This is a genomic window from Curtobacterium sp. MCBA15_009 (genome assembly GCF_001864895.1).
GTDB lineage: Bacteria > Actinomycetota > Actinomycetes > Actinomycetales > Microbacteriaceae > Curtobacterium.
Window position 1 is genome coordinate 241,230 of sequence record NZ_MJGO01000041.1, and the last position, 55,548, is coordinate 296,777.

The following is a 55,548-nucleotide window of genomic DNA, read 5'->3' on the forward strand; positions in this document are numbered from 1 at the left end:
GGTGCGGGGCCTCTCGTCGTGCGGCCGGGTCGTCGTGTTCGGCCTGCGGTCTGTTCAGTCCTCGGTGTCGTCGGACTCCGGGGCCGGCTTCCGGCGCAGGAGCAGCAGCACCGCGACGACGACGCCGACCAGCACGACGCCGCCGGCGCCGATCCAGAGCGCGTCCGAGGCGGTCGAGTCGGACCCGCCCGCGGCGGTGCCCGTCGTCGTGCCGCTCGTGGCGTCGTCACCGGCGGTGGCGCACGTCGGCGGTGCGGCGGCGCCGGCGGCAGGGGAGAAGCCCGCCGGGGCCTTCCACGTGAAGGCGTACTCGTCGGAGACGGTGTGGCCGTCCGCGGAGACGATCTGCCACTCGACGGTGTACTTCCCCGAGTCGCCGAGCGCGGCGGGAGTGGTCATCGAGGGGCCGTCGACGTCGACGCAGCCGTCCTCGTAGTACTTGCCGTCCGGGCCGACGACGCGGAAGGCGAAGCCGGAGTCGGAGCCGCCGATGTCGAGCAGGCGGTCGTTCGTGGTGATCTCGAACGCCTCCGGCAGCGACGTGAGCGTGCCGTCGACCGCGGGCGTCGACCCGACCAGGTAGTTGTGCGCGCTGGCCGGACCGGCGAGCCCGAGGACCGCGCCGCCCGCGATCGCGAGCACGGCGGCGGACCCGGCCACGAGCCTCCTGGCAGAGGACCGCAGCCGGGACCGACGTGCGCCGCGCTCGGTCACTTGGTGGTGGTCCGACGGCGCGTGCCGGCGACGGCGACGACCAGGGCGACCGCGCCGAGCACGAGACCGCCGAGGCCGAGGAAGCGCCCGACGAGGTCGGGGTCGGCCGGGGTCGTCGAGGCGGCAGCGGCCTCGGCCGTCGGGGTCGCGGCGATCGGGTCACCGTCGTCGTCGGTCGCCTCGGCGGCGGTCAGCGTGATCGAGGGCGCCGGGTGCTCGGGCTCGGCCTCGCCGGGCTGCTGCTCCTGGTCCCACTCGACCGAGCCCTTCTCGCAGGTCTGCAGCACGGGGAACGCCACGACGTCGCCGGCCTTGCCGTCGGGCAGGGCGAAGGAGAACGCGAAGGTGTCGCGCTCGTCGGCGGGCAGCGGGGTCTTCGCCGTGTACGTGATGCTCGTGACGCGCTCGGGGGTGTCCTCGGCGTGCGCGGAGCCCTCGGCGTCGGCCGACGCGGACGGGTCCGTGTACGGCTCGGTCGTCTTCGAGATCTTCCAGTTCGGGTTGACGGTCGGGGTGACCTCGATGACCGACTCCGGCACCTGGAACTCGAGCTTCGTGGTCGGCGACCCGTCGCAGCCGTGCGGGACCGAGAAGGTCGTCGTCGTGTACGAGTTCGCGGCGGTCGAGGTCGCGGTCGCCGACACGTGCGCGCTGGCTGCGCCGGCGGTGCCGAGGACGATGACTGCCACGGCGCCGAGGGTGACGGCGCCGCCGGCGGCGAGACGCTTCTGCATGGGGATCCTTCGCTGGTCGGGCGGGTGTTTCTACAAGTTGTAGAGAAGACTGGATCACGGTAGCAGGCCGGAACGCCCTGGGCGAACGCTCCGACGAAATTCCGCGGCGGCGAACGGTCGGTGTCGCCGGTTGCGATTAGGCTCGTGTCCACGACGAGGTGCCCACCAGCAGCGGTGCACCGGCGGCCGGTGCGAGTGCGCGGGCCGACACGTCCGACCAGGGAGGCACGGCAATGGCACGCATCGGAGAGAGCGGGGACCTCCTCAAGTGCTCCTTCTGCGGCAAGAGCCAGAAGCAGGTCCAGCAGTTGATCGCCGGTCCCGGCGTCTACATCTGCGACGAGTGCGTCGAGCTGTGCAACGAGATCATCGAGGAGCGCCTGGCCGAAGCCGGCGAGGACACCTCCAGTGGTGACTTCGAGCTGCCGAAGCCGCGCGAGATCTTCGACTTCCTGCAGGAGTACGTCATCGGGCAGGACCCGGCGAAGCGCGCCCTCGCCGTGGCCGTCTACAACCACTACAAGCGCGTGCGTGCGCAGGGGCAGATCACCGCTGCCGAGGACCGCGACGACATCGAGATCGCGAAGTCGAACATCCTGCTCATCGGCCCGACCGGCTGCGGCAAGACCTACCTGGCGCAGACCCTGGCGAAGCGCCTCAACGTGCCCTTCGCCGTCGCCGACGCCACCGCCCTGACCGAGGCCGGCTACGTGGGCGAGGACGTCGAGAACATCCTGCTCAAGCTCATCCAGGCCGCCGACTACGACGTCAAGCGTGCCGAGACCGGCATCATCTACATCGACGAGGTCGACAAGATCGCCCGCAAGGCCGAGAACCCGTCGATCACCCGCGACGTCTCCGGCGAGGGCGTGCAGCAGGCGCTGCTCAAGATCCTCGAAGGCACGGTCGCCTCGGTCCCGCCGCAGGGCGGCCGCAAGCACCCGCACCAGGAGTTCATCCAGATCGACACGACGAACGTGCTGTTCATCGTCGCGGGTGCGTTCGCCGGGCTCGAGGACATCGTGTCCTCCCGGGTCGGCAAGCGGGGGATCGGCTTCGGGGCGCCGCTGCACAGCGCGACCGACCACCAGGACCTGTACGCCGAGGTCCTGCCGGAGGACCTGCACAAGTTCGGCCTCATCCCCGAGTTCATCGGCCGTCTGCCCGTCGTCACGACCGTGTCGCAGCTCGACCAGGCTGCGCTCATGCAGATCCTCACCGAGCCGAAGAACGCCCTGGTCAAGCAGTACCAGCGGATGTTCCAGATCGACGGCGTCGAGCTCGAGTTCGACCGCGGCGCGCTCGAGGCCATCGCCGACCTGGCGGTGCTCCGACAGACGGGTGCACGCGGTCTCCGGGCGATCCTCGAAGAGGTCCTCGGCCCGGTGATGTTCGACGTGCCGTCGGACGACGACGTCGCCCGCGTGGTGATCACCCGCGAGTCCGTGCTCGAGAACGCAGCACCGACGATCGTGCCGCGCCCCCGGGCGAAGCGCGTCGAGAAGTCGGCGTAGCGCGCCCGCCCGTCAGTCAGCGGCAGACACCAGCAGAACGACAGAACACCTCGAGATCTCGAGGTGTTCTGTCGTTTCCGTGGTGTTCGCCGGTCGAGCCGCCGCCTACTCGAGCCCGCGGCGCCGCAGCAGCGGACCGACCTCGGCATCGCGGCCGCGGAAGTCCCGGTAGGCCTCGAGCGGGTCCTTCGCCCCACCGACACCGAGCAGGCGTTCCGCGAAGCGACGTCCGGCCCCACGGTCGAGCCCACCGTTGTCGCGGAACCACTCGACCGTGTCGGCGTCGAGGACCTCGGACCAGATGTACCCGTAGTACCCGGCGTCGTACCCGCCGGAGAACGTGTGCGCGAAGTAGGTCGACGAGTACCGCGGCGGGACGGCGGCGACGGCGATGCCGGCGTCGGCGAGTGCCTGGCGCTCGAACGCCTCGACGTCCGTCACCGCGGCGGCCTCGGCCGCGGACAACCGGTGCCACGCCTGGTCGAGCAGCGCCGCCGCGAGGTACTCGGTCGTGCCGAAGCCCTCGTTGAAGCCCTCGGACTCACTGAGGCCCAGGACGAGCTCGGGCGGCAGCGGCGCTCCGGTCTCGTGGTGCTTGGCGTAGTTCGCCAGGACCGACGGCCACGACACCCACATCTCGTTCACCTGGCTCGGGAACTCGACGAAGTCACGCTCGACGTTCGTGCCCGAGAAGCGCGGGTAGGTCGTGCGGGCGAGGAGTCCGTGCAGCGCGTGGCCGAACTCGTGGAACAGCGTCTCGACCTCGTCCTGGATGAGCAGCGTCGGCGACCCGGCGGCCGGCTTCGCGACGTTGAGGTTGTTCACCACGACCGGCAGGGTACCGAGGAGCTCGGACTGCTCGACGACGGGGTTCATCCACGCGCCGCCCCGCTTGCCGTCCCGCGTGTACAGGTCGAGCAGGTACAGGCCGACGGGCTCGCCGCCGTCGCCGGTCACCTCGAACACCCGGACCTCGTCGTTGTACCCGCGCAGGTCGTGGCGCTCGGCGAACGAGAGCCCGTACAGGGCGCCGGCGGCGTGGAAGACGCCGTCGTGCAGGACCCGGTCCGCCTCGAAGTACGGTCGCAGCGCCGAGCTGTCCGCCGCGAACTGCTCGCCGCGCAGGATCTCGGTCGCGTACGCCCAGTCCCACGACTCGATGTCGAAGCCGACCGTCTTGGACCGGACGGCGCGCTCGTCGTCGGCGTTCCGGGCTGCGGCGTCGACGAGCGAGGACAGCAGGCCGTCGACCGCCTCCGGGGTCCCCGCGGTCTCGTCCGCGGTCACGACGGCGGCGTGGTTCGGGAAGCCGAGCAGTTCGGCACGTTCGGCCCGGAGCCGGACGATGCGGAGCAGGACCTCGCGGTTGTCGTGCGCGTTGCCACGACGGCCACGGGCGAGCGAGGCGCGCATGATCCGCTCGCGCAGGCCGCGGTCCGCCAGCGACGCGAGCCACGGGTGCCCGGTGTACAGCGGGAGCGTGATGAGCCAGCCGTCGAGGCCCCGGTCGGCAGCGGCGCCGGCGGCGGCCGACTTCGCGCCGTCGTCGAGACCGTCGAGCTCCTGCTCGTCGGTGACGTGCACGGCGGAGTCGTTCGTGTCCTCGAGCAGGTTGCGCTCGAACGTCGTGGTGAGGGTGGAGAGCTCCTGGTTGATCGCCGTCAGCCGCTCCTTGCCGACCTCGTCGAGCCCGGCACCGGCCAGGGTCATCTCGGCGTGGGTGCGCTGCACGAGGCGCAGGGCCTCACCGGTCAGCCCGGCGGCCTCGGCGCCGTCGAGGACCTCCGCCACGCGGGCGTAGAGCCGGGAGTCGAGCGTGATCGCATCGCGGTGTGCGGCGAGCAGCGGCGAGACCTCGGCCTCGAGGTCGTGCAGCTCCGGCGTGGAGTCGGCGGACGACAGCGTGAAGAACACGTGGCTGACGCGGGCGAGCAGCTGGCCGGACCGCTCGAGTGCGACGAGCGTGTTCTCGATCGTCGGCGGGTGTGGGTCGGTGGCGATGGCCTCGACCTCGGCGCGCTGCTCGGCCATGCCGGCGTCGAAGGCCGGCTGGAAGTGCTCGAGTCGGACGTCGCCGAAGGGCGGGAGGGCGTAGGGGAGGGTGCTCGGTTCATCGAACGGGGTTGCCATCGCTCCACCCTACGGACTGCCGGCTCGTGGAGGCATCGGGAGCGCGGCGAGCTCGGCGGTCCTTCCCATAACGCCCGCGGTGGGAAGCAGTTCCGCGCGTTGGGGGCCAGAACTTCCGGCTCACCATGCGCAGAACGACCTTCCACGCGCGGAACAGCCCCCTGGCCCAACCGCCGCATCCGCACCCGCGCCGGGGAAGCCGCGTCAGCGCGTGGCGGCGTCGATCAGGGTCTCGGCGGCCCGGCGTGCGTGGGCGGCGGGCTCGGTGGTGCCGGCGATGGCCGCGGTGGTCTGGGCGCCCTCGGCGAGCAGTGCGAGCTGCGCGGCGAGTTCGGACGCGCGGTCGGTGTCGGGGACCACGTCGGCGGTCAGCCCGGCGACGAACCGCTGGAACGAGTCCTTGTGCTCGCGGGCGATCTCGGCGATGGCGGGCGAGGTCGCTCCGAGCTCACCGAACGCGTTGATGAAGCCGCAGCCGCGGAACGTGTCGTCGCCGAACCACGACTCGAGGAAGTCGTACATCGCGAGGAGCTTGTCCCGAGGGTCCGTCGCGGTGTCCACGGCTCCGTGCACGCCGCGCTCCCAGAGCTCGTGCCGGCCGGAGAGCACCGCGGTGATGAGCTGCTCCTTGCCGGGGAACGCCGCGTAGAGCTTCTTCAGCGAGACGCCGGCGTTCGTGCGGATCTCGTCCATGCCGACGGCCTGGATCCCGCGCGCGTAGAAGAGTCGGTCGGCGACGTCGACGATGTGCGCACGGACGTCCGATCCGATGGTGGTGGCCACGTGGGTACCCCGTTCCTGCGAGTTCACCGGTTCCGAGTTGCGCTGGGAACCAACGTTCTCTAGTGTAGTCCTCGTCGGTGGAGAACGCTCGTTCTCTACTGTGGACGTCGGGCCCTGATTCCTCGGCGTCCGTTCGTGGCCCGGGTGGGCAGAGCATGCTCGGCCTGCCCGGTCCCGGCATCCCGCCGTCGCGGACGCCGCCCGAGTCCGGCGTCCGACGGCCGCCGTCGCTGCGCCAGACCCGACGGCAGCCACGAACGCCGTCCCCGGGTGCGGGGCCCGCGCCGCGGCGTCAGTCCTCTTCGGCCGCGTCGTCCGGGTTCGTCACCTGGGCGTGCCCGGCGTCGTCGAGGTGGATCGAGGTGCCGTCGTCGAGCTCGACGATCGGCTTGCCCTCGAGGAACGTCAGGGTCCAGCCCCATGCTCCCGTGTCGACCGACTCCGCGGCGAGCTCGTCCTCGACCCCGCGCACGGCGACGACCATCGCCTCGGGGAGTCGCGACGGTGGCATCCCGCCGACGTTCCATCGTGTGCCCAACTGCATCCGTGCCTCCAGTCCGTCGTCCTGTGAGCAGGAACGGTCGGGTCCGGATGACGGACCCGACCATTCCTGCTCACCGATCGTGGATCGCGAACACGCGAGTGCGCGTCCGCAGGCGGAACACGCAAGCGCGCGTCCGCAGGCGGAACACGCAAGCGCGCGTCCGCAGGCGGAACGCGCGAGCGCGCGTCCGCCCCGCCGACGTTACGCCTGCTGCTCCGCGAGCTCGATCTCGGTGACCGCGAGCTCGGGGCCGTCGACGAACGACAGGTTCTCGATGCGCCCGACCGCCGCCAGGTCGACCGCCGCGCGCTCGATGAGCGCCCGCTCCTCGGCCGGCGCCGCGACCACGGCGCGCGTCACGGGCGTCTTCTGGGACGCCTTCGCCGCCGTCTTCGCGCCGCGGATCCCGATGAGCGCCTGCCCGACGGCGGCGAGCAGCCCCGTCGGCTCGGCCTGCGTGGGCAGCTCGGCCGTGGTCGGCCAGGAGGCCCGGTGCACGCTGGTGTCGTGGGTCCAGGCCCACACCTCTTCGGTCGCGTACGGCAGGAACGGCGCGAGCAGGCGGAGCAGCACGTCGATCGCACCGCGCAGCGCGAGCACGGCGCTCGCCTGCGTCTCGTGCGTCGCGTCGGCGGCGGTGCCGTAGGCGCGCTCCTTCACGAGCTCGAGGTAGTCGTCGCAGAACGTCCAGAAGAAGCGCTCGGTGACCTCGAGGGCGCGGGCGTGGTCGAAGCCCTCGAACGCCGCGGTGGCCTGCTCGACGACCGTGCCGAGTTCGGCGAGCATGTCGACGTCGAGCGCCTCGGTGACGCTGGTCGCGCCGGACGGCAGCTCGAAGCCGTAGACGAACTTCGCGGCGTTGAGCACCTTGATCGCCAGGCGGCGGCCGACCTTGATCTGCTTCGGGTTCTGCGGGTCGAACGCCGCGTCGGTGCCGAGCTTCGACGAGGCGGCCCAGTAGCGGACCGCGTCGGCGCCGTGCTGCTCGAGGATGGACAGCGGCGTGACGACGTTGCCCTTCGACTTCGACATCTTCTTGCGGTCGGGGTCGACGATGAAGCCGGAGATGCTCGCGTGCTTCCACGGCACGACGTCCGCTTCCAGCTGGCTGCGGAGCACGGTGGTGAACAGCCAGGTGCGGATGATGTCCTGCGCCTGCGGGCGGACGTCGTACGGGTACACCAGGTCGTACAGGGCCGGGTCGGTCTCCCACTTGCCCGCGAGCTGCGGGGTGAGCGACGACGTCGCCCAGGTGTCCATCACGTCGAGCTCGCCCTGGAACCCGCCGGCGACGCCGCGCTGGTCCTCGGAGTAGCCGGGCGCCGGCTCGGAGGCCGGGTCGACGGGCAGCTGCGCCTCGGTCGGCACGATCGGCTGGTCGAAGACCGGGTTGCCGTCGGCGTCGAGCGGGTACCAGACGGGCAGCGGCACGCCGAAGAAGCGCTGGCGCGAGATGAGCCAGTCGCCGGACAGGCCGCCGACCCAGTTGTCGTACCGGACGCGCATGAAGTCCGGGTGGAACGCGATCTCCTCGCCGCGCTGGCGGAGCGTGCTCTTCAGCTGCTCGTCGCGGGCGCCGTTGACGATGTACCACTGACGGGTCGAGACGATCTCGAGGGGCTTGTCGCCCTTCTCGAAGAACTTCACCGGGTGGTTGATCGTCTTGATGTCGCCGATCAGCTCGCCGGACTCGGTCAGGGCGTCGACGACGACCTTCTTCGCCGAGAACACGGTCTTGCCGGCCATCTCGGCGTAGAGCGCCTTGCCGCTCTCCGACTCGATCCACGTCGGCTCGTCGGAGCGCACGCGGCCGTCGAAGCCGATGATCGCGCGGTTCGGCAGCTGGAGCTCGCGCCACCACACCACGTCGGTGGTGTCACCGAAGGTGCAGACCATCGCGATGCCGGCGCCCTTGTCCTGCTGCGCCAGGTGGTGCGCGAGCACCGGGACCTCGACGTCGAACAGGGGGGAGCGCACGGTGGTGCCGAAGAGGTCCTGGAACCGCTCGTCGTCCGGGTGCGCGACGAGGGCGACGCAGGCGGCCAGCAGCTCGGGGCGGGTGGTCTGGATGACGACGTCGTCGCCGCCGTCGGTGCGGTGGAAGGCGATGCCGTGGTACGCGCCGGGCATCTCCTTGTCCTCGAGCTCGGCCTGCGCGACCGCGGTGCGGAACGTGACGTCCCACAGGGTCGGGGCGTCGGCCTGGTAGGCCTCGCCGCGCTCGAGGTTGCGCAGGAACGCGCGCTGGGCGCTCGCCCGCGAGGTGTCGTCGATCGTGCGGTAGGACTGCGTCCAGTCGACGGACAGGCCGAGCGTGCGGAACAGGTCCTCGAACTGCTGCTCGTCCTGCACGGTCAGGCGCTCGCACAGCTCGATGAAGTTGCGGCGCGAGATCGGCACCTGGTCGGCGGCCTTGGCGGACTTGCCCTCGCCGCCCTCGAACGGCGGCACGAAGGCGGCGTCGTACGGCAGCTGCGGGTCGCAGCGGACACCGTAGTAGTTCTGCACGCGGCGCTCGGTCGGCAGGCCGTTGTCGTCCCAGCCCATCGGGTAGAAGACGTGCTTGCCGCGCATGCGCTCGAACCGGGCCTTGAGGTCGGTGTGCGTGTACGAGAACACGTGCCCGATGTGCAGCGAACCGGAGGCGGTGGGCGGGGGCGTGTCGATCGACCAGACGTTGCTGCGATCGCCGGCGGCGGAACGGTCGAAGCGGTACGTGCCGTCCTGCTCCCAGGTCGGTCCCCAGACCTGCTCCAGTCCGTCGACGCTCGGCTTCTCGGGCATGGGCTTGGTCATGGCTGCGCCTTCCGTTCGTGTGTGCGGCACCGAGTCCGTGATGAGGTGCCTGAGTGTCCGCGCGCGGTGCGCGGTGTCCCCAGGCTACCCGGTGCCACGAGACGGGAGCGGCACCCCGGAATGCTGCATCGGGAATTCTCCCGACGAGAATACGCAAATGCCGCACGAATGCAATTGTTCGCATTGTCTGGAATTGCTCCTAAGGTGCATTCCGTGAATGCATCCAGAAGGTTCTCGGCCGCCATCGGCGCCGCGGCCGTCCTGCTCGCCGTGTCGGTCGTCGCGGGACCGGTGGGACCAGCCCAGGCCGCCGCGGCGCCGCCCGGCTCGACCCGGTTCGGCATCGGCTCCGGCATCGACACGACGGCGGACGGCGCGCAGGTGCGCCTCGCAGCAGGCCTCGGCGTCGGGACCGCGCGGATCGACCTCTGGTGGACCGGGATCGAGAAGACCCCGGGCGACCTCGTGATGCCCGCTTCCTACCGGACGGCCGTGGACCGGCTCCGCTCGGCGGGGATCCGGCCGCTCATCGTGCTCGACTACGGCAACCCCCACCACGACGGCGGTGGTGGCCCGACCTCGTCCGCCGGCATCGCCGCGTTCGCCCGGTACGCGGGCTTCGTCGCCGCGACGTTCGGCCCGGACGTCGCCGGGTACGAGGTCTGGAACGAGTGGCCGAACACCGTCGCGCCGGGACTCCGCAGCGCGTCCCGCTACGTCGCCCTGACCCGGGCGGCGTCGGCGGCCGTGCACGCCGCGGCACCGGGGGCCGTGGTGGCGGGTCCGGCCATGAGCCTGCTCGGGGCCGACGGGCTGCACCCGTGGCTCCGGCAGTGGCTCGCCGCCGGTGGCCCGGCGACGGTGGACGCGGTCTCGGTCCACGCCTACAGCGGGATGCGACCGCCCGAGACGACCCTCGGGCCGGCGATGCGGGAGCTCCGGGCGGCCCTCGCGGCGCAGCACCGTCCCGTCCCCGTGTGGTGGACCGAGGGCGGATGGCAGGCCGGACCGCCGGGACGGGCGGGCACCGTCTCGACCGCCGTGCAGTCCGCCTGGCTGGTGCGCTGGGGAGCGATCGCCGCGCACCTCGGTGCCGTGCTCGTCGTGCCGTTCACCCTGGTCGACACCGTGTCGACCCCGACCGGGTACGGCCTGTACGGCTCGGCGGGCGGCGGCTGGACGGCCCGGCGCGCGGCCACCGCCTACGCGGTCCTCGTGCGCACCGTCGGCGACCGTCCGTTCGCGGCGGTCGAGCGATCCGGGGCCGGCGGTGTCTGGGTCGTCCGCTACGGCTCCGGCCGGGACGTCGTCCGGGTGGCCTGGTCGACGTCGGGCGTCCGCACGGCGAGGGTCGCGGTGTCGAGCGGGACCTCGCTGGTCTCCGCGACCGGGGCGACGAGTCGCACGGTCGTGGTCGGCGGCGAGGCGGCCGTGCGGGTGCGGGCGGCGCCGGTGTTCCTGCGGTCCCCTCGGTGAGGCGTCGTCGCTGCCGTCCGGTCGGCTACCACACCGACCTGACGGACACGCCGAGAGCCTGGTAGTCTGTCGGAGTTTGTCCGGTGGGCGCGGGTCCGCAGGTACTGCACCGTCGCCGTCCCACCGGACGCCCGAAGGACGCACCACACACCGGAGGAACCACTTGGCACCGAACGACGCACCCCACGCGCACGGCGATCGACCGCTGCGGACGAAGGGCGCTGCGAAGCGCGCTCGGCGCAAGCTGACCACGGACGACGTCACCGTCGTCGAGGAGTCCCTGCTCAAGCGTGCCGTGGCGGCAGCCGCCCTCGGCAACGCGATGGAGTGGTTCGACTTCGGCATCTTCGCCTACCTGACCGTCACCATCTCGCAGGTCTTCCTGCCGCAGGGCGACCCGGCGGCGAACATCGTCGCGACGTTCGGCTTCTTCGCCGCCGCGTTCATCGTCCGTCCGATCGGCGGTGCCGTGTTCGGCCCGATCGGCGACAAGATCGGCCGGCAAAAGGTCCTCGCGCTGACGATGATCCTGATGGCCGCCGGCACGCTCATGATCGGCCTCATCCCGTCGTACGACACGATCGGCTTCTGGGCCCCGGTCCTGCTGCTCGTCGCCCGCTTCGTGCAGGGCTTCTCGACCGGTGGTGAGTACGGCGGGGCGGCGACGTTCATCGCCGAGTACTCGCCGGACAAGCGCCGCGGCTTCATGGGCTCGTGGCTCGAGTTCGGCACCCTCGCCGGCTACGTGCTCGGCGCCTCGATCGTCACCGGCCTGCAGTTCGGCCTGTCCGAGGACGCCCTGCTCAGCTGGGGGTGGCGCATCCCGTTCATCATCGCCGGCCCGCTCGGCCTCATCGGGCTCTACCTGCGCCTCAAGCTCGAGGAGACCCCGGCCTTCCAGAAGCAGCAGGAGCAGGCCGCCGAGCGCGAGGGCCAGAAGACGCCGTTCCTCAAGCTGTTCGCCGAGAACTGGCGCTCGCTCCTCATCTGCATCGGGCTGGTCCTGGTCTTCAACGTGACCGACTACATGCTCCTGTCGTACATGCCGACCTACCTCGAGCAGAACCTCGGCCAGAACGCGACGTTCGGCCTCATCCTCATCGTCGTCGTGATGCTGCTCATGATGGTCGTCATCACCTTCGGCGGCCGGCTGTCCGACCGCTTCGGCCGCCGCCCGGTGCTCGCCGCCGGCTGCATCGGCTTCATCCTGCTGTCCTGGCCGGCGCTCAAGCTCGTCCAGACCGGGACGGGTGTCGGGGTCTTCTCCGGCCTGCTCATCCTCGGTGTCGTGCTCGTGACGTTCACCTCGACGATGCCCTCGACGCTGCCCGCGCTGTTCCCGACGATCATCCGCTACGGCGCACTGGCGATCGCGTTCAACGTCTCGGTCTCGCTCTTCGGTGGCACGACCCCGCTCGCCACCGCCGCGCTCATCAACGGCGCGAAGGACGCCGGCTTCGGCTGGGCCGAGGACATCCCGGCGTTCTACCTCATGCTCGCCGCCGTCATCGGCCTGGTGGCGGTGTACTTCACCAAGGAGACCGCGGCCACGCCGCTCATGGGCTCCGGCCCGACGGTCGGTTCCGAGGACGAGGTCGCCGGCGTGATCGAGGACTACAACGACCCGACCTCGGAGCTCGCGCAGTCCGACTGGGCGAAGGACTTCTCGACGAGCGAGATCCCGATCATCTCGGGTGACGCCGCGACGGGTGACGAGGAGAAGGCACCCGCCGGCTCGTAGCCGCTGCCGCTCCGCCGGCTTGGAGGCACGGTGCGCGTCCGTCACGGACGTCGCGCCGTGCCTCCGGTCGTCTCCGGGCGGGTCGCCCCTGCCGGGCGACGATCAGGCCGCCGGGCCGCTCGCGAGCCGGTCGGCGGCGCGGAGCAGGCCGGCGGTCACCGGGTGGCCCGGGTGCTCGAGCACCGAGGCGGCCGGGCCGTGCTCGACGACCGCGCCCTCGTGCACGACGAGCACGTCGTCGGCGATCCGCCGGACCGCGCGCAGGTCGTGCGACACGAAGACCATCGCCACGCCGGTCTCGTCGCGGAGCCGCTCCAACAGGGTGAGCACGGCGTCCTGCACGGTGGCGTCGAGCGCGGTCACCGGCTCGTCGAGCACGACCACCTCGGGGTCGGTCGCGAGCGCCCGGGCGATCGCGAGCCGCTGTCGCTGCCCGCCCGAGAGCGTCAGCGGTGACCGTGGGCGCAGCGCCGGGTCGAGGTCGACCTGTCGCAGGGCGTCGTCCACCCGCGCCGCGAGCGGACCGGTGGCGCGTCGGGCGGTGCCGCGCGAGAGCGCGTCGGCGAGCACGCGCTCCACCGACCAGCGCTCGTCGAACGTCGCTCCGGGGTCCTGCACGACGGCGGCGACCCGGTGGCGCCGTGGGCGGCGGTCCCGCTCGGCCAGGGGCACCCAGGCGCCCCCGTCGAGCTCGACGGTGCCGGCGTCCGGCGTCTCGAGGCCGAGCAGGACGCGCGCCAGGGTGGTCTTGCCCGAACCCGACGCCCCGATCACCCCGAGCACCCGCCCGCGGTCGAGGGCGAACGACACGTCGTCGAGCGCGCGGACACCGCCGAAGTCCCGCCGGAGCCCCCGCGCCGCGACGACCGCGGGCGCGTCCGCGTCCGCCGTGGACGCTCCGGCACGAGCGGCCGGGGCGAGGCCACGGCGGGCGGCACGCACCAACGCCCGCGTCGCCTCGTGCCGCGGCGCGTCGAACACCGCGGCGACGGGTCCCTGTTCGACGACCCGCCCCTCGTGCACGACGACGACGCGGTCCGCCCAGCCGGCGACGAGTCCGAGGTCGTGCGTGATGACGAGGAGGCCGGCGCCGCGCCGCTGGGCCGCGCGGAGCTGCTCCATGACGGTGACGGCCACGCCCGCGTCGAGGGCCGTCGTCGGCTCGTCGGCGACGACGAGCGACGGCGAGCCGACGGTCGCCGCGGCGATGAGCGCCCGCTGGCGCATCCCGCCGGACAGCGTCCCGGCGAGCCGGCCGTCGGTCGCGGTGTCCGGGTCGAGGCCCACCGCCGCCAGCGCGTCGCGCACCGCGTCCACGCGTTCGGCCGCACGCATCCCGGTGTGCAGCCGCAGGGTGTCGGCGACCTCGCGCCCGACGGGACGCAGCGGGTCCAACGCGCCCAGGGCCTCCTGGCCGACGTAGCCGACGCGTGCGCCGCGCACCTGTCGCCACCGCCGTTCGGAGAACGCACGCACGTCGAGCCCGGCGACGGTGAACGTGTCGGCCCGCACGGCGGAGCCCGCGGCCGACAGGCCGAGGGCCGCGCGTGCGGTCACGGTCTTGCCGGAACCCGACGCACCGACCAGCGCGACGCACTCGCCGGCGTCGACCCGCAGGTCCACGTCGGTCACGATCGGGCTGCCGGCGATCCGCACGCTCAGGCCGCTGATGTCCAGGACGGTCGTCATCGGGAGGCTCCTGTTCGTCGGATCGCCCGACCGAGGACCGTGACGGCGGTGGCGAGCACCACGATGGCGAGCCCGGGGAAGGTGCTCATCCACGGCGCGGTCTGCAGGTACGTGCGGCCGTCGGCGAGCATCGCGCCCCATTCCGGCGCGGGGGGCGGCGTGCCGACGCCGAGGTAGCTGAGCGCCGACGCCCAGACCACCGCCTGGCCGACACCGAGCGTGCCGACGGCGACGACGGGCCAGAGCGCGGCGGGCAGGACGTGCCGGACGACGATCGCGGCGGGGGAGCGGCCGAGCAGCACGGCCGTCTCCACCACCTGCGAGGTGCGGGCGGTGCGGACCAGGCCGCGCACGATGCGGGCGTAGCCGGGCGCCGTGGCGGAGCCGACCGCCAGCACGGCGGGGACCGGACCGGGGCCGGTGACGGCGATGACCACCAGGGCGACGAGGAGCAGCGGCAGCGCGAAGGCGACCTCGGTCACCCGTCCGATCACGGCGTCGAGCAGGCGCCCGACCCGTCCGGCCCCCGCGCCGAGCCCCGCGACCACGCCGAGCACGAGTCCGACGCCGCCGCCGAGCAGCGTCGCGGCGACGCCGACCAGCAGGGACGCGCGGGTCCCCGCGACGACGCGCGCCAGCACGTCACGCCCGGACTCGTCGGTGCCGAAGGGGTGGGCGCCGCTCGGTGGCCGGAGCGCCTCGGCCGGGTGGACGGCCAGCGGGTCGCCCCCGCCGAGCAGCGCCGGCCACACGGCCGCGACGACCGCCACGAGCACGACGAGGGCCGCCGCGGTGCCCGACGGGTCGAGCGCCCGACGACGCCGGGAGCGCGCGGCGGTCGACGTGCCCGGGTCGACGATGCCGCTCACCGGGCGCCCCTCGGGTCGACGGCCCGTTCGACCAGGTCCGCCACCGCGAGCACCACGACGTAGGCCGCTGCGGACACCATCGCGATGCCCGCGACGAGGGGCATGTCCCGCTGGGTCACGGCGGTGACGAGCGCACGGCCGATCCCGGGCAGGGCGAAGACCGACTCCACGACGACGGCGCCGGAGACGAGCGACCCGAAGGCCCACGCCGACAGGGCGATGCCGGGCAGGGCGGCGTGCCGGAGCAGGTGGCGCGCGAACAACCCGGTCCGGGTCTCGCCCCGGCTCCGCGCCGCGAGCGCGAAGGCGGACCGCTGCGCGTCCACGACGCCGTCGCGGACCGTCTCGGCCAGGTACCCGGCCACCGGCACCGCGACGGTGACGACCGGCAGCACCCACCCGCGCACGCTGCCGTCGCTGACCGCCGGGACCCAGCCGAGCGTGCTCGCGAACACGACGATGAGCACGCTGCCGAGCCAGAAGTGCGGGACGACGCTCGCCGTGACGCTGATCGCCCCGGTCAGCGCCGCCGCGACCCGCCCGCGTTGCGTCGACCACCACGCGGCGGCGATCGCCAGCGCCCAGGCGACGACGAGACCGGCGACGGCCAGGGTGAGGGTGACCGGCAGTTGCTGGCCGAGGAGCGTCGCGACCGGCGTCCGGAACGCGTACGAGTCGCCGAGCTGCAGCGTCGCCAGGCGGCCGAGGAACACCGTGTACTGCACCAGGACCGGCTGGTCGAGGCCGTACTCGCGGCGCACCCCGGCGACGGCCTCGGCCGAGGCCTGCGACCCGGGACCGCCCAGGATCGCGAGGGCGGGGTCTCCCGGGATGAGCCGGATCGCCACGAAGACGATCGTCGCGACGGCCCACAGCACACCGACGCCGCCGGCGAGCCGCCGGACGGCCCACCAGACCCACGGCATCCGCGTCAGCGGTCGATCCAGGCGGTGCCGAACCAGGGCGTGGACACCGGGGTGGTGGTGATGCCGTGCACGGCGGAGCGCACCAGGAAGTGGTTCTGCTGGTCGTACAGGGGCAGCACGGTGTCACTGGCCAGGATCGCCTGCTGCGCCTGCTCGTACAGGTCCGCGCGCTCGTCGGCGTCCGACGTGCGGGCGGCCTGCTCGAGCAGCCGGTCGAGTGCCGGGTCGTCGAGCTGGGCGAGGTTCGCGAAGTAGCCGGACGGTGCCGGCTCGATGCTCGCGCTGTCGTACAGGATCCGCAGGACGTCGGGCCCGACCTTCGTGTACGGGGCGCTGACGACGTCGTACTCGTTCGCGGCCAGGGCGGCGTACCAGCTGGACAGGTCGAGCTCGTCGAGCACCACCTGGAACCCGACGGCCTTCTCGGACGCCTGGATCTGCTGGAACAGGCTGCGCTCGGCCGGCACCGACTGGTTCGTCGAGACGGGGAAGGTCACGGTGAGCCGCTGGCCGTCCTTCTCGCGGATGCCGTCCGGCCCGACCTTCCAGCCGGCGTCGTCGAGGAGCTGCTTCGCCGTCGACGGCGAGTACGCGAACCGGCTCTGCTCCGAGTACGCGAGCGGTTCGGCGCTCGACAGCACCGAGTACGAGCGCTTCGCGGTGCCGAGGAACAGCGACTGCAGACCGGGGTCGATCTCGGCGCCGGCGATGAACGCCCGCCGGACCGCGTCGTCCTGGAACACGCCGTGCCCGGAGTTCAGCTCGAGGCGGTTCGAGGCGCCGGGGCGCGGGGCGTCGAGGTCGCGGATCGCGCCCTTCGCCGACGCGGCCTTGAGCTGGTCGGGCTGGGCGTTGTCGATGACGTCGACCTGGCCGGACTGCAGTGCGGCGTAGCGCGAGGTCGAGTCCGGCAGGAACCGCCACGTGATGCCGGACAGGCGCGGCTTCGTCGCGCCCCAGTACTCGGTGTTCTTCGTCAGGGTGACGCGGTCGCCGTGCTTCCAGCCGGTGACCGCGAACGGGCCGGTGCCGACGGGGGACTCGCAGTTCGTCGCCTGCGCCCGTTCGAGCGCCTTCGGGGACTCCATGCCGACCCAGGGCTGCGAGAAGGACTCGAGCAGTGCGCTGTCCGGGCGGCTCAGCGTCAGCGTGACGGTGTGCTCGTCGGTCGCGGTGGCCTTCGTGATCGACTGCAGCGCCAGGTAGCCGGTGCTCGACGCGGTGTCCGGGTCCTGCACGTGCTCGATGTTCGCCACGACCGCCGCGGCGTCGAACGGGGTGCCGTCCGTGAAGGTGACGTCGTCGCGCAGGGTGAACGTCAGCGTCCTGCCGTCGTCGCTCGTCGTCCACTTCGTCGCGAGCTCCGGGGTGGGTTCGCCGTCCTCGAGGCCGACGAGCTCCTCGATGTACTGCGTCGCCAGGAGTGCCTGCGGGTAGTTGCCGCCGACGTGCGGGTCGAGGCAGGTCGGCTCGGCGTCACCGGACGCGTACGTCAGGGTCCCGCCGTTCACCGGCGTGCTGCTCGTCGTGTTCGTGCCCGGACCGCTGCAGGCGGCGAGGGCGAGGACGACGACGGTGGCGCTCGCGACCGCGGCGAGGGTTTTCTGTACTGGGTCCAAGATCATGGCTGACCGAGTCTAGCGGTTTACTGGGGCCCATGGACGAACCGATCCGCCGCGGTGGGCGGCCCCGCCGGTCGAGCGCCGAGGTGCTCGCGGACGCCGCCGCCGAGCTGTTCCTCGAGCAAGGCTACGGACGCACCACGGTCGACCAGATCGCCGCCCGCGCCGGGGTCAGCCGCGCGACGTTCTTCAACTACTTCCCGGCGAAGGCCGACGTCATGTGGCTCGAGCTCGACGCCGCCGTCGCCGCCCTGCCGGGGTACCTGGCGGCCGCCACCGAGCCGAGCGCCGTCCGGGCCGTCGAGCAGGCGCTGCTCGCGGCCGCACGCGCCCACGACCCCGAGCGCGTGCCGTGGGCCGTCGCGCAGGCCGAGGTGATGGGGATCGGCTCCGAGCTCGTCGCCGGGGTCGCCGTCCGGGTGACCGCGCAGCACGCGGCCGTCGCCGCCTTCGTCGCCGGGCGCACGGGGGAGCGGCCGCGGTCGGCCTGGCCGCAGACCGTCTCCGGGGCGATGCTCGGGGCCGCAGCCGCGGCGTTCGGCGTCTGGGTCACGGACGGCGTGGCCCGACGACCGCTCGTCGAGTACGTCGGCGCTGCGCTCGCCCCCGTCGCCGACGGCCTCGACCGGGCCTGAGGACACGCGAGGGCAGTGCCGCGCGGGCGCCGTGCTGCCCGCGGCGCGGCCGTCCGGTCACTCGGGGCGGAGGGTCCCCGCTCCGCCCGCGGCGACGTCCTCGACGGTGCCGTCGCGCACGACCTCGGGCACCTCGTCGCTGGTCGGCACCAGGGACGCGTCGTCCGGCAGGCTCAGGGTGAGCACTGCCTCCTCCACGTACTGGCTGCCCTCGAGCGAGGCCTCGACCTCGCGCAGGCGCACCGCGACGCGGGACTCGTCCTCGTTGCCGGTCAGGTCGACGGCCGCGACGAGGTACACGCGGGACGGCCCGACGAACTCCAGGTGCAGGTAGGTCACCCGCTCGACCTGCTCCCGCGAGAGCAGTTCGACGAGCACTGCGTTCTCGAGCTCCGGCGACGTGCTCTCCCCGAGCAGGAAGCGGCGGTTGCGCTCGATGAGGACGATCGCCACGACGCCGAGGAGCAGGCCGATCGCGATCGAGCCGATCGCGTCGAAGACCGCGAGCCCGGTGACCTGGTGCAGGAACACCCCGAGGAAGGCCACGACGAGGCCGACGAGCGCCGCGGCGTCCTCGGCGAAGACCGCTCGCAGCGTGGGGTTCGAGGACTGCAGGACGTGCCGCAGCACCGGCACGCGGCGCTTCGTCGCCGCGCCCCGCGCCTGCCGGTACGCCTGCAGGAAGCTCGTCCCCTCGAGGCAGAACGCCAGGGCGAGCACGACGTAGTTGAGCAGGACGTCCTCGGCCGGGCCGGTCTCGCCGAACTCCGAGATGCCGTGGGAGATCGAGACGATCGCGCCGGCGGTGAACAGACCGAAGGCGGCGAACATCGACCAGATGTAGGTCTCGCGCCCGTACCCGAGCGGGTGCGCGGTGTCCCGCTTCTTCCCGCCTCGTCGTTCGGCCACGAGCAGGAAGATCTCGTTCCCGGTGTCCGCCCACGAGTGCGCGGCCTCGGCGACCATCGAGGCCGATCCGGACAGGAGTGAGGCGATCGTCTTCGCGATCGCGACGAGCAGGTTCGCGCCGAACGCGATGAGGACGGTGAGCAAGGAGCCGGAGCTCTTCTGCTCCGAGGGATCGGGCATCGCTCCAGCATGCTCCCGTCCGCTAAACTCGTCCGCACAGGCGTCGATCCGGCCATCACCGGGGAGCCTCCGGCAGAACGCGGACCAGCAACGGGCCGTCAGTAGAGCCGGGCGGACCGGGCCGCACCAGCCCCGGCGACGAGCGGTCGACCGCAGCGCGAGCAGCGGTCGGCAAGCGAGGTGGTACCGCGGAGCACGCTCCGTCCTCGTGGAGAGCAACCGAACCCACAGGAGCTGCGCGTGGCCTACCCCCAGAACTCGTCCGCCGACGGCGTGACCCCGTCGCCGTCCTTCCCCGCCGTCGAGCGCGGGATCCTCGCCTTCTGGAAGGGCGACGACACCTTCCAGGCGTCGATCGGCCAGCGCGAGGGCTGCCCGGAGTGGACCTTCTACGACGGCCCGCCCTTCGCCAACGGCCTGCCGCACTACGGGCACCTGCTGACCGGGTACGCAAAGGACGTCTTCCCGCGCTACCAGACGATGCGCGGCAAGCAGGTGCACCGCCGCTTCGGCTGGGACACCCACGGCCTGCCTGCCGAGCTCGAGGCGATGCGCCAGCTCGGCATCACCGAGAAGCACGAGATCGACGCCATGGGCATCGACGTCTTCAACGCCGCCGCCAAGAAGTCCGTGCTGCAGTACACCGACGAGTGGCAGGAGTACGTCACCCGTCAGGCGCGCTGGGTCGACTTCGAGGACGACTACAAGACCCTCGACGTCACCTTCATGGAGAGCGTGCTCTGGGCGTGGAAGCAGCTCTGGGACAAGGGCCTGGCGTACGAGGGCTTCCGCGTCCTGCCGTACTGCTGGAACGACCAGACGCCGCTGTCCAACCACGAGCTGCGCATGGACGACGACGTCTACAAGATGCGCCAGGACCAGTCCGTCACCGTCTCGTTCCCGCTGTGGGGCTCGCGCGCGGACGCGCTCGACCTGACCGGGGTGCGGGCGCTCGCCTGGACGACGACCCCCTGGACGCTCCCGACGAACGCCGCGCTCGCGGTCGGTCCGGAGATCGCGTACGCGGTCGTCCCGGCCGGGCCGGGAGTCGCGGCTGACGGTGGCGAGACCGGTTCCGCCCAGACTGTGTCCACCAAGTACCTGCTCGCGTCCGACACCGTGGCCGCGCACGCGAAGGAGCTCGGCTACGCCTCGGGCGACGAGGCGCTCGCCGCCGTCGTGCGCACGCTGACGGGCGCCGAGCTCGACGGCGTCGAGTACGAGCGCCTCTTCGACTTCCTCGACGGCACCGAGGGGTACGAGAACGCGTGGAAGATCCTCGTCGCCGAGTACGTCGAGACCGGTGAGGGCACCGGCATCGTGCACCAGGCCCCTGCCTACGGTGCCGACGACCAGGAGGTCTGCGCCGCGGCCGGCATCCCCGTCGTGCTGTCCCTCGACGAGGGCGGTGTCTTCACCTCGCAGTTCGGCGAGGTGGCCGGCATGCTCTGGTCGGACGCGAACAAGCCGCTGACCAAGGCCGTCCGCGACGCCGGGCGACTGCTCCGCCAGGCGTCGTACGAGCACAGCTACCCGCACTGCTGGCGGTGCCGGAAGCCCCTCATCTACAAGGCCGTCTCGTCGTGGTTCGTCCGCGTCACCGAGCTCCGCGACCGCATGGGCCAGCTCAACCAGGACATCAACTGGGTGCCGGACAACGTCAAGGACGGCCAGTTCGGCAAGTGGGTCGGCAACGCCATCGACTGGTCGGTCTCGCGCAACCGCTACTTCGGCACGCCGATCCCGGTGTGGCAGTCCGACGACCCCGAGTACCCGCGCACCGACGTGTACGGCTCGCTCGAGGACATCGAGCGCGACTTCGGCCGCCTGCCGGTGAACGCCGAGGGCGAGGTCGACCTGCACCGCCCGTTCATCGACGACCTGACGCGGCCGAACCCCGACGACCCCACGGGGAACTCGACGATGCGACGGATCACCGACGTGTTCGACGTGTGGTTCGACTCCGGCTCGATGCCGTACGCGCAGGTGCACTACCCGTTCGAGAACCGCGAGTGGTTCGAGTCGCACAGCCCGGCCGACTTCATCGTCGAGTACATCGGGCAGACGCGCGGCTGGTTCTACGTCATGCACGTGCTCTCCACCGCGCTGTTCGACCGGCCGGCCTTCCGGAACGTCATCAGCCACGGCATCGTCCTCGGCTCCGACGGCCAGAAGATGTCGAAGAGCTTGCGGAACTACCCGGACGTGTCCGAGGTCTTCGACCGCGACGGCGCCGACGCCATGCGCTGGTTCCTGATGTCCTCGTCGGTGATCCGCGGCGGCAACCTCGTCGTCACCGAAGAGGGGATCCGCCAGGGCGTCCGCGAGTTCATGCTGCCGCTGTGGTCGACGTACTACTTCTTCACCCTGTACGCGAACGCCTCCGGGCGCAACGGGTACCAGGCCACCCGCAGCACCGCGAGCACCGACGTGCTCGACCGGTACCTGCTCGCGAAGACCCGGGTGCTCGTCACCGACGTCCGGACGCACCTCGACGCGCTCGACACCCCGCTCGCGGCCCAGGCCGTCCGCGACTTCGCCGACGTGCTCACGAACTGGTACGTCCGCCGCTCGCGAGACAAGTTCTGGACCGGTGCCGACGCGGACGCCGGCGCCGAGACCCGTGCGGCGTTCGACACGCTGTACACCGTGCTCGAGACCCTGACCCGTGTGGCTGCCCCGCTCGCGCCGCTGGTCACCGAGGAGATCTGGAAGGGCCTGACCGGCGGGCGCAGCGTCCACCTGACGGACTTCCCGGACCCCGACGAGTTCCCCGCCGACGACGCCCTCGTCGACGCGATGGACCGCGTGCGCGACGTCGCCTCGAAGGGCCTGGCGCTCCGCAAGGCCACCGGCAAGCGCGTCCGGCTGCCCCTCGCCACGCTCACCCTGGTGGTGCCGGACCCGGCCGCGGTCGAACCGTTCGCCGACATCCTGCGCGACGAGCTCAACGTCAAGCGCGTGGTGCTCGAGGAGCAGGTCGAGGAGTCGCTGGCGCAGTACGGCATCGAGCGGAAGCTCACCGTGAACGCCCGCGTCGCCGGCCCCCGCATCGGCAAGCAGGTGCAGCAGGTGATCCCGGCCGCCAAGCAGGGCGACTGGACCGCGACCGACACCGGTGTGACAGTCGGTGGCGTCGACCTGATCGAGGGCGAGTACTCGCTCGACCTCACCGTGGCCGACGCCTCGGTGGCCGTGGCGTTCCTCGACGAGGGCGGTTTCGTGGTGCTCGACACCGTGACGACGTCCGAGCTCGAGGCCGAGGGGCTCGCCCGTGACGTCGTCCGCGCCGTCCAGCAGGCCCGCCGCGACGCCGACCTCGACGTCAGCGACCGCATCGCCCTGACCCTGCGCGTGGACGAGGCCGCCGGTGGCCCGGTGCGCACCCACCAGGAGCTCATCGCCGGCGAGACCCTGGCGACGAGCGTCGAGATCGTGCCCCTCGGGGCGGACGACACCACCACCGACGTCGGTGACGGTGCGAAGGTGACCGTGGAGGTGTCACGCGCATGAGTGACGACGACCAGTACGACCAGCACGACCAGCACGACCGGTACGACGAGGACGGCATCCGGATCCCGGTCGGGCCGTCCGGTGACGCCCCGGTCGACGCACTGCCCTACGGCGGCGACGACGACGAGGTCCGCCGGGTCGAGGCCGCCCTGTACGCCCGGATCGGCGAGCAGTCGCCCGAGCACCGGCTCACCGCGACCCGTCGCGCCGTCGAGCTGCTCGGCGACCCGCACCTGGCGTACCCGGTGATCCACCTCACCGGGACGAACGGCAAGACGTCGACCGCGCGGATGACCGAGAGCATCATCCGGGCCCACGGCCTGCGCACCGGCCTCATGACGAGCCCGCACCTGGTGTCCATCCGGGAGCGCATCGTCATCGACGGCCAGCCGATCGCGGCCGACCGCTTCGTCGAGAACTGGGACGACATCGCCCCCGTCCTCGAGATGACCGACCAGGAGCTCACCGACAAGGGCGAGCTCCCGCTGACCTTCTTCGAGGCGCTCACGGTGCTCGCCCTGGCGTGCTTCGCCGAGGCGCCGGTCGACGTCGCCGTGGTCGAGGTCGGCATGGGCGGCGAGTGGGACTCCACGAACGTCGTGCAGAGCCAGGTGTCGGTGTTCACACCGATCGCCATCGACCACGCGAAGCAGCTCGGCGCCACCGTCGCCGAGATCGCCCGCACGAAGTCGGGCATCGTCAAGCCGTCGTCCGCCGTCGTCTCGAGTCGGCAGGTCGCCGAGGCCCTCGCCGAACTCGAGCGCGCCGCAGAGCTCACCGAGTCCACCCTGGCCGTCGAGGGCACGGGCTTCAGCGTCGTCGACGTCACCCCGGCCGTGGGCGGACAGCTCATCACCGTGCAGGGCATCGCCGGCCGCTACGACGACCTGTTCCTGCCGCTGTTCGGCCGGCACCAGGCCGAGAACGCCGCCGTGGCGATCGCGGCGGTCGAGTCGTTCCTCGGCCGCGGCGCGCAGGCCCTCGACGAGGACGTCCTGTCCGAGGGCCTCGCCGGCGCCACCAGCCCCGGCCGCCTGCAGCCGATCGCGACGGAGCCGACCGTGGTCGTCGACGCCGCACACAACCCGCACGGCGCGAAGGCCCTCGCCGAGGCGCTGCCGGTCGCGTTCCCGTCGGAGCACGTCGTCGGCGTCGTCGGGATCCTCGCCGACAAGGACGCCCGCGGGTTCGTCCGCGCGCTCAAGGACACCGTCGCGACCTTCGTCGTCACACAGCCGCCGGGGGAGCGTGCCCTCGACGCGGACGCCTTCGCCCGGGTGGTCGTCGACGAGGTCGGCGGCGACCGCGTGGTCGTCGAACCGACGCTCGCCGCGGCGCTGCAGGAAGCACGCGACCTGGCGGACGAGGCCGACGCCGACGACGCCCTCGTGCTCGTCGCGGGCTCCATCGTGATGGTGGGCGCGGTCATGGACCTCGTGCACCGGGAAGGCGGGACGAAGTGACGGACGCACCGCGGGCCTCCCGGCCGGGTCGGGCACCCCGGACCCGCAGGCCGCGTCGCGAACGCGGGGCGCGGGAGAGCCTGCTGTCGATCACGCTCGTGCTCGAGGCGATCATGTTCTTCTTCCCGACACTCGTCGTCTTCGGCAAGGGCACGCTGCCCCCGGCCGTGGCCTTCGGCGGCGGGGTCGCGGCGATCATCGTCCTCGCAGCTGCCTCACGCCTGACGGGCAACCGGGCCGGTGTAGTGTTCGGGTGGCTGCTGCAGGCGGCCATCCTCGCCACCGGGTTCATCGAGCCCTTCATGTTCGCGGTGGCCGTGGTGTTCCTGGCGCTGTGGGTGTTCTGCTTCGTCAAGGGCGGTCAGCTCGACCGGATGAACGCCGCGCGCCGGGCCGCTCTGGGCGAGGACTGACGACCACGTCGACCACGACCCCAGGAGTACTGCGTGACCGATCTCGAACAGACCCTCGTCCTCGTCAAGCCCGACGGCGTCGCCCGCCAGCTCACCGGTGAGATCCTCCGCCGGATCGAGGCCAAGGGCTACGAGATCGTCGACCTGAAGATGCTCGGCGCACCGCGCGACCTGCTCGACGCGCACTACGAGGAGCACCAGGGCAAGCCGTTCTTCGAACCGCTCGTCGAGTTCATGCAGTCCGGTCCCGTGGTCGCGGTGCGGCTCGCGGGCAACGGCGTCATCGCCGGGTTCCGCTCGCTCGCCGGCACGACCGACCCGACCTCGGCCGCGCCCGGCACCATCCGTGGTGACCTCGGCCGCGACTGGGGCCTCAAGGTGCAGCAGAACCTGGTGCACGGGTCCGACAGCCCCGAGTCCGCCCAGCGCGAGCTCGCGCTCTGGTTCGCCTGAGCGCTCGGGAGGACGAGATGACGAACAACGACCGACCCACCAAGAACGAGCGTCGCCAGCACGCCCGTGAGGTCGCACGGCAGCGTGCCGACGCCGAGAAGCGCCGCAAGCGCCGCAACAAGTGGTTCCTGCAGGGCGGCATCGGCCTGGGGATCGTGGCGATCGCCGCGATCATCGGCATCGTCGTCGTGAACGTGAACAACGCGCCCGCCGTCTCCGCGGCCGGGCCGGCGAACATGGCCACCGGCGCGATCCAGTTCACCGGGAAGGGCGGCGACGTCACCCCGGTGACCACGAAGGCCGTCCCCGCGAAGGGCAGCCCCTCGGCCGTGCCGACGTCGAACGCCGACGGCGCGGTCGCCGTGACCGAGTACGTCGACTGGGCCTGCCCGGTCTGCAAGCAGTTCGAGGCGACCTACGCCGACCAGATCCTCGACAAGGTGAAGTCCGGCGACGCGACCCTGGCCATCCGGCCGGTGTCGATCCTCGACCGCAGCTACAACGGCTCGCGCTACGCCAGCCGTGCCGCGAACGCGGCGATGTGCGTCGCGAACTACGCGCCGGACAAGTTCCTCGACGTGCAGACCCAGTTCTTCGAGAACCAGCCGCAGGAGGGCACCAAGGGCCTGACGAACGCCGAGATCGCCGACCTGGTGAAGGCGGGCGGTGCGACCGGCTCCGACGTCTCCGAGTGCCTGTCGAACGAGCAGTTCAAGGGCTGGGTGACGAAGTCGACGAACCAGGTGCTCGCGGACGACTCGCTCAAGGGCGCCCAGGGCTTCGGCACCCCGACGATCGTCGTGAACGGCAAGCGCCTGGACAGCCTGGGCGACGTCATCACGCAGATCGACGCCGCTGCGAAGTGACCCGACCGCGGACGACCCCGGTCGGCCCGCGTGACGACGGCCCCCGCTCCCGACCAGGAAGCGGGGGCCGTCGCGTTCGCTGACCGGACCGGCACCGTGCCGACCGGGTCGGCAGCGGGGTCAGAGGGTGGTGAGGACCGTCGGGAACACGATGAGGATCGACACGATCACCACGAGGTAGTTCGCCAGCGGGAACGTCCAGCAGAAGGGCAGCAGGACCCGGCCGACGCGTTCGAGGCGGGCGCCGAAGGTGCCGCGTGCGGCGTTCCAGATCGTCAGCACCCAGAACATCGGGATCGTCATCGACCAGACGAGCATGCACCACGGGCACAGGTAGCCGATGACCCAGACGGTCTGCGTGAACAGCCAGGTGACGAACACCCAGGCCAGGAACACCCCGGCGTTGAACGCGATCCAGAACCACCGTGAGCCGCGGAACCCGGCGAGCAGCACGACCCCGACCGCGATCGGGGCGACGAAGCCCATCACGCCGATGAGCGGGTTCGGGAACCCGAGCAGGTGGCCCTGCCAGCTCGTCATGACCTGCGAGCAGTTCACGAACGGGCTGACGTCGCAGCTCAGCACGGCCTTCGGGTTCTCGTACTTCGCGAACTCGTCGAGCACGAGCCGGAAGGCCGCGTACAGCGACACCGCTCCGGTGACGACGAGGAAGACCGCCATCGCGATCGGACGACGAGTGGTGCGTACAGACGTGGTCACGCCGTCATCATCGCATGCGGCTTCCGGTCCTTTCCTGGCGGGGCGTGCGATACTTCCTGGAGGTCGTGCGGGCAACCGCACACCGATGAGAGCTTTCCGGGCGGCGCCCCTCAAAGGCGGTGCCCGGACGACCGGGTGCGGTGAGAGCGCACTGTGGTCGGGCCAGCGTCACTCCGACGCCGAGCCGGTCCGGGCCGGGTGCCCGGGGCGGAACGCGCGCGGACGCACCAGAAGTTGACGCGACCGACCACGAGACAGCGAGCGCGGGGGCGTCGACGCCGCCCGCCACAACGACAGAATTCCCGCCACCCGACAGGGTGCGAGTGGGGCCGAGGAGTGCGCCAGTTCATGGTGGAGCAGAACAACGACAACACGACCAACGACGAGAACGCGCCGAAGCGCCGGAGCCGCCTGTTCGGCGGACGCCGCGCCCGGTCGTCCGGGCAGGAGGCGCCCGGGAGCGCCGTCCCGTCGACCTCCGTCGACGAGACGCCGGCGCTGACCGACGGTGCGGACGCCGGGACGACGACGCGCGACACCACGGCGCCCGACACCACGGCGGCGTCCGCCGACGCGGCCGCACCGACGGTGCTGTCGACGGACACCGGGACGGTCACCGTCGCGGTCGAGCCGGTCGCCGCCCAGAGCGGCGAGCCCGACGACGTGAGCACCCTGACGGGCGACCTGCCGGTGGTCGAGGCCGAGCCGGCGGCGACCGCAGCGGACGCCGACGAGGCGAGTGGTGCCTCCCGTCCGGACGGTGCCGAGCCGACGGCCGAGGCGAGCGCACCCGCCGCCCCCGCCGACGAGCCCTACGTGCCGAAGGCCACGAGCACGCTCAGCCTGATCTTCCACGCCCCGGTCCTGCCGGAGCTGCCCCAGCGCGCGCCGCGGCACGAGCGTGACGACCGTGACGACCGCTGGGACGACCGCGACGAGCGGGACGACCGCGACGACCGTGACGAGCAGGGCGGACCGCGCCGTCGCTCGCGGCGTCGGGGGAGCAGCGCGGACCGCGAGGTCCGCGAACCCCGCGACCACCAGGAGCCGCGCCGACGCGAGCCGGAGCTCATCACCGAGCCGCAGCGCATCAAGGGCTCGACGCGCCTCGAGGCGAAGAAGCAGCGCCGTCGCGACGGCCGTGACGCCGGCCGCCGCCGCCAGGTCGTCAGCGAGGACGAGTTCCTCGCCCGTCGCGAGAGCGTCGACCGCCAGATGATCGTGCGGTCGAGCTCGTCGACCATCGAGATCGGCGTGCTCGAGGACGGCATCCTCGCCGAGCACTACATCACCAAGTCCGAGAACGTGTCGCTCATCGGCAACGTGTACCTCGGCAAGGTGCAGAACGTGCTGCCCTCGATGGAGGCGGCGTTCGTCGACATCGGCCGCGGCCGCAACGCGGTGCTCTACGCCGGCGAGGTCGACTGGAACTCGGTCGACACCAGCCACGGCCGTCGGATCGAAGCGGCGCTCAAGCCGGGCGACAAGGTGCTCGTGCAGGTCACGAAGGACCCGGTCGGCCACAAGGGTGCCCGCCTCACCAGCCAGGTCTCGCTGCCCGGCCGTTACCTGGTCTACGTGCCGAACGGCTCGATGAACGGGATCTCGCGCAAGCTGCCGGACACCGAGCGTGCCCGCCTCAAGAAGATCCTCAAGGAGGTCCTGCCGGAGCACGCGGGCGTCATCGTGCGCACCGCTGCGGAGGGCGCGACCGAGGAACAGCTGACCCGCGACGTGCAGCGGCTGACCAGCCAGTGGGAGGCCATCCAGAAGAAGGTCGCCGGCGGCCAGGCCCCGGTCATGCTGCACTCCGAGCCGGACCTGCTCGTGAAGATCGTCCGCGACGTCTTCAACGAGGACTTCACGAAGCTCATCATCGACGGCGAGGCCGCCGGTGGCACCATCGACGAGTACCTGTCGGCGGTCGCGCCGGACCTCAAGGACCGCGTGGTCCGCTACGAGGGCCCGGACTCCTTCGAGGAGTTCCGCCTCAACGAGCAGATCGACAAGGCGCTCGACCGCAAGGTGTGGCTGCCCTCGGGTGGCTCGCTCGTCATCGACCGCACCGAGGCCATGACGGTCGTCGACGTCAACACCGGGAAGTTCGTCGGCTCCGGCGGCAACCTGGAGGAGACGGTCACGAAGAACAACCTCGAGGCCGCCGAGGAGATCGTCCGCCAGCTCCGCCTGCGCGACATCGGCGGCATCATCGTCGTCGACTTCATCGACATGGTGCTCGAGGAGAACCGCGACCTCGTGCTCCGCCGCCTGGTCGAGTGCCTGAGCCGCGACCGCACGAAGCACCAGGTCGCCGAGATCACCTCGCTCGGCCTCGTGCAGATGACCCGCAAGAAGATCGGTGTCGGGCTGCGCGAGTCCCTCGACGAGGTCAACGCGAAGATCAACGACAACAACGCCGACCCGGGTCCGAGCAAGGGCCGTCGCAAGGGCCGTGGCGGTGCCGGTGGCAACGGCAACGGCAACGGCGGCAACGGGTCGAACGGCTCGGGCTCGTCGAACGGTTCCGGCTCGAACGGGCAGTCGTCGCACGCGACCCAGGCGCACCAGATCACCGACGACGTGAAGAACGCGCTGTCGCGGATCGCGGCGTCGACCATCGCGCACGACGAGCAGGACGCCGCCGGTGTCGCCTCGCCGGCCGCCCCGACGTCGGCGGACGCCCCGGTGTCCGCTCCGTCCGACGGCGAGCAGCCGACCGGGTCGAAGCGTCGCCGTCGCGGTGGCCGTGGCAGCCGGAACACCGAGCAGCAGGCCTCGTCGACCAGCACCGAGCAGCAGGCCTCGACGACCAGCACAGAGCAGCAGGCTTCGACGACCAGCACCGACCAGCAGGCCGCGACGATCGACGCCGGTGCGTCGGCGCCCGAGGCCCCTGCCGCCCCTGCGGCCGACCCGGCCCCCGAGGCGCCCGTCGCCGCTGCGCCGGTCGCTGCCGCTGCGCCCGCCGCTGCGCCCGCTGCCGAGCCGAAGGCCGCCAGGGCCCAGGGGCGTCGTCGGGTGAGCTCGAGTGCCCCGGTCACCCCGACCGAGAACACCGTGGCGATCCTCGACATCCCGCTGAGCGCGGCACCGAAGCGCGAGCCGCGCCAGGTCGCCCCGGACGCCGAGTCCCTGCTCGACTCCGTGCTGCAGGCGCTGCCCGAGCCGAAGCAGCCGGGGCAGGGCCGTTCGCGGTCCCGCCGGGTGTCGTCGCCGAGCATCAGCGCGCCGGCGACGGACACCGACGCAGACGGCTCCGTGGTCACGGGGGACTGACGATGGCGAACCCCGGCGACCCGCAGCGCGACCGCGGGTACTACGGTGCGGGCTGGTCCCAGCCCGCACCGCCGGTGCCACCGGCACCCGCGCAGTCGGCCGGGGCGGTGCCGCCGTACGGTGGCCAGCCCGGCGCCGGGGGGCCGTACGCGCCCCCACGCCCGCCGCGCAGGTCCCGTCCCGCCGGGGACCCGCGTCGCGCGTTCGCGCCCGGCGCCTCGGTCACGAACACGACCGGCGCGCTCATCGCCGTCGTGTCGTTGGTCCTCGTGCAGTTCGTCTCCGGAGCGGTCGGGCTGCTCGGCACGGCACTCGTCGTCCACCCGTTCTCGCGCTACGGGCCCGGTGCCGACCTGCTCGGCAGCTTCACGGACGGGGTCTTCCTGGCACCGTTCCCGTTCTACGCCGGAGCGTTCCTGGCCCTGGCGTTCCTCACGCCGATCGCCCGCCGCAGCCCGCTGCCGACGGTGCTCCTGCGGGCGGTGCTCGCCGGTGCCGCCGGGACGGTCGCGCTCGCCCTGGTCGGCGTCTTCACGGGATCGTTCGCCGCGGTCGGGTCCGGTGCGTCCCGGCTGGTCGTGGACGTCCTCACGACGCCGCTGCGGAACGGCCTGCCGTTCACCGTGATGCTCCTGGCGACCGCCACCGCCGCCTGGCTCTGGCTCGGACGACCTCGGCGTGGTCGCGGCACGGGCGGTGCGCCCGGACAGCCGGGCACGGTCCGACCGGCCGACGCCGTCCCGCCGTCGACCGTCCAGCCCTCCGCCGCGCAGCCGCAGCCGCCGCAGCAGCGCGCCTCCGGCCCGTACGGGCCGTCCACCGGGCAGCAGGGCCAGTCGGGCCAGCAGCCGCCCTGGGCGCCGCCACCGGCCCACTAGGGCGGGCGCGCCCCGGAGACGGTGCCGGGCACGGACGGGAGGCCCGTGGCGGACGCCGCCACGGGCCTCCCGTCCGGCGTCCGGTCCGGACCAGGGCAGGGCGCGCGCCGTCCGTCGGTGACCACGGACGGCGGTGCGCGCTGCCGTCCGTGCGCGCTGCCGTCCGTGCGCGCTGCCGCCGGTGCTGGTTGCCGTCAGTGCTGGTTGCCAGCCGTGCTGGTTGCCGTCCGTGCTGGTCGACGTCGGTCCGGGTTGCGGTCAGTGCGCGCGCTTGTCGCGCTGCGGCACCCGGAGGCCGCTGCGGATCAGGCGCAGCACGAGCTCACGACCGGTGACCGCGGACGCCCCCGCGGCGACCAGTTCGTCGTAGCGGGCGAGCGGCACGTCGTAGTGGTCGTGGTCGAACGCGCGACGCGGCACGCCGACCCGGTCGGCGAAGGCGTGCAGTTCCGCGTAGGATGCATCACTGACGAGGTGCGACCACAGTGTGTCGTGGGCGGGCCACGTCGGTGGGTCGATCAACACGGTCACCGTGCAATGGTACGTGTGTCGCCGTTTGACCGGACCCATGGTGATCGAGTATTCTCGATCCCTGGTGTCAGCGGGCCGTTCTGCCTGCGTCGCCGATCGGGCCCGGCCTCCGGGAGCCGCTCGTGCAGAAGTGGGCACCCGAGACTTCCCTCAAGCAGAGTTACGTAAGGATTTCCACGTGGTTTACGCAGTAGTGCGCGCCGGCGGCCGTCAGGAGAAGGTCGAGGTCGGCACCATCCTGACCGTCGACCGTGTCAAGGCGGACGACCAGGGCAACATCGACCTCGCCCCCGTGCTCCTCGTGGACGGTGACAAGATCACGTCGGCGGCCTCCGAGCTCGCGAACGTGACCGTCACCGCCGAGGTGCTGGACGACCTCCGCGGTCCGAAGGTCATCATCCAGAAGTTCAAGAACAAGACCGGGTACAAGAAGCGTCAGGGTTTCCGCGCTGAGCTGACCCGCGTCAAGATCACCAAGATCGCGTAAGGGAGTCCACTCATGGCACACAAGAAGGGTGCGAGTTCCACTCGCAACGGTCGTGACTCGAACGCTCAGCGCCTCGGCGTGAAGCGCTTCGGTGGCGAGGTCGTCAACGCCGGCGAGATCATCATCCGCCAGCGTGGAACCCACTTCCACCCCGGCGCCAACGTCGGCCGCGGTGGCGACGACACGCTGTTCGCCCTCTCGGCCGGTTCGGTCGAGTTCGGCACCAAGGGTGGCCGCAAGGTCATCAACATCGTCAACGCGTAAGTCGCGACGATCTGATCTGCGCTCGTTCTGAGCGGGAGGGGCGGGCCGAGTGCCCGCCCCTCCGTTTTTCATTTGCGCCGGTGGCGCGACGACCTTCCAGGAGTGGACCCATGGCGACATTCGTCGACCGCGTGACCCTGCACCTCACCGCGGGGAACGGCGGCAACGGCTGCGTGTCGGTCCGTCGTGAGAAGTTCAAGCCCCTCGCCGGGCCCGACGGTGGCAACGGCGGTGACGGCGGCGACATCGTGCTCGTGGCCGACCCGCAGGTGACGACCCTGCTCGGGTACCACCGCTCGCCGCACCGGTCGTCGAAGAACGGGCAGCCCGGCATGGGCGACATGCGCAGCGGCGTCAGCGGCGAGGTCCTCGAACTGCCGATGCCGATCGGCACCGTCGTGTACGACGAGTCGGGCGAGGTCATCGCCGACCTCACCGAGCCGGGCATGCGCGTCGTCGTGGCGCCCGGCGGCCAGGGCGGCCTCGGCAACGCCGCGCTGTCGACCACGAAGCGCAAGGCCCCCGGGTTCGCGCTCCTCGGCACCGAGGGCTGGGCCGGGGACGTCAGCCTCGAGCTGAAGACCATCGCCGACGTCGCCCTGGTCGGGTTCCCGAGCGCCGGCAAGTCCTCGCTCATCGCCGCGATCTCCGCCGCGAAGCCGAAGATCGCGGACTACCCGTTCACGACCCTCACGCCGAACCTCGGCGTCGTCGAGTCCGGTGAGAGCCGGTTCACCGTCGCCGACGTCCCCGGCCTCATCGAGGGCGCGTCCGAGGGCAAGGGCCTCGGTCTCGAGTTCCTCCGCCACGTCGAGCGCTGCGAGGCCCTGCTGCACGTGATCGACTGCGCCACGCTCGACCCGGGCCGCGACCCGATCAGCGACCTCGACGTGATCCTCGGCGAACTCGAGCGCTACCCGGTGCCCGAGGGCCAGGTGCCGCTGCTCGAGCGTCCGCAGCTCATCGCCCTCAACAAGGTCGACGTGCCCGAGGCCGAGGAGCTCGCCGAGTTCGTCACCGCCGAGCTGCAGGAGCGCGGCTACCGCGTCTTCCCGATCTCCACCGCGTCCCGCAAGGGACTGCGCGAGCTCACCTTCGCCCTCGCCGACGTCGTCGAGCAGGGCCGTGCCGCACGCGCCGCCGAGCCGGTGCCCGAGCGCATCGTCATCCGCCCGCGCGCGGTCAACGACCAGGGCTTCACCGTCCGCGCCGAGGGCGGCGAGGAGCACCGCTTCTACCGCGTGCGCGGCGCGAAGCCGGAGCGTTGGGTGCAGCAGACCGACTTCACGAACGAAGAGGCGATCGGCTTCCTCGCCGACCGGCTCGCCAAGCTCGGCGTCGAGGACGGCCTGTTCAAGGCCGGTGCCGTCGCCGGGTCGACCGTCGTCATCGGCGGCGACGGCGGCATGGTGTTCGACTGGGAGCCCACGCTCACCTCGACCGCCGAGCTCATCACGAGTGCCCGCGGCACCGACGCGCGCATCGGCGCGACCTCGCGGCCGACCCGCAACGAACGCCGCGAGGAGTACTTCGAGCGGATGGACGCCAAGGCCGCCGCCCGCGCGGAGCTCGAGCAGGAGCGCATCGCCGGTCTCTGGGCCGACGACGACGAGCCCGCCGGCACGACCACCGACGACCGGGGCTGATCGCCGCATGACCGAGACGACCGCCGGCACCGGGCCGGGACGCGTCACGACGCGTGCGGACATCCCGCGTGCACGACGGATCGTGGTGAAGGTCGGCTCGTCCTCGGTCAGCGGCGACAACACCGGGCAGATCGCCGCGCTCGTGGACGCCCTCGCGGCGGCGCACGGGCGCGGCACCGAGGTCGTGCTCGTCTCGTCCGGCGCGATCGCCACCGGCTTCCCGTTCCTCGGGCTCGAGGGTCGACCGGACGACCTCGCCACGCAGCAGGCCGCCGCGGCCACCGGGCAGAACGTGCTCATGTACCGGTACCAGCAGGAGCTCGACCGGCACGGCGTCGTCGCGGCACAGATCCTGCTCACCGCCGGCGACCTGCAGAACCCGACGCACCGGACGAACGCGCAGCGCGCCGTCGACCGGCTGCTCGCCCTGCGGGTGCTGCCGATCGTCAACGAGAACGACACCGTCGCCACCCACGAGATCCGGTTCGGCGACAACGACCGGCTGGCCGCACTCGTGGCGCGGCTGCTCGGGGCCGACGCGCTCGTGCTGCTGTCCGACGTCGAGGCGCTGTACACGAAGCCCCCGGAGCAGCCGGGTGCGGAGCGCATCGACGAGGTCCCGCTCGGCGACGAGCTCGCCGGCGTCACGTTCGGTTCGATCGGCGCCGCCGGCGTCGGCACCGGGGGAGCGGGGACGAAGGTGGCCGCCGCCCGCCTCGCCGCCGAGGCCGGCACCGCCGTCCTGGTGACCGCCACGGCACTCGTCGAGCGGGCGCTCGCGGGCGAGCACGTCGGCACCTGGTTCGCGGCAGCACCCCGCGACTGACCGCCGGCGGGGTCCGTCACGTCGGTGTGCGCCGACCTATCCTTGGTGCATGTCCACCACCGCGACCGCCCCGACCCTGACCGACAAGCTCGTCGCGGCCCGCACCGCGTCGTCGGCCCTCGCGACGGCGACGACGGCGGTCAAGGACGCCGCCCTGCTCGCGATCGCCGCCGGTGTCCGTGCCGCGACGGCCGAGATCGTCGCGGCGAACCACGGCGACCTCGTCGCCGGCGAGGAGAGCGGCCTGTCCTCCGGGCTCGTCGACCGCCTCCGGCTCGACCCCGCGCGGATCGAGTCGCTCGCCGCCGCGGTCGAGCACGTCGTCGGCCTGACCGACCCGGTCGGCGAGCACGTCCGCGGGTCGCAGCTGCCGAACGGCCTGCAGCTCACCCAGGTCCGCGTGCCGTTCGGCGTCGTCGGCGCGATCTACGAGGCCCGTCCGAACGTCACGGTCGACATCGCCTCGCTGGCGCTCAAGTCGGGCAACGCCGTCGTGCTGCGGGGTGGCTCGGCGGCGCAGCGGACGAACGCCGTGCTCGTCGCGCGCATCCAGGACGCCGTCGCCTCGGTCGGACTGCCGCGCGACCTCGTGCAGACCATCGACGAGTTCGGCCGCGCCGGCGCCACCGAGCTGATGCGCGCACGCGGGCTCGTCGACGTGCTCATCCCGCGGGGGAGCGCCTCGCTCATCCAGACCGTCGTCACCGAGTCGCAGGTGCCGGTCATCGAGACCGGTGCGGGCGTCGTGCACGTCTTCCTCGACGCGTCGGCCCCGGCTCAGCGCGCGGTCGACATCGTGCTGAACAGCAAGGTGCAGCGCCCGAGCGTCTGCAACGCGCTCGAGACCCTGCTCGTGCACGAGCAGGCCGCCGAGCGCCTGCTCCCGGTGCTCGCCGACCGGCTCCGGGCCGCGGGGGTCACGCTCCGCGGCGACGACGCCACGCGCGCGATCATCCCCGGGGTGCTCCGCGCCACCGACGAGGAATGGGGGACCGAGTCGATGGACCTCGACCTGTCGATCCGGGTCGTGCCGGACGTGGACGCCGCGATGGCGCACATCGCCCGCTGGTCCACGCACCACACCGAGTCGATCGTGACGAACGACGTGGACACCGCCGAGCGCTTCCTGGCGGCGGTCGACTCCGCGGTCGTGATGGTGAACGCGTCGACACGGTTCACCGACGGCGGCGAGTTCGGCTTCGGGGCCGAGGTCGGCATCTCGACCCAGAAGCTGCACGCGCGCGGGCCGATGGGCCTGCCGGAGCTCACGAGCACGAAGTGGATCGTGCGCGGGCAGGGCCAGATCCGCGGCTAGACTGAGCGGCGTCTTTCCCCGACCGAACGGAGCACGAACGATGACCATCCTCGCAGAAGCTGCAGAGCACGCCTCCGGGGCCCCCGCGTTCGTCTTCCCGCTCGTCGGCGCGCTGTTCTTCATCTTCCTCGGCTTCGTCACCTGGAGCTTCCGTGACGTCGCCTACCGCCACTCCCAGAAGTTCGAGGCCACCCGGCACCACGAGTCGGGCGTCGACGAGTTCGGCCGCGCCGACCACTGACCGCAGACCCGATGCTCGAGAGCACCGGACGGCCGCGCATCGGGGTGATGGGTGGCACGTTCGACCCGATCCACCACGGCCACCTGGTCGCGGCGTCCGAGGTGGCGCGCGCGTTCGACCTGGACGAGGTCGTCTTCGTCCCCACCGGTCAGCCGTACATGAAGTCCGGCGTCACCGACGCTGAGCACCGGTACCTGATGACGGTCATCGCGACCGCGTCGAACCCGATGTTCACCGTCAGCCGGGTCGACATCGACCGGCCGGGCCCCACGTACACGGTCGACACGCTCCGCGACCTGCACGAGCAGCGGCCGGACGCGCAGCTCGTCTTCATCTCCGGCGCAGACGCCGTTCAGCAGATCCTCGACTGGAAAGACCACGATGGTCTGTGGGACCTCGCGCACTTCGTCGCCGTGACGCGTCCGGGACACGCCCTCAGCATCACCGGATTGCCCGAACGGGACGTAAGCTTGCTCGAAGTCCCCGCGCTGGCGATATCGTCCACCGACTGCCGTGACCGGGTGAGGCGTGGACACCCCGTCTGGTACCTGGTCCCCGACGGTGTCGTCCAGTACATCTCGAAGCACCATCTGTATCGGAGCGTTGCATGAGTTCGTCCGACGCGCAGCCGCCCCTGTCGCGGCGCCAGGCGCGCGAGCGGGAGCGTGCCGCAGCAGCCGGTTCGCAGCCCGTGACGCCGCCGCCCACCGTCGCCGCCCCCGAGGGGTCGACCACCGACCGTGCCCGGCCCGGCTCCCACGCCGCGCCGGCGCCGACCGGCGCGGCGCCGTCGTCGTCCGCTCCGGGCACGCCCTCGTCGGCTCCCGGTGTCCCACCGTTCCCGCCGGACTCCGCCACGGACATCGTCCCGGGCAGCGGGGGCCTGACGCGCCGCCAGCTCCGACAGCTCCGTGCCGCCGAGAGCCAGGCCGTGCAGCCCGTCCCGCTCCGCAACCCGACGCCGCAGTCGTCCGACCGCACGGTCGAGGACGTCCTCGGTTCGGTCGACACCATCGACCCGGGCACCGCGCAGCGGAGCACCCCCGACACCGCCGAGCCGTCCCCGGTGCTCGACCAGGCCGCCGTGGCGCAGGCCACCGAGGCCGACGGGTCGCCGGATGCGCTCGAGCCCCTCGACGAGGCCGCCGCGCACGCCGAGGAGCCCCGCCGCCACCGGTCGACGTGGTCGCCGCCGTCCGAGGCCGACGGCGATGCCGCGACGCCCGTCGCCGCCCCGGCGGACACGACCGACGCTGCCGCCGACGACGACACCGACGACGACACCGACGACGACACCGACAGCGATGCTGCCGACGAGTCGACGTCGGACGGCGCCGCTCCGCGACCGCAGTCAGCCACCCCCGCCGTGACGTTACCGCCGGTGCAGACCGCGTCGACGCCCGCGGTCTTCCCGCTCTCGCTCGACGCCGAGGACGACGACACGAACGAGGTCCCGCTGCCCGGGGCCGCCGCCGCCACCGAGGACGCACCCGTGGCGTCGCAGCGCCCGACCGAGCCCAAGCCGGTGACGACGGCGTTCGCGCCGCCCGCCGGTCACTGGTCGCAGCAGGCCCACGACTCGAACGACTCCGAGGTCCACGACGAGGAGACCGGTGCCCGCCGGGTCGCGGTGACGAACACCAACGCGATCATCCTGCCGAACTCGGCCCTCGCCGACCCGACCGGCGCCCTGAACGCCACGGGCGAGGTCATCCTCACCGGGTCGATCGACCTGCCGGCGTCGCTGTCCTCGACCGGGTCGCACCGGCCGATCGACGGCGCCGAGGTCGACCGCCTGCTCGAGCAGCACGACGAGCAGCCCGAGACGGACGCCAGCCCGGTCCGCGCCAGCCGCGCGGTGTCGAGCCACACCTCGACGCGTCAGGTCGTGCTCGCGGCCGCGAAGCCGAAGGAGTCCCGCACCCCGGTGATCCTCGGGATCGCGGTCGGCGGCGTCGGCATCGCTGCGGCAGGCGTCATCATCGTCGCCCTGCTGACGACCCACATGGGCGGTTGACGCCCTCGTCCCCGACCACCGGTCCCGACGCCCCGTCGGCCGCGGCCTGGCCGCGTGTCGGCGGGGTGGCTTATGATCGGGACCCATCAAGCGAGCCGACGACCGTCGGTTCGACGACCGGAAGGAATCCGTGACCGCCTCCACCCGCGCACTGGAACTCGTGCAGGCCGCCGCACTCGCGGCCGACGCCAAACAGGCCGAGGACCTCGTCGCGCTCGACGTCACCGGGCCGCTGCAGCTCACGGACGTGTTCCTGCTCGCGACCGGTCGGAACGAACGCAACGTGCAGTCGATCGCGGACGCGGTCGAGGAACGTCTCCTCGAGCTCGGGGCGAAGACCCTCCGTCGCGAAGGCCGCAGCGAGGGCCGTTGGATCCTCATCGACTTCGGCGAGATCGTCGTGCACGTCTTCCACGACGAGGACCGCCAGTACTACTCGCTCGAGCGACTCTGGGCCGACTGCCCGACCATCCCGCTCGAGCTCCCGGTGGACCACACCGCCTGACCGGCGACGCGCCCGGGTGACGGCTGCGATTTCGTCACCCGGCGTTCGCATGGTGTACGCTTCACTGGTGCCTCCGGGGAACCGGTCGGCACGGAGCAACACCTTCCGGGTCTGTGGCGCAGCTGGTAGCGCACCTGCATGGCATGCAGGGGGTCAGGGGTTCGAGTCCCCTCAGATCCACCAACAACCCCCGCCGTTCCCCAGAACGGCGGGGGTTCCGTCGTTCCAGGACACGTTCTCCACAGGGGCCCGTCGGCGGCGCTCGGGTGCGATCCCGGCCGATACGCTGAGCGCATGAGCAACGATGCGCCCCTGTCCGGTACCCCGCTGACGATCACCGCCGGTGGGTACACGGCCGACGTCGCCTCGGTCGGAGCGACGCTGCGCACCCTGCGTCACGAGGGGCGCGACCTGGTCGTCCCGTTCGACGCCGACGAGGTCCGCCCGGTGTTCCGCGGCGCCGTGCTCGCCCCCTGGCCGAACCGCATCGTCGACGGCACCTACACGTCCGGGGGCGTCGACCACGAGCTCGCCCTGACCGAACCGGCGCGGCACCACGCCCTGCACGGGCTGGTCGCCTGGACCGACTTCGCGGTCCTCGCGCACGACGACGACCGCGTGCTGCTCGGCACGACGATCCCCGCGCAGCAGGGGTACCCGCACCGCGTCGACGTGCACGTCGAGTACCGCCTGGACGCCGAGGGCCTGCACACGACCGTCACGGGCACGAACACCGGTGCCGACGACGCACCCTGGGGCACCGGTCCGCACCCGTACCTGGTCGCCGGTGACGGCACGGTGGACGACTGGACGCTCACGCTCCCGGCCGCCGAGGTGCTCGAGGTCACCCCCGACCGGCTCATCCCGACGGACCTGGTGCCCGTGCACGACGAGTTCGACCTGCGCATCCCCACCCTGATCGGCGACCGCTTCGTCGACCACGCGTTCACCGGCTTCGACCGTGACGCCGACGGCCTCGCCGCCGTCACGGTCATCGCTGCGGACGGCCACGGGGTGCGCGTCGCCTTCGACGCGGCGTGCCCGTGGGTCCAGGTGCACACGGCGGACCACGTCGTCCCCGCGTACCACCGCGCCGGACTCGCCGTCGAACCGATGACGTGCGCCCCTGATGCCTTCAACGACGGCGTCGACCGTGGCCTGGTCGTCCTGGCCCCGGGGTCGGCGCACGCCGCAGCATGGACGATCGCCGCGGTCTGACCGGGTCCGACCGGACCGTCCGCATCGAGGTCCGTCGACTCGGTGCCGTTCCGGACCTCGCCGCCCTCGCCGCCGCGTCGACCGCGGACGTCGTCTGGCTCGATTCGTCCCTGCCGGACGGTGCCCCGGACACCGCACGCCCACGGGCCCGCTGGTCGGTGCTCGCCTGGACCGACGGCCCGTTCTCGACACGCTTCCGGCACGAGGCGCGACGGGCCCACGTCGCGGTCCCCGCACCCGCTGCACGCTGGTTCGGCCGGTCGTGGTCCGGTGACCGCCCGGCGTTCGCCGTGCTCGCCGACCTGCTGGCGGCGACGCCCGTGCTGCCCGAACCGGTCGACGGCTGCGGCTTCGCGCTCGGCTGGACCGGGTTCCTCGGCTACGAGCTCGGCCGTGAGTCCGGCGGCCCGGACCGCACCGCCGACGGTCACCCCGACGCCGACCTGCGGTTCGTGGACCGCGCTGTCGTGGTCGACCGGGCCGGAGCCGGAGCCGGAGCCGGAGCCGGGGTCGCCTGGGCGCTCGCGCTCGTCGCGGACGCGGAACCGGCGGCCAGCGCGTCGAACCGGGCGTGGCTGCGGACGGTGCCCACGTCGTCGACGGGGAGCGGTCCCGGGGACGTGCCCACGAGCCTCCCGGCCAGCGCATCGAACCGGGCGCGGCTCCGGACGGTGCCCACGTCGTCGACGGAGGCCGGTCCCGGGGACGTGCCCACGAGCCTCCCGGCCAGCGCGTCGAACCGGGCGTGGCTCCGGACGGTGCCCACGTCGTCGACGGAGGCCGGTCCCGGGGACATGCCCACGGGCCTCCTGGCCGGGACGGCGACCGGCCGTGTGGGCCGCGCCGCCTACGAGGACGCGGTCGACGCGTGCCGCGCCGAGATCCGCGAGGGCAACGCCTTCCAGGTGTGCCTCACCACCACGTTCGTCCTGACGGACGGACGGGAGGGTCGGATCGCCCCCGGCACGGACCCGCACCTGGTCGAGTACCTGCGCATGCGCGCGGCGGACCCCGTGCCGTTCGGCGCCTACCTGCGGCTCGGCACGCTGCGCGTGGCGAGCCGGTCGCCGGAACGGTTCCTGCGGATCGACGCCGGCGGGGCGGTGACGGCGGAGCCGATCAAGGGCACGCGCCGCCGCGCCGCCGACCCCGCGGCGGACGCGGCCGTGCGGGCCGAGCTTTCGGCGAGTGCGAAGGACCGGGCCGAGAACGTGATGATCGTCGACCTGCTGCGGAACGACCTGCTGCGGACGGCGCTGCCCGGCTCGGTGCACGTCGAGCGGTTGTGCGACGTCGAGACCTACGCGAGCGTGCACCAGCTGGTGTCGACGATCGGCGCGCAACTACCGACGGGCACGTCGCGGGCGGAGGTGGTGCGCGCGGCCTTCCCGCCCGGGTCGATGACCGGTGCACCCAAGACCAGCGCCACGGCGATCGCCGACCGGCTCGAGCGTGCACCGCGCGGCGTCTACTCCGGGGCGATCGGGTACTTCTCGGCGAGCGGGGCGGTGGACCTCTCGGTGGTGATCCGGACACTGGTGACGGTCGTGGACACCGACGGCGTCGTCCGGTCGCGGACGCTCGGCGCCGGGGGAGCGGTGACGTGGTCATCGGACGCGGCGCAGGAGGCGGACGAGGTCGAGACGAAGACGCGTTCGGTGCTCGGGGCGGTCGGTGCGAGCACATCCTGGACCATCAATATGTGAAATACGGTGCGCTACGATGCCCGGGTCGCGTTCTGCGGCGTCCCCACATCGAGGAGTCACACTTGGCAATCCCACGCACAGCACACCTGACGACGCTCGGCGTCGTCATCGCGGTCGGCCTGAGCTGCACGATCGGCGCGTCCGGCGCCGTCGCGGCCCCTGCTCCGTCCCCCACCACACGCGTTTCGTCGACCGTCACCGATGCGTCGATCCCCGCACCCGTCGTACAGCGCATCGACACCGAGGCGAACGGCACGCAGCGGATGCTCGGGACAGCGAACTCGGACCGCGTCGAGGTGCTCGACGGTGACACCGTCGTCAGCGCCTGGCCCGCGGGCATGGGGTTCTTCTCGATCGCCGTCGGCGAGCGGTACCGCGACACCGAGTTGACCATCGTCGCGGAACGCACCGTGGACGGGACGGCGCGGCGCTCCGAGCCGGTCGTGCTCCCGCGGACCTTGCAGGTCGACGGCGTCGACACGAAGCTGACGAGCTTCACGCCGGGGCAGCACGAGTTCAGCGGCACGGCGACCGCGGGAGCGACCATCACCGCGACCGACGTGGACGGCACCGAGCTGTTCCGCGCCGAGGTGCCGTCGTCCCGGGCGGCGTCGGTGCGCTGGTCGGCCGACGCGGACCTCGGTGACACCAGCCACACGATCACGTTCACCCAGACGACGCCGTCCGGCATCCCGACGGTCCTCGCAGACGTCCGCTACCTGCCGTCGGTCGCCGCCGTGCCGACGGTGGACGACATCGACCGCGGCGTGCGGGGCGAGTACTTCCTGCGCGGCTCCGTGGGCGGGGAGGGGACCCGCACGGTCGTCGCCACCGTCGGCGAGGACCGGTACACCGCCGATGTCCGTGACGGTGCCTTCCTGCTGACGGTCCCGGGGTCGCACGTCGGAGCCACCGCGCAGGTCGCTTCGGAGTCCGACGACGGTCCCTCGAAGTCCACCCCGGTCGAGTTGATCGCCGCCCCTGAGGACGCGGACATCGCCGCTCCGACGGTCCGCGACGTCTTCAACCTGCCGAACGGCGAGATCCTGGTCACCGGCGACGCGCACGCGCCCGGCGCGATCTGGTTCCTGCACGGCGACCGTGTCGTCGCGGGGACGAACCCCGACGGCGGGTTCTCGTACCAGATCGGGTCCGACTCCACCGACCAGCAGATCGACATGGCCACCATGCAGTTCGGCAAGATCTCGGAGCGGACCGCCCTGCCGCGTCTGCTGTCGGTCGACGGGGTGACCGACCACGAGAACTCCTTCGTACCGGGCACGCAGACGTTCACGGGTCGGGCGGAGGCCGGTGCGACGGTCACCGCGCGCGACGCCGACGGGACGGAGCTGTTCTCGGTCGAGGCGTCGGGCGCAAAGGCGGGTGTCGGCAGTTGGTCCGCCCAGGCAGACCTGTCCGCCGGCTCGCACGAGCTGACGTTCACGCAGACCACGCGCGACGGGCGGACGTCCGTCATGCAGGACATCGGGTTCACCTCGGACGACGAGGCGCCGGTGGCGCCGGTGGTGGTGACCGGGCCGACGGAGGGGTCGACGGTGACGTCGAAGCGTCCGGTGTTCCAGGGCACCGGTGCCGAGGGCGCCACGATCGTCGTCAAGGGATCGAGCCGTCAGGTGGCGACGACCACGGTGGTCGACGGCAAGTGGTCGGTGCCGGCCGACTTCGACCTGGGCAACGGGGACTACCGGCTCTGGGTCACGCAGACCCCGACCGGTGGTGCGGAGCCGACCACGGTCGAGATGTCGTTCACCGTGCGGCACGCCGCCGTCGCGCCGCTGGTGGTGACCGGGCCGACGGAGGGGTCGACGGTGACGTCGAAGCGTCCGGTGTTCGAAGGCACGGGTGCCGAGGGTGCCACGATCGTGGTGAAGGGGTCGAGCCGTCAGGTGGCGACGACCACGGTCGAGGACGGCACGTGGTCGGTGCCGGCCGACTTCGACCTCGGCGACGGTGACTACCGTCTCTGGGTCACGCAGACCCCGACCGGCGGCGCGGAGCCGACCACGGCCGAGGTGACGTTCACCGTGCGGCACGCCGCCGTCGCGCCGGTGGTGGTGACCGCGCCGGCCGAGGGGGCGACGGTGACGTCGAAGCGTCCGGTGTTCGAGGGCACGGGCGCCGAGGGTGCCTTGATCGTCGTCAAGGGATTGAGCCGCCAGGTGGCGACGACCACGGTCGAGGACGGCACGTGGTCCGTGCCGGCCGACTTCGACCTCGGGAACGGCGACTACCGCCTGTGGACCACGCAGACCCCGACCGGTGGTGCTGCCCCGACCACGGTCGAGGTGACGTTCCGGGTCGCTGCGGGCTGACGTCCCTGCGACTGACGCCCCCGCGACTGACGCACCCGTCCGTCTGACGCGCCGGGCACCCTCGTCACGAGGGTGCCCGGCGCTGTCGTTTCCGGGGCGCGTGTCGGCCGTCCCGGGCAGGATGGAGCTCGTCGTCGGCACTCCATCGGCGCTTCGTCGACACAGCCACGGCGTGTCGAACGCGTGTTCGACCAGGGCTGTCCACGGATGTCGGACGCGGTTGACATCATCGAACACATGTTCGAATATGAGGGCATGCAGACGGCCGCCGCACTCCGGTCGCCCGTCCCCGACCGGGGCGGGCGGAACGGTGCAGCACGCGGCGGCGGCGGTGCACGGCGGGGGAACGACCACCTCGGCGACGCTCGCGCGGCCCTCGACCGCATCACGTCGCTGCGCTCCCGGGTCGCCGACATGGAGTCCACCCGGGTCGACACCGCCGGCCTGCCCACGGCACCGGCCCTCGAACCGCTGCTGCCCGGCGGGGCGATCCGCGTGGGTGGCACGTACGCCGTGCCCGAGTCGGTGCTGCTCGCGATGACCATGCTGCAGGCGGCCTCAGCGGCGGGCGCGTGGTGCGCGGTGGTGGGCGTGCCGTCCTTCGGGGTCGAAGCCGCGGCCGCCGCGGGGATCGACCTCGAACGGCTCGTGCTCGTCCCCGACCCGGGCGACCAGTGGCTCGCGGTGACGGCGGCGATGGCCGACGTCGCGCAGATCGTCCTCACCCGGCCGCTCGGTCGGGTCGTCCCCGGTGACGTGGCCCGGCTGTCCGCCCGGCTGCGGCAGCGGGGCGGCGCGCTCGTCGCGCTCGGCGCCTGGCCAGGAGCGGACGTCACGCTCCGGGTCACGTCCTCGACGTGGAGCGGCATCGGGCAGGGGCACGGCCACCTGACCGAGCGCCGCGCCACGGTGACGGCCACCGGGCGAGCCGGTGCGGTGCGGCCGACCAGCACCGAGCTGCTGCTGCCCGCTGCGGACGGCGCGGTCCGCGCCGCGGTCCCCGTGCCGTCGGTCGGTTCCGGCGACGGGCGGGTCCTGCGCCCGGTGGCGGTGGCGTCGTGATCGCCCGCGGTCGCATCCGCGCCGACGCGATCGCCCGCGGCGGTGCCGTGCCGGAACCGCCCCCGACCCGGACCGTCGTGCTCTGGTGCCCGGACTGGCCGGTGATCGCGGCTGCCCGCGCCGCCGGGGAGCCCCCGGAACAACCCTTCGCGGTCGTGTCGAAGGGACTCGTGTTCGCGAGCTCCGCCTCGGCCCGGCAGCACGGTGTCGTCCGGGGGCTCCGCGTGCGCGAGGCGCAGGCGCGCTGCACGGAACTCGTCGTGCAGCCCTACGACGACGCCCTCGACCACCGCGCCTTCGAACCCGTCATCCGTGCGGTCGAGGCAGCCGTGCCGGGGGTCGAGGTCGTGCGGCCGGGGACCCTCGCCCTGCGCTCGCGCGGTCCCGCGCGGTACTACGGCGGCGAACGCGCCGCGGCGGCCACGCTCGCCGGGATCGCGGCCGACCACGGCGCGCCTGCGGTGCGGGCGGGGGTGGCGGACACCCCGTTCGCCGCCGAGCAGGCGGCACGCGCGCGACCCCTCCGCCCCGGGGAACGCGTGCGGATCGTGCCCGTGTCCGGATCGGCCGACTTCCTCGCGGACCTGCCCCTCGGCGTCCTCGGCGACCCCGAGCTCGCGACCGTGCTCGACCGGCTCGGCATCGGCACGCTGGGGGACTTCGCGGCGCTCAGCGACGAGCAGGTCCGCGACCGCTTCGGGGTGGCAGGGGCGTTCCTGCACCGGTTGGCCGGCGGCCGTGATCCGCGCGAGGTCGCGGCACGCGAGGTCCCGCCCGAGCTCCGGGTCGAGGCGTCCTTCGAGCCGCCGCTCGACCGTGCCGACCAGATCGCCTTCGCGTTCCGGCGCTCCGCCGACGACTTCGACGCCCGGCTCCGGGCCGCCGGACTCGTCGCGACGACGATCCGGGTCGGGATCGTCGACGAGCGCGACGTCCTGCTCGAACGCACCTGGGCGCACCCGCGCTGGTTCGACGCCGCCGACGTGGTCGACCGGGTGCGGTGGCAGCTCGCCGGCGGGGTCGACCCGACCGGGCTCGAGGCGCCGGTCACGTCGGTCGTGCTCGAACCCGTCGCGGTCGACGACGTGGCGAACCACGAGCGCGGGCTGTGGGGCGCCGGCCCCGACGAACGCGTGCACCACGGGCTCGCCCGCATCCAGGGCATGGTCGGCCACGACGGTGTCGTCAGCCCCAGGATCGGCGGCGGTCGCACCCTGTCGGAGCGCGTGGTGCTCGTCCCGTGGGGCGATGCGCCCGCGGGTGGTGAGCGCGCGCTGGCCACCGTGCGCGACCGCCCGTGGCCGGGCAGGCTGCCGGGGCCGCCACCGGCCACGGTCCTCGAACGTCCCCGCCCGGTCGACGTGGTCACCGCCGGCGGCGCGAGCGTCGACGTCGACGAGCGCGGGGTGCTGTCCGGCCCGCCGGAGCACTTCCGTGCCGAGGGCGACCGCGGGGGCGGGTTCTCGGCGGTCTCCGCGTGGGCGGGGCCGTGGCCGCTCGTCGTGCGCTGGTGGGAGTCCGGCGGACGCCGACTGCACCGGCTGCAGCTCGTCGACGCCGAGGGGCGCGCCTGGTACCTGGTGCTCGCCGACCACCGCTGGTGGGCGGAGGCGATCGCCACGTGAACCGACCCGAGAGCAGGACCTGATGGGCTACAGCAACCCGGCCATCCCGTGGTCGCAGTTCGAGCGTGCCCTGTCCGACAAGCGGAGCCCCGGCACCGCACACGACGGCGACGGCGGCGACAGCCCCGCGTGGTCGCGCAAGCGCGAGCGGTACGTGCCGACGACGCTCGACACCGACGACGCCCCCGTGGTGCCGTACGCCGAGCTGCACGCGCACTCGACCTTCAGCTTCCTCGACGGCGCGAGCCAGCCCGAGCACCTGTTCGAGGAAGCAGCCCGGCTGCGGCTGCACGCCCTCGCGCTCACCGACCACGACGGCTTCTACGGCGCTGCCCGGATGGCCGAGGTCGCCGAGGCGTACCCCGCGGTCGGCACGGTCTACGGCACCGAGCTCTCGCTGGGGTTGACCGAGCCGCAGAACGGTGTGCCCGACCCGCAGGGGTCGCACCTGCTGCTGCTCGCCGACGGCCAGGACGGCTACCACCGGCTCGCGGGCGCGGTGACGAGCGCGCACCTCGCCGCCGGGTCCGAGAAGGGCAGCCCGCGGTACGACCTCGACGAGCTCGCGGCGCGGGCGGACGGCCACTGGCGCGTCCTGACCGGCTGCCGGAAGGGCACCGTCCGGCAGGCGCTCGAGCAGGGCGGCGAGTCGGCGGCCGAGACCGCCCTGCGCGTGCTGCTCGACCGGTTCGGCACCGGCAACGTCGTGGTCGAGCTCCTCGACCACGGCGACCCGCTCGACAGCGCCCGGAACGACGCCCTGGCGACGCTCGCCGAGCGGTACGCGCTGCCCCTGGTCGCGACCGGCAACGTCCACTACGCCACCCCGGACCGCTTCCCGGTGGCGACGGCACTCGCTGCGGTCCGCGCCCGGCGCAGTCTCGACGAGATCGACGGCTGGCTGCCGGCGGCCGACACCGCGCACCTGCGCTCCGGCGCCGAGATGACCCGTCGGTTCGGGCGGTACCCGGGGGCGATCGAGAACACCGTCACCCTGGCCGACGAACTCGGGTTCCGGCTGCGCACGGCGAAGCCCGGGCTGCCCGACATCGACGTGCCGGACGGGCACACCGCGATGTCCTGGCTCCGCGAGCTCACCTGGGCGGGGGCACGGCGCTTCTACCCGGGCAGCGCCGACGGGGTGGAGCCCCACAAACGCGAACGGATCGAGCGCGAGCTGTCCGTGATCGAGGACAAGAACTTCCCCGGCTACTTCCTCATCGTTCGCGACATGGTGCAGTACGCCCGCGGGCGTGGGATCCTCTGCCAGGGGCGGGGGTCCGCGGCGAACTCGGCGGTCTGCTACCTGCTCGAGATCACCGCCGTCGACTCCATCCGCTACGGACTGCCCTTCGAGCGGTTCCTGTCGGCGATGCGCGACGAGGAACCCGACATCGACGTCGACTTCGACTCCGACCGGCGCGAAGAGGTCATCCAGTACGTCTACGACAAGTACGGCCGGTACAACGCCGCGCAGGTCGCCAACGTCATCACCTACCGGCCGAAGGGCGCCGTGCGGGACATGGCGAAGGCGCTCGGGCACAGCCCGGGCCAGCAGGACGCCTGGTCGAAGCAGGTCGAGCGGTGGGGGTCGGTCACCGAGAGCCAGGACCACGACATCCCGCCCGAGGTCGTCGGGCTCGCGAGCGACGTCCTCGGCTTCCCCCGGCACCTCGGCATCCACTCGGGCGGCATGGTGCTCACCGACCGCCCGGTGGGCGAGGTCGTGCCGATCGAGCACGCCCGGATGGACGGCCGCACCGTTCTGCAGTGGGACAAGGACGACTGCGCCTACATGGGCCTGGTGAAGTTCGACATGCTCGGCCTCGGCATGCTCGCCGCGCTGCAGTACTCGTTCGACCTGGCGGCGGAGCACTGCGGGGAGCGCTGGGAGATGCACTCCATCCCGAAGGAGGAGCAGGGCGTCTACGACCAGCTCTGCCGCGCGGACACGGTCGGGGTGTTCCAGGTGGAGTCCCGCGCACAGATGGGCACCCTGCCCCGGCTGCTCCCGCGACGCTTCTACGACCTCGTCATCGAGGTCGCCCTGGTGCGCCCCGGGCCGATCCAAGGCGGCGCCGTGCACCCCTACATCCGCCGCCGCACCGGCGAGGAACCCATCACGTACATGCACCCGGCGCTCGAGCCGGTGCTCGAACGCACGCTCGGGGTGCCCCTGTTCCAGGAGCAGCTCATGCAGATGGCGATCGCGGTGGGCAACTGCTCCGGTGACGACGCCGACCTGCTGCGGCGGGCGATGGGGTCCAAGCGCGGGCACGAGAAGATCGACCGGCTCCGCGACACGCTCTACACGGGCATGGCGGACAACGGGATCCACGGGGCGGACGCCGACGCGATCTACGCCAAGATCCAGGCGTTCGCGAACTTCGGCTTCGCGGAGAGCCACTCGATCAGCTTCGCCCTCATCGTCTACGCGAGCGCCTGGATACGCCTGCACTACCCGGGAGCGTTCCTGGCGGCCCTGCTGCGGGCACAGCCGATGGGCTTCTACTCGCCGCAGACCCTGGTCGCCGACGCCCGACGGCACGGCGTGCAGGTGCTCCGCCCGGACATCCTGCGCTCCGGGGTGGACGCGACGCTCGAACCGCTGTCCGACGATTCCGCGCAGCCCACCGGGCAGGACGCCTGCCTCGCCACCGAGCAGCCGCCGGTGCTGCCATTCGACAAGGCGCTCCCGGACGACACGGCCGAGCACCGTCGCGACGGCGCCTTCGCGGTGCGGCTCGGACTCGCCGAGGTCGCGTCGCTCAGCCGGAAGACCGCCGAGAAGATCGTCGCCGAACGCGACGCGCACGGCCCGTACACCGACATGTCCGACCTGGCCCGCCGGGTGGGGCTGACCACGGCGCAGCTCGAGGCCCTCGCCGCGGCGGACGCCTTCGCGCCGTTCGACATCGACCGTCGCGGGGCGATGTGGTCGGCGGCGCAGGCCGCGGCCGAGCGTCCGGACCAGCTGCCGGACACACAGGTCGTGGTGCAGCCGCCGCTGTTCGGGCAGATGACCAGCGGCGACGTCCTGATCGCCGACATGTGGTCGACGGGCATGACGACCGACGACCACCCGGTGCGGCACGTCCGCGACCGGCTCGCCGCTCGCCGCGTGCTCACCGTGCAGGACACCGCCACCGCCGAGACCGGGCGTCGTGTCGAGGTGGGCGGCATCGTCACCCACCGTCAGCGACCCGCGACGGCCTCGGGCATCACGTTCCTGAACGTCGAGGACGAGACCGGGCTCGTCAACGTGATCTGCAGCGTCGGGGTCTGGGGCCGGTACCGACGGGTGGCCCGGGAATCGCCGGCGGTGGTCGTCCGGGGGATCCTCGAGCGCTCACCGGACGGCGTCGTGAACCTGGTGGCGGACCGCATCGAGCACCTGCCGCTCGCCGTCCGCACCCGGTCCCGCGACTTCCAGTGAGCGGCCCTACTCGACCTCGGGCAGGCGGATGGTGACCTCGAGCCCACCGGAACGGACGTTCCGCAGGGCGGCGGTCCCGCCGGCACGTTCGGCCACCGCGCGCACGATCGCGAGTCCCAGTCCGGAGCCGCCCGGCATCGGGATCGCGCCCGTGGTCGGGTCCGGGTTCGCCCGCGAGGTCCGCGCCTCGTCGGGACGGGTGAACCGGTCGAAGGCCACCGGGATGAACGACTCCGGCACCCCCGGCCCGTCGTCCGTGATCTGCAGGACGCCCTCGCCGTCGCTGCTGCGCCAGGACACGAAGACGCCACCGCCGCGGGGGAGTGCGGCGACGGCGTTGCCGGCCACGTTCGTCACGAGCTGCGCCATGCCACCGGTGTCGATGCGGTAGCGCGGCTCGGTGCCGCCGCCGGTCGCCGGCGCCTCGAGGTCGAAGTCGACCGTCACGTCCTTCGCCGAGGCGATGAGGCGGACGCGGTCCACGGCGGCCATGACCTCGTCGCCGAGGTCCGACCAGCCGGTCTCCGGCTGCCGGTCGCCGTCCTGCTCCCGCCGTTCGGACTCCTCGATCCGCGACAGGGCGAGCAGGTCGTTCGCCAGGCGGGACAGTCGGGCGACGCTGTGCTTGGCGCGCTCGATGTGCGCGGCCAGGGCGGCGGCGTCGTCGCCGTCGAGCGACGCCAGGTCGAGCTGCGTGGTGAGGATGGCCAGGGGGGTGCGGAGCTCGTGGCTCGCGTCCGAGACCATCTGCCGCTCCCGTTCGGTGGCCTGGCGGGTCCGGGCCAGGAACGCGTTGAGCGTCGTCGCGAGCGAGGCGAGCTCGTCCTGGGCCGGTCCGACGGGCAGCTCGGCGCGCTCCGGGGCGACGGAGAGCCGCTCGGCCTCGCGGCGCATCCGGTTCACCGGGCGCAGTGCGGCGGTGGCCAGGACCCACGACGCGATGCCGAAGGCGACGAGGATCGCGACCCCGGTGAGCGAGAGCGTCGAGGTCAGGTCGTCGACGACGATCGCCTCGGCCTGCGAGTTGCGGGCGGCGACGACCGTCCAGCGGCCGACCTCGTTGACGGGGTGCTCGACGACGACGCGGTACTCCGAGCCGGAGACCCGGATGATCGACGTGCCGGCTGCGGTCGAGGTGAGGCTGCCGAGGGCGCGCTCGACCCGGTTCGGCATCGTCGACAGCACGATGTCGCCCTCGGGGGAGACCACGGCGACGAGCTGCAGGTTGCCCGGCGGCGACAGGTCCGGGTCGCTGTCGACCTCGAGCGTCGCGACGTAGGGGTCCGCGTCGGCGTCGAGCAGGGTGCGGGTGGCGCTCGCGACGACGCTCACCACCTGGAAGCGCATCACCAGGACGAGCAGGACGATGACGACCGCGGCGATCGCCGTCGAGCCGATCGTGATCCGCGCGCGCAGGGACAGCAGGCGGAGCGGCCGGACCGGGCCGCGGCGCCGAGGCTCCGGCGCCGACGTGGCAGAGGACCCGCTCACGCCCCGATGAGGTCGAGCCGGTAGCCGCGGCCGCGGACCGTCGCGATGGCGACCGTCGCCTCGTGCGCGGTCAGCTTCTTGCGCAGGTACGAGATGTACTGCTCGACGACGTTCGGGTCCACGTGCTGCGACCCGTCCCAGACCTCTTCGAGGATCTTCGGCCGGTCGACGACGGTGCCGGCGGAGCGGGCGAGCAGTCGGAGCAGCGAGAACTCGGTGGGGCTCACGGCGACGCGCTGGCCCTTGATGGCGATGCGGCGGGCCTCGGAGTCGATGGAGACGTCGCCGACCTCGATCGTGCGGGGCGCACCGGCCGACTCGCGCCGGCCGAGCGCGCGGAGGCGGGCCGTGAGCTCGGCGAAGGCGAAGGGCTTGGTGAGGTAGTCGTCGGCACCGGCGTCGAGTCCGAACACCCGGTCGTCCACCGCGTCGCGGGCGGTGACGAGGAGGATCCGGACCGGGTCCTCGCGCTCACGGATGCGCCGTGCGAGCTCGAACCCCGACATCCCCGGCATCATGACGTCCACGACCGCGAGGTCGAAGGCCTGCTCGCCGAGGGCGATGAGCGCCTCGACCCCGTTCTCGACCGCCGTCACGCGGTACCCCTCGGCGGCGAGACCGCGCTCCATCAGGGCACGCATCTCGTCGTCGTCCTCGACCACCAACAGCCGCATAGTGGACCTCCTCGGACCCATCGTGGCATCGAACCGGTCCCCGGGTCCGCTCTCCGGGCCGAAGTCGCTGAATCTCGTCTCAGCAGCGGGCGGAACGGTCTGTCCCACGTTCGTGGGTCGTGAGGCCGAAGACCCTTCGTTGCTAGGCTCGCGCAGCGGTGGACGTGACCCGAAGCGTCGGCCGCTGCACTGGGGGAGCACCATGGACCACTCGACCGACCACCCGGCCATGGCGCGGCTGCGAGCAGAGCTCGACGCCGCGTGGAAGGGCATCGGCACGCTCGGCGACCTCGAGGACGCCCCGCGCGACCGCGTCGTGGCGGAGCTGCGCACCGCGGTGCCGGACGTCGCGAGCCGCGCGGCCCGCGCGGTCGGTCCCGAGGCCGTCGTCGCCGAGATCGACCGCTACGCCGGTGCCGGGCTGCCCGGCTCGGACGACGCCGTCCCGGCCGCCGTCATCTGGGGCGACGTCGTGCAGACCGCGGCAGCGGCGGCCCGGGCGACGAGCGGCCAGCACACGACCGGCTGAGCAGCGACCCGCACACGACCGGCCGGGCAGAGCAACCTCCGCACGACCGGCTGAGCAACGACCCGCACACGACCGGCCGGGCGGAGCAACCTCCGCACACGACCGGCTGAGCAGCGCGGCCCGCGCACGCCGCCCGGTCGGACCGACCGGGCGGGCCGACCGACCGGCCGGCGCACGACCGGTCCGGCTCAGTCGTCCTCGCCGAGCAGTTCCTCGCGCACGCGCCGGATGTCCTCGAGCAGAGCGCCGATGAGCACCCAGTGCCGTGAGTTCGGGCGGACCACCTCGAGCGGAGCGGTGAGCGCCGGTTCGGCCGCCTCGGGCACCGGGTCCGCGGCAGCGGTGGAGGGGTCGAGCCTCGTCGACTCGACGCGGGCACTGAGCGCCCGGACATCGGCCCCGATCCGGGCGACCTCGGTGGCGATGCCGCCGACGACGGGGTCTGCGCGCAGGTCCGGAGCGGTGGTGTCCCGGATCGCGCGGGTCATGCCGGTGACCCGGGTCACGAGCACCCGCAGGTGCTCGGCGATGACGACGTCGCGGTCGAGGATCGTCCGGTGGCGGCCGCCGCGCGGGTTCATCGTCAGCGACTCCCGTGCGGCGTTCAGCGACGCCTCGGCCTTCGCGTGCTGCTGCCGCAGGGCGCGGGCCCGCACCAGGGCCTCGTGCCAGCGGTCGTGGTCCCACCCCTCGGTCAGTCCGATGGCGACGCGTTCGAACGCCGCAGCGGTGTCCCGGGCCAGGCGTGCGACGGCCAGGTGGGCGGGTTCGAGCAGGACCGGGGGCACGATGAGGGCGTTCACCACCAGGGCGACGACCGCGCCGATCACGGTCTCGAGGATCCGGTCCGCCGAGTAGTTCGGTGTGACGACCCCGGCGGTGAGCACGAGCATGCCGCTGATGCCGACCTGGGTCGCCGACGTCGGGGTCAGCCGCAGGGCCCACGCGATGAGGATCGCGAGCACGATGACGAGCAGCACCACCCAGACCGCATCGCCGAAGAGCAGGTGGAAGCCGGTCGCGAGCACGACGCCGAGGACGACCCCGGCGCTCCGTTCCAGGCCCTTGACGAACGACTGGTTGATGCTCGGTTGGACCACGAGCAGGGCGGCGATCGCGGCGAAGGTCGGGAACGGCCCGTCGATGACGAGCCGACAGAGCAACACCGCGGCGACCACCGCGACGGCGGTCTTCACGACCTGCAGGAACGGCGTGCGACTGGAGCTGCGGAGGCGCGCGACCGGGTTCACACGGACCACGCTAGCCACGGCCCGCACGCCGAGCCGTGCACGAACGCGACGAAAACGCCCGGACACGGTTGACTGTGGTCGTGTGGCCCAACCATGAGCGCGTCATCCCGCAGGCCTTCGCCGGCTCCGGGACCTCCGTGGTGGCCGCGCGGGCGCACTCGGTCGAGCCCTCCGGCAACGGCTACCTGTACGGCTACGAGGTCGACACCGTCGACCGGAACGGCCAGCCGGCCACGGTCCTGACCTACGTCGACACCGGCGGCACGCACGACCAGAACAGCGCCATCGTCACCGACCCGACGACGGGCGAGCCGGTCTCGGTGTGGGCCTACCCGAACGACCCGGGGCTGCCGGTGCTCGCGCAGGTGACCTACCGCGACGCTGTGGCCGAGCTGCTCACGACGCTCGGCATGCCCGTCACCGACCCGGTGCTCAGCGTCGCGGCCTACCGACCCGGCAAACGCGCCGTCGTCCGGGTGGACGCCCCGGAGCGCACCGTCTTCCTCAAGGTCGTCCGGCCGCACCGCGTCGCGCCGATCGTCGAGTCGCACGAGCAGTTCGTCGCAGCGGGGCTGCCGGTCCCGCGGGTGTTGTCGAGCCGCGGTGACGGGCTCCTGGTGCTCGAACGGATCCGCGGTGTGCCGGCTGGCAGCCGCATCCTCGACATCGCCGACGACCCGCGCTTCGTCGCGTCGCTCGCCGCCCTGAGCGGTCGGGTGGCGACCGTCCCGATGACGCAGCAGGCCCGCGCCGACGCGATGGACCACGCCGACTGGCACCGTCGCACCCTCGTCACCGCGCTGCCGCAGGACGCGGATGAGATCGACCGCCTGTACGACGCCATCGGACGCCGGTCGATCGGGTGGACGAACGCCACGAAGCAGGTCGTGCACGGGGACCTGCACCTCGAACAGGTCTTCGTCGACGAGGACGAGCCGTGGCGGATCTCCGGCCTGCTCGACATCGACACCGCCGGCTGGGGCTTCCCTGTGCGGGACATCGGTGCGGTCGTCGCGCACCTCGTGGTCACGGGTCTCTGGCACCGCTCGCGCGGCGACGCCGACCGCGGGGCCGCCGCCGAACGCCTCGCCGATGCGATCGCCCGCGACTGGGTGGCCCGCAACCCGCGGGAGTCCGACCGCATCGGACCCGCCATCGGCGCGCAGCTGCTCGCCCACGCCGGTGGTCAGGCGACCACGGGTTCGGCGAACGGGATCCAGACCGCCGAGCAGCTCCTGGCCGCCACCCGAGCGGCCCTGGCCGAGGCGACCCCGGTCCTGCCGTCGGGCGGCACGGTCAGACCGCGGTCCGCACCGCGCGTCTGACCCGCGCGGAACGGCAGCGGGAAGGTGTCGCTTCCGCGGGGTGGTCGCGTCCGGTGGCGGGGGACTCTGGCGCGAACGCGACAGGCGCACGCGGAACGTTCGCGGGAATCTGTCGCCTTCGCGGGGTGGTCGCGACCGGTGGCGGTCGGGAGGCTCGGGGCGGGGCCGATACGGGCCTCCCGTCCGACGTCGGGGGACTCTGTCGCGAACGCGACAGGCGCAC

At 72.6% G+C, this 55,548-nt stretch carries 44 protein-coding genes and 1 tRNA gene; 29 read left to right on the top strand and 16 right to left on the bottom strand.

Features of this window, described 5'->3' with window-relative positions:
* Window positions 1-54 precede the first annotated feature (54 nt).
* Together BIU97_RS16845 and BIU97_RS16850 are read right to left on the bottom strand one after the other, a co-directional pair.
* A complete protein-coding gene (locus BIU97_RS16845) occupies window positions 55-660 on the bottom strand; it encodes a copper resistance CopC family protein (RefSeq protein ID WP_175472102.1) in 606 nt (201 codons plus the stop codon).
* Between the two features lie 50 nt (window positions 661-710).
* A complete protein-coding gene (locus BIU97_RS16850; protein ID WP_071257271.1) occupies window positions 711-1,448 on the bottom strand; it encodes a YcnI family copper-binding membrane protein in 738 nt (245 codons plus the stop codon).
* A 233-nt stretch (window positions 1,449-1,681) separates the two neighbouring features.
* Between BIU97_RS16850 and clpX the strand changes: the two genes are divergently transcribed.
* Window positions 1,682-2,962, top strand: coding sequence for an ATP-dependent Clp protease ATP-binding subunit ClpX (gene clpX, locus BIU97_RS16855; protein ID WP_071257273.1), 1,281 nt, complete (start codon window positions 1,682-1,684; stop codon window positions 2,960-2,962).
* Window positions 2,963-3,067: 105 nt separating this feature from the next.
* Here the strand turns inward: clpX and BIU97_RS16860 are convergent, their stop codons facing one another.
* The 4 genes from BIU97_RS16860 to valS form a co-directional block, all read right to left on the bottom strand.
* Window positions 3,068-5,092 (bottom strand): M3 family metallopeptidase, encoded by a 2,025-nt coding sequence (locus BIU97_RS16860; protein ID WP_071257275.1) that lies wholly within the window; start codon window positions 5,090-5,092, stop codon window positions 3,068-3,070.
* 204 nt (window positions 5,093-5,296) lie between these two features.
* Window positions 5,297-5,875 carry a TetR/AcrR family transcriptional regulator gene (locus tag BIU97_RS16865; protein ID WP_083420997.1) on the bottom strand — a complete coding sequence of 193 codons (579 nt, stop codon included), beginning with the start codon at window positions 5,873-5,875 and terminating at the stop codon, window positions 5,297-5,299.
* A gap of 292 nt (window positions 5,876-6,167) precedes the next feature.
* Window positions 6,168-6,386: a hypothetical protein gene (locus BIU97_RS16870; RefSeq protein WP_254783028.1), complete on the bottom strand. Its 219-nt coding sequence runs from the start codon at window positions 6,384-6,386 to the stop codon at window positions 6,168-6,170.
* Between the two features lie 234 nt (window positions 6,387-6,620).
* Entirely contained in the window at window positions 6,621-9,215 is a 2,595-nt protein-coding gene (gene valS, locus BIU97_RS16875; protein WP_071298180.1) for a valine--tRNA ligase, read from the bottom strand.
* A 213-nt stretch (window positions 9,216-9,428) separates the two neighbouring features.
* On the opposite strand from valS, the gene BIU97_RS16880 reads away from it, so the two are divergent.
* Together BIU97_RS16880 and proP are read left to right on the top strand one after the other, a co-directional pair.
* A complete protein-coding gene (locus tag BIU97_RS16880; RefSeq protein WP_139196089.1) occupies window positions 9,429-10,691 on the top strand; it encodes a glycosyl hydrolase in 1,263 nt (420 codons plus the stop codon).
* A gap of 163 nt (window positions 10,692-10,854) precedes the next feature.
* Window positions 10,855-12,432, top strand: a complete 1,578-nt coding sequence (gene proP / locus BIU97_RS16885; RefSeq protein ID WP_254783029.1) for a glycine betaine/L-proline transporter ProP — start codon at window positions 10,855-10,857, stop codon at window positions 12,430-12,432.
* A gap of 102 nt (window positions 12,433-12,534) precedes the next feature.
* On the opposite strand, the gene BIU97_RS16890 is transcribed toward proP, so the two are convergent.
* From BIU97_RS16890 to BIU97_RS16905, 4 genes are read right to left on the bottom strand one after another with little or no spacing between them, the layout of a single operon-like run.
* Window positions 12,535-14,121: an ATP-binding cassette domain-containing protein gene (locus BIU97_RS16890; protein ID WP_071298182.1), complete on the bottom strand. Its 1,587-nt coding sequence runs from the start codon at window positions 14,119-14,121 to the stop codon at window positions 12,535-12,537.
* Window positions 14,118-14,990 carry an ABC transporter permease gene (locus tag BIU97_RS16895; protein WP_071298183.1) on the bottom strand — a complete coding sequence of 291 codons (873 nt, stop codon included), beginning with the start codon at window positions 14,988-14,990 and terminating at the stop codon, window positions 14,118-14,120. Before BIU97_RS16895 ends, BIU97_RS16890 begins: the two co-directional genes overlap by 4 nt.
* Window positions 14,987-15,916, bottom strand: coding sequence for an ABC transporter permease (locus BIU97_RS16900; RefSeq protein WP_071298184.1), 930 nt, complete (start codon window positions 15,914-15,916; stop codon window positions 14,987-14,989). The genes BIU97_RS16895 and BIU97_RS16900 overlap by 4 nt, the downstream gene beginning before the upstream one ends.
* 5 nt (window positions 15,917-15,921) lie before the next feature.
* Window positions 15,922-17,541, bottom strand: coding sequence for an ABC transporter substrate-binding protein (locus BIU97_RS16905; RefSeq protein WP_071298185.1), 1,620 nt, complete (start codon window positions 17,539-17,541; stop codon window positions 15,922-15,924).
* A gap of 32 nt (window positions 17,542-17,573) precedes the next feature.
* On the opposite strand from BIU97_RS16905, the gene BIU97_RS18230 reads away from it, so the two are divergent.
* The gene (locus BIU97_RS18230; protein WP_071257299.1) at window positions 17,574-18,173 is read left to right on the top strand and encodes an acyl-CoA-like ligand-binding transcription factor; all 600 of its coding nucleotides are present in this window, start codon (window positions 17,574-17,576) and stop codon (window positions 18,171-18,173) included.
* A 57-nt stretch (window positions 18,174-18,230) separates the two neighbouring features.
* On the opposite strand, the gene BIU97_RS16915 is transcribed toward BIU97_RS18230, so the two are convergent.
* Entirely contained in the window at window positions 18,231-19,262 is a 1,032-nt protein-coding gene (locus tag BIU97_RS16915; RefSeq protein WP_071257303.1) for a cation diffusion facilitator family transporter, read from the bottom strand.
* A 240-nt stretch (window positions 19,263-19,502) separates the two neighbouring features.
* Between BIU97_RS16915 and ileS the strand changes: the two genes are divergently transcribed.
* The 5 genes from ileS to BIU97_RS16940 are packed head-to-tail and all read left to right on the top strand — an operon-like array spanning window position 19,503 to window position 25,970.
* Window positions 19,503-22,775, top strand: a complete 3,273-nt coding sequence (gene ileS / locus BIU97_RS16920) for an isoleucine--tRNA ligase (protein ID WP_071298186.1) — start codon at window positions 19,503-19,505, stop codon at window positions 22,773-22,775.
* On the top strand, window positions 22,772-24,238 hold the full coding sequence (locus BIU97_RS16925) for a bifunctional folylpolyglutamate synthase/dihydrofolate synthase (protein ID WP_254783030.1): 1,467 nt from the start codon (window positions 22,772-22,774) through the stop codon (window positions 24,236-24,238). Before ileS ends, BIU97_RS16925 begins: the two co-directional genes overlap by 4 nt.
* Window positions 24,235-24,651, top strand: coding sequence for a DUF4233 domain-containing protein (locus tag BIU97_RS16930; RefSeq protein ID WP_071257309.1), 417 nt, complete (start codon window positions 24,235-24,237; stop codon window positions 24,649-24,651). The genes BIU97_RS16925 and BIU97_RS16930 overlap by 4 nt, the downstream gene beginning before the upstream one ends.
* Before the next feature lie 33 nt (window positions 24,652-24,684).
* On the top strand, window positions 24,685-25,104 hold the full coding sequence (gene ndk / locus BIU97_RS16935) for a nucleoside-diphosphate kinase (protein ID WP_071257312.1): 420 nt from the start codon (window positions 24,685-24,687) through the stop codon (window positions 25,102-25,104).
* A gap of 17 nt (window positions 25,105-25,121) precedes the next feature.
* Window positions 25,122-25,970 (top strand): DsbA family protein, encoded by an 849-nt coding sequence (locus BIU97_RS16940; protein ID WP_071257315.1) that lies wholly within the window; start codon window positions 25,122-25,124, stop codon window positions 25,968-25,970.
* 120 nt (window positions 25,971-26,090) lie between these two features.
* Here BIU97_RS16940 and BIU97_RS16945 read toward each other — a convergent pair whose 3' ends face one another.
* Window positions 26,091-26,690 (bottom strand): vitamin K epoxide reductase family protein, encoded by a 600-nt coding sequence (locus BIU97_RS16945; protein WP_254783031.1) that lies wholly within the window; start codon window positions 26,688-26,690, stop codon window positions 26,091-26,093.
* A 348-nt stretch (window positions 26,691-27,038) separates the two neighbouring features.
* On the opposite strand from BIU97_RS16945, the gene BIU97_RS16950 reads away from it, so the two are divergent.
* Window positions 27,039-29,966, top strand: a complete 2,928-nt coding sequence (locus tag BIU97_RS16950) for an Rne/Rng family ribonuclease (RefSeq protein WP_071298199.1) — start codon at window positions 27,039-27,041, stop codon at window positions 29,964-29,966.
* Window positions 29,967-29,968: 2 nt separating this feature from the next.
* A complete protein-coding gene (locus BIU97_RS16955; RefSeq protein ID WP_071257321.1) occupies window positions 29,969-30,844 on the top strand; it encodes a hypothetical protein in 876 nt (291 codons plus the stop codon).
* 258 nt (window positions 30,845-31,102) lie between these two features.
* Here the strand turns inward: BIU97_RS16955 and BIU97_RS16960 are convergent, their stop codons facing one another.
* A complete protein-coding gene (locus tag BIU97_RS16960) occupies window positions 31,103-31,375 on the bottom strand; it encodes a DUF4031 domain-containing protein (protein ID WP_071257324.1) in 273 nt (90 codons plus the stop codon).
* A 178-nt stretch (window positions 31,376-31,553) separates the two neighbouring features.
* On the opposite strand from BIU97_RS16960, the gene rplU reads away from it, so the two are divergent.
* The 16 genes from rplU (at window position 31,554) to BIU97_RS17040 (ending at window position 50,056) form a co-directional block, all read left to right on the top strand.
* A complete protein-coding gene (rplU, locus tag BIU97_RS16965) occupies window positions 31,554-31,862 on the top strand; it encodes a 50S ribosomal protein L21 (protein WP_071257328.1) in 309 nt (102 codons plus the stop codon).
* 12 nt (window positions 31,863-31,874) lie between these two features.
* Window positions 31,875-32,126, top strand: a complete 252-nt coding sequence (gene rpmA, locus BIU97_RS16970; RefSeq protein WP_071257351.1) for a 50S ribosomal protein L27 — start codon at window positions 31,875-31,877, stop codon at window positions 32,124-32,126.
* 110 nt (window positions 32,127-32,236) lie between these two features.
* Complete coding sequence (gene obgE / locus BIU97_RS16975; RefSeq protein ID WP_071257354.1) at window positions 32,237-33,772, top strand: GTPase ObgE; 1,536 nt, start codon at window positions 32,237-32,239, stop codon at window positions 33,770-33,772.
* A 7-nt stretch (window positions 33,773-33,779) separates the two neighbouring features.
* A complete protein-coding gene (gene proB / locus BIU97_RS16980; RefSeq protein ID WP_071257357.1) occupies window positions 33,780-34,598 on the top strand; it encodes a glutamate 5-kinase in 819 nt (272 codons plus the stop codon).
* A gap of 49 nt (window positions 34,599-34,647) precedes the next feature.
* Window positions 34,648-35,913 carry a glutamate-5-semialdehyde dehydrogenase gene (locus tag BIU97_RS16985; protein WP_071257362.1) on the top strand — a complete coding sequence of 422 codons (1,266 nt, stop codon included), beginning with the start codon at window positions 34,648-34,650 and terminating at the stop codon, window positions 35,911-35,913.
* A gap of 40 nt (window positions 35,914-35,953) precedes the next feature.
* Complete coding sequence (locus tag BIU97_RS16990; protein ID WP_071257365.1) at window positions 35,954-36,154, top strand: hypothetical protein; 201 nt, start codon at window positions 35,954-35,956, stop codon at window positions 36,152-36,154.
* Window positions 36,155-36,165: 11 nt separating this feature from the next.
* On the top strand, window positions 36,166-36,765 hold the full coding sequence (nadD, locus tag BIU97_RS16995) for a nicotinate-nucleotide adenylyltransferase (protein ID WP_071257384.1): 600 nt from the start codon (window positions 36,166-36,168) through the stop codon (window positions 36,763-36,765).
* The gene (locus BIU97_RS17000) at window positions 36,762-38,171 is read left to right on the top strand and encodes a hypothetical protein (protein ID WP_071298187.1); all 1,410 of its coding nucleotides are present in this window, start codon (window positions 36,762-36,764) and stop codon (window positions 38,169-38,171) included. The genes nadD and BIU97_RS17000 overlap by 4 nt, the downstream gene beginning before the upstream one ends.
* Window positions 38,172-38,301: 130 nt before the next feature.
* Entirely contained in the window at window positions 38,302-38,676 is a 375-nt protein-coding gene (gene rsfS / locus BIU97_RS17005; RefSeq protein ID WP_071298188.1) for a ribosome silencing factor, read from the top strand.
* Window positions 38,677-38,783: 107 nt separating this feature from the next.
* A tRNA-Ala gene (locus tag BIU97_RS17010) sits at window positions 38,784-38,859 on the top strand.
* A 111-nt stretch (window positions 38,860-38,970) separates the two neighbouring features.
* Window positions 38,971-39,894: an aldose 1-epimerase family protein gene (locus tag BIU97_RS17015; protein ID WP_071257398.1), complete on the top strand. Its 924-nt coding sequence runs from the start codon at window positions 38,971-38,973 to the stop codon at window positions 39,892-39,894.
* A complete protein-coding gene (locus BIU97_RS17020; protein ID WP_071290527.1) occupies window positions 39,873-41,600 on the top strand; it encodes an anthranilate synthase component I family protein in 1,728 nt (575 codons plus the stop codon). The genes BIU97_RS17015 and BIU97_RS17020 overlap by 22 nt, the downstream gene beginning before the upstream one ends.
* Before the next feature lie 62 nt (window positions 41,601-41,662).
* A complete protein-coding gene (locus BIU97_RS17025) occupies window positions 41,663-43,933 on the top strand; it encodes an Ig-like domain-containing protein (protein ID WP_071257425.1) in 2,271 nt (756 codons plus the stop codon).
* 237 nt (window positions 43,934-44,170) lie between these two features.
* Window positions 44,171-44,995 (top strand): hypothetical protein, encoded by an 825-nt coding sequence (locus BIU97_RS17030; protein ID WP_175472101.1) that lies wholly within the window; start codon window positions 44,171-44,173, stop codon window positions 44,993-44,995.
* Window positions 44,992-46,620: a DNA polymerase Y family protein gene (locus BIU97_RS17035; protein ID WP_083404695.1), complete on the top strand. Its 1,629-nt coding sequence runs from the start codon at window positions 44,992-44,994 to the stop codon at window positions 46,618-46,620. Before BIU97_RS17030 ends, BIU97_RS17035 begins: the two co-directional genes overlap by 4 nt.
* Before the next feature lie 22 nt (window positions 46,621-46,642).
* A complete protein-coding gene (locus tag BIU97_RS17040; protein WP_071257428.1) occupies window positions 46,643-50,056 on the top strand; it encodes an error-prone DNA polymerase in 3,414 nt (1,137 codons plus the stop codon).
* Between the two features lie 6 nt (window positions 50,057-50,062).
* Here BIU97_RS17040 and BIU97_RS17045 read toward each other — a convergent pair whose 3' ends face one another.
* The gene (locus tag BIU97_RS17045; protein ID WP_071257431.1) at window positions 50,063-51,547 is read right to left on the bottom strand and encodes a sensor histidine kinase; all 1,485 of its coding nucleotides are present in this window, start codon (window positions 51,545-51,547) and stop codon (window positions 50,063-50,065) included.
* Window positions 51,544-52,221, bottom strand: coding sequence for a response regulator transcription factor (locus tag BIU97_RS17050; RefSeq protein ID WP_071257435.1), 678 nt, complete (start codon window positions 52,219-52,221; stop codon window positions 51,544-51,546). Before BIU97_RS17050 ends, BIU97_RS17045 begins: the two co-directional genes overlap by 4 nt.
* 202 nt (window positions 52,222-52,423) lie before the next feature.
* Between BIU97_RS17050 and BIU97_RS17055 the strand changes: the two genes are divergently transcribed.
* Window positions 52,424-52,750 (top strand): hypothetical protein, encoded by a 327-nt coding sequence (locus BIU97_RS17055; protein ID WP_071257438.1) that lies wholly within the window; start codon window positions 52,424-52,426, stop codon window positions 52,748-52,750.
* A 188-nt stretch (window positions 52,751-52,938) separates the two neighbouring features.
* Here BIU97_RS17055 and BIU97_RS17060 read toward each other — a convergent pair whose 3' ends face one another.
* Complete coding sequence (locus BIU97_RS17060) at window positions 52,939-54,000, bottom strand: FUSC family protein (RefSeq protein WP_071257441.1); 1,062 nt, start codon at window positions 53,998-54,000, stop codon at window positions 52,939-52,941.
* 80 nt (window positions 54,001-54,080) lie between these two features.
* Here BIU97_RS17060 and BIU97_RS17065 point away from each other — a divergent pair, with 80 nt between their 5' ends.
* Window positions 54,081-55,325 carry a phosphotransferase enzyme family protein gene (locus BIU97_RS17065; RefSeq protein ID WP_139196090.1) on the top strand — a complete coding sequence of 415 codons (1,245 nt, stop codon included), beginning with the start codon at window positions 54,081-54,083 and terminating at the stop codon, window positions 55,323-55,325.
* The last annotated feature ends 223 nt before the right edge of the window (window positions 55,326-55,548 follow it).

What these genes read in the sequence shown, in the direction of transcription:
- BIU97_RS16850 (WP_071257271.1), bottom strand. Translation starts at nt 1,448, where the DNA reads ATGCAGAAGCGTCTCGCCGCCGGCGGCGCCGTCACCCTCGGCGCCGTG.
- clpX (WP_071257273.1), top strand. Translation starts at nt 1,682, where the DNA reads ATGGCACGCATCGGAGAGAGCGGGGACCTCCTCAAGTGCTCCTTCTGC.
- BIU97_RS16860 (WP_071257275.1), bottom strand. Translation starts at nt 5,092, where the DNA reads ATGGCAACCCCGTTCGATGAACCGAGCACCCTCCCCTACGCCCTCCCG.
- BIU97_RS16870 (WP_254783028.1), bottom strand. Translation starts at nt 6,386, where the DNA reads ATGCCACCGTCGCGACTCCCCGAGGCGATGGTCGTCGCCGTGCGCGGG.
- valS (WP_071298180.1), bottom strand. Translation starts at nt 9,215, where the DNA reads ATGACCAAGCCCATGCCCGAGAAGCCGAGCGTCGACGGACTGGAGCAG.
- BIU97_RS16890 (WP_071298182.1), bottom strand. Translation starts at nt 14,121, where the DNA reads ATGACGACCGTCCTGGACATCAGCGGCCTGAGCGTGCGGATCGCCGGC.
- BIU97_RS16900 (WP_071298184.1), bottom strand. Translation starts at nt 15,916, where the DNA reads ATGCCGTGGGTCTGGTGGGCCGTCCGGCGGCTCGCCGGCGGCGTCGGT.
- BIU97_RS16905 (WP_071298185.1), bottom strand. Translation starts at nt 17,541, where the DNA reads ATGATCTTGGACCCAGTACAGAAAACCCTCGCCGCGGTCGCGAGCGCC.
- BIU97_RS18230 (WP_071257299.1), top strand. Translation starts at nt 17,574, where the DNA reads ATGGACGAACCGATCCGCCGCGGTGGGCGGCCCCGCCGGTCGAGCGCC.
- BIU97_RS16915 (WP_071257303.1), bottom strand. Translation starts at nt 19,262, where the DNA reads ATGCCCGATCCCTCGGAGCAGAAGAGCTCCGGCTCCTTGCTCACCGTC.
- BIU97_RS16925 (WP_254783030.1), top strand. Translation starts at nt 22,772, where the DNA reads ATGAGTGACGACGACCAGTACGACCAGCACGACCAGCACGACCGGTAC.
- BIU97_RS16940 (WP_071257315.1), top strand. Translation starts at nt 25,122, where the DNA reads ATGACGAACAACGACCGACCCACCAAGAACGAGCGTCGCCAGCACGCC.
- BIU97_RS16950 (WP_071298199.1), top strand. Translation starts at nt 27,039, where the DNA reads ATGGTGGAGCAGAACAACGACAACACGACCAACGACGAGAACGCGCCG.
- BIU97_RS16955 (WP_071257321.1), top strand. Translation starts at nt 29,969, where the DNA reads ATGGCGAACCCCGGCGACCCGCAGCGCGACCGCGGGTACTACGGTGCG.
- rpmA (WP_071257351.1), top strand. Translation starts at nt 31,875, where the DNA reads ATGGCACACAAGAAGGGTGCGAGTTCCACTCGCAACGGTCGTGACTCG.
- obgE (WP_071257354.1), top strand. Translation starts at nt 32,237, where the DNA reads ATGGCGACATTCGTCGACCGCGTGACCCTGCACCTCACCGCGGGGAAC.
- proB (WP_071257357.1), top strand. Translation starts at nt 33,780, where the DNA reads ATGACCGAGACGACCGCCGGCACCGGGCCGGGACGCGTCACGACGCGT.
- BIU97_RS16985 (WP_071257362.1), top strand. Translation starts at nt 34,648, where the DNA reads ATGTCCACCACCGCGACCGCCCCGACCCTGACCGACAAGCTCGTCGCG.
- BIU97_RS16990 (WP_071257365.1), top strand. Translation starts at nt 35,954, where the DNA reads ATGACCATCCTCGCAGAAGCTGCAGAGCACGCCTCCGGGGCCCCCGCG.
- nadD (WP_071257384.1), top strand. Translation starts at nt 36,166, where the DNA reads ATGCTCGAGAGCACCGGACGGCCGCGCATCGGGGTGATGGGTGGCACG.
- BIU97_RS17000 (WP_071298187.1), top strand. Translation starts at nt 36,762, where the DNA reads ATGAGTTCGTCCGACGCGCAGCCGCCCCTGTCGCGGCGCCAGGCGCGC.
- BIU97_RS17015 (WP_071257398.1), top strand. Translation starts at nt 38,971, where the DNA reads ATGAGCAACGATGCGCCCCTGTCCGGTACCCCGCTGACGATCACCGCC.
- BIU97_RS17020 (WP_071290527.1), top strand. Translation starts at nt 39,873, where the DNA reads ATGGACGATCGCCGCGGTCTGACCGGGTCCGACCGGACCGTCCGCATC.
- BIU97_RS17030 (WP_175472101.1), top strand. Translation starts at nt 44,171, where the DNA reads ATGTTCGAATATGAGGGCATGCAGACGGCCGCCGCACTCCGGTCGCCC.
- BIU97_RS17040 (WP_071257428.1), top strand. Translation starts at nt 46,643, where the DNA reads ATGGGCTACAGCAACCCGGCCATCCCGTGGTCGCAGTTCGAGCGTGCC.
- BIU97_RS17050 (WP_071257435.1), bottom strand. Translation starts at nt 52,221, where the DNA reads ATGCGGCTGTTGGTGGTCGAGGACGACGACGAGATGCGTGCCCTGATG.
- BIU97_RS17055 (WP_071257438.1), top strand. Translation starts at nt 52,424, where the DNA reads ATGGACCACTCGACCGACCACCCGGCCATGGCGCGGCTGCGAGCAGAG.